Source organism: Streptomyces sp. P9(2023) (assembly GCF_032436795.1).
Lineage (GTDB): Bacteria > Actinomycetota > Actinomycetes > Streptomycetales > Streptomycetaceae > Streptomyces.
The window spans coordinates 55,653-112,328 of record NZ_JAUPWM010000010.1; the positions used below are offsets into that span (position 1 = coordinate 55,653).

Sequence of the window (56,676 nt, forward strand, 5' to 3'; positions counted from 1 at the left end):
CTCGGCTACGACAACGGCATCGACCGCGAGCCGATGGCCGACATCGAACGGGCCCCGGACCGCTGGACGACCGATCGCGTCTGGCCGCCGCGCGCCACCGAGCCCACCACCCTGCGCCCGGGCGCGGGCGGGGCGCCCCGCGCAGGCACCCTCGGCCGGACGCCCGCCGCCCCCGGCACCACGGAGACGTTCACCGACGACCCGGCCCTGGGCGAGACCGACTGGGCCGCGCGGATCGACGACCCGACCCCGGCCCAGGCCGGTTTCACCACCCGGCCACTCGCCCGTGACCTGCGGCTTGCCGGCTCCTCCACGGTGACCGTCACCGCCACCCCGACGACCGCGACCGCGCACCTGTCGGCCGTGCTCGTCGACCTCGGCCCCGACACCATCAGGGACTACGCGGCGTCCGGTGAGGGCATCACCACCCTCCCGGAGCGGTCCTGCTGGGGCGCGAGCACCGACGGCGACAGCGCCTGCTTCAAGGAGACGAAGGCACGGACGGCGGACGTCGGGTACACGGTCGTCAGCCGAGGCTGGGCGGACCTGGGTACGTGGGCGAACCCGAGGCAGGGCCGGCCGCTGACCCCGGGGAAGGCGTACACGATCACGCTGAAGCTGGCGGCCACCGACCATGTCGTCCCGGCCGGCCACCGGCTCGCCCTGATCGTCGGCGGCACGGACAAGGACCTCCTGGATCCTCCCTCGACCACCCCGACGCTCACCCTCGACCTCGCCCGGACGTCGGCGAAACTGGCCCTCGTCGGTGGCGCCGAGGCCTTCGCGCGGGCCACGGCCGGTACGGTCGACGCACGCTCGGCGCAGGCCGGGCCCCCGCTCACCGGTGTCGGGCCCGCGCGGTCGGACATCCCTGTCCCGGGTGAGGTCCGATGACCCGCAGACCGAGGCGCCGTTCCCGGCAGGCGCTCGCCCTCGTCGCGGGCGTCACCGCCCTCGGCCTTCCGCTGGTCGCCGTGGACGCCGAGGCACACGGCGGAGCGGCCCCGGCCGCACCCCCGCGGACCGGCTTCGAGACCAGCCACGGCGGCCGGTGGACCACCGAGGCGGAGGAGCGGGACTTCCTGGCAGCCGTCGACCGGGCGAGCGACCGGGTCGCGGTGCGGACCGTCGGCACGACGAAGCAGGGCCGCCCGATCCGGCTCGCCACGGTCGGCGCGGCGCCCCGTGGCGCGGACACGGCCGGCCCTGGGAAGGCCGCCCGCACCACCGTCCTCCTCGTCTGCACCCAGCACGGTGACGAGCCGTCGGGCCGGGAGGCCTGCCTGACCACCGTGCGCGACCTGGCGTACGCGCGGGACAAGGAGACCCTCCGCTTCCTCGCCCGTACGACAGTCCTCGTCGTCCCCACCGCCAACCCGGACGGGCGCGAGGCCGACACCCGGGGCAACGCCGACGGGATCGACGTCAACCGCGACCACCTCGCCCTGGCGACCGCCGAGGGCCGGGCGCTGGCCGCGCTCATCCGCGACCGGCGCCCCGAACTGGTCTACGACCTGCACGAGTACGACGGCACCTCGCCGTACTACGACAAGGACCTGCTCGCGCTCTGGCCGCGCAACCTCAACACCGACGCCCATGTGCACGACGAGGCCTACACCCTCTCGGAGTCCTACGTCCGGCCGGCCGCCAGGATCGCGGGCCTCAGCACCGGCGTGTACGGGATCTGGACCGACCCGCACACCGGGCAGCCGGTCAAACAGGTCGCGGGCGACGGCCAGGAGCGCATCCTGCGCAACACGGCCGGTGTCAAGCACTCCGTCGGCCTGCTCGTCGAGACCCGGATCGAGGCGCTCACCCAGGCCGACGCCGCCGACGACGCGGGCAACCGGCGGCGCCGGGTGACCACCCAACTCACCGCCCTGGAGGGCGCCTTCGACTATGTCGCCGAGCGGCGCGGCCTCCTCGGCGCGGCCACGGCGCAGGCCCGCCGCGCGGGCTTCGCCGATCGGGGACCGGTCCTCCTCGGCGGCGCCGACAACGATCCGGCCGAACCCGCCGAGACCGTCCAGGACCCGCCCTGCGGCTACCGCCTGGACGGCGCGCAGTACGCCGAGTTCGGCGACGAGCTGGCGCTGCACGGGGTCACGGTCCGCCGGGACGGCGACGGGGTGTTCGTCCCCCTGCGCCAGTCGCAGCGGGCGCTGGTCCCGCTGTTGCTGGACGGCCGGGCGACGTACCGGCTCACCACCGGACAGCCGGTGGAGGTGTGTTGACGGGCTGACCGGCTGCGTTGGTCCCGGACCTGGCGCGTCACCTGTGGTACCTGTGCTTGACGGGCACATTTGGTTTGTCCCGTAATGCCGTGAAAGGTGCCACCTGTGTCGCAGGAAGATCAGAGAGCGGGCGAGCCCGGGAGCGGTGGTGGCCGGCGAGGAGGCCGGGAGAGGCTGTCGGTGACGGCGGCCCTCCCGCGCCTCCCCGGACAGCACCCCAAGGCCCGGACCGACCGGATCGTGTTCGGCGTCACCGCCGTCCTCACCGTCGCCTTCGTGGTCTGGGGCGCCACGTCCACGGACAGCCTGGAGAGCGTCTCCAGCAAGCTCCTCGACGGGCTGATCCGTAACGGCGGCTGGGCGTTCATGCTCGCCGCGTCCGGCTTCGTCCTCTTCGCGCTGTGGCTCGCCATCAGCCGGTACGGCCGGATCACCCTCGGCCACGAGAGCGAGGCCCCGGAGTTCCGGACCGTGTCGTGGATCGCGATGATGTTCAGCGCGGGCATGGGGATCGGCCTGATGTTCTACGGGGTGAGCGAGCCGCTCGCCCACTACGGCACCCCGCCGCCCGGCACCAGCCCCGCCGACTCGGCCGAGAGGATGCAGGTCGCGATGGCGACCACCCTCTTCCACTGGACCCTGCACCCGTGGGCGATCTACGCCGTCGTCGGGCTCGCCATCGCGTACTCCACCTTCCGGCGGCGCAGGCGGCAGACCATCAGCGCCGTCTTCGTCCCGCTGATCGGCAAGCGGGCGGCGTACGGCGGGCCCGGCCGGGTCATCGACATCCTGGCGATCTTCGCGACCCTGTTCGGCTCGGCCGCCTCGCTGGGGCTCGGCGCGCTCCAGATCGGCAGCGGCGTCGAGGAGTTGGGGTGGATGGAGAAGACCGGCACCGGGCTGCTCGTCGGCATCATCGCCGTCCTCACCGTGGCCTTCGTCCTGTCGGCCGTCTCCGGTGTCGAGAAGGGCATCCAGTGGCTGTCCAACACGAACATGGTCCTCGCGCTGATCCTCGCCGTCTTCGTCTTCATCGCGGGCCCGACCATCATCGTGCTCGACCTGCTGCCCACCTCGATCTTCGCGTACTTCGGCGACCTGCCCCAGCTGGCCGGCCGGACCGAGGCCACCAGCGGCGAGAACATCCATGAGTGGCTGGGCAGTTGGACGGTCTTCTACTGGGCGTGGTGGATCTCCTGGACGCCCTTCGTGGGCATGTTCATCGCGCGCATCAGCCGGGGCCGGACCATCCGCCAGTTCGTCGGCGGGGTCATCCTCGTGCCGAGCGTGGTGAGTCTGGTGTGGTTCGCCGTCTTCGGCGGCACCGCGATGAAGCTGAGCGAGGAGGGCCGGCTGGCGGCGGAGACCACGCCCGAGGGGCAACTCTTCGGCGTGCTCCAGGAGTTCCCGATCACCGGGACCATGAGCCTGCTCGTGATGATCCTCGTCGGCATCTTCTTCGTGTCCGGCGCGGACGCCGCGTCGATCGTCATGGGCACGCTGTCGCAGCGCGGCACCTTCGAACCGACCCGTCCGGTGGTCATCTTCTGGGGCGTGGTGACCGGGGCCGTCGCCGCGATCATGCTGCTGATCGGCGACGGCCAGGGCGACGCGCTCGCGGGCCTGCAGAACCTCACCATCCTGGTGGCCGCGCCGTTCGCCCTCGTGATGATCGGCATGTGCGTGGCGCTGATGCGGGACCTGCGCAGAGACCCGCTCATCGTCCGGGGCGAGGTGGGCGAGGAGATCATCGAACTCGCCGTGATCGCGGGCCACGAGAAGTACGACGGCGACTTCGAGATCCGTATCGGACCCGGTACCACCACACCCGGCGACGGACAGTGACGGAGAGGACCCCCATGACCTACGGAACGCCCGGGCGCCTCACCGCGACGACGCTGCTGGCGGCGGGCCTGCTGCTCGGCCAGCAGTCGGCAGCCGCGCCGGCCTTCGGGGACGGCGGCAAGGTCGTCTGCCACGTCGCCAAGATGAGACAGGAGTCGGCCGACCTCCGCGCGAGGGCGGCCAGGCTTCGCAGCCTCGGCGCCACGGCGGAGGCGGAGCAGACCGCCGCCCGCGCGGACGCCCTCGACCGCCGCATCGGCAACTGCCTCGACGCGGAGAACTCGTCCCCGAACCCCTGGCCGTAGCCGCCGGACCGGACGGCGGGTGCTCGCACCCGGTCCGGTCCCGTCGGCCCGGACCGCCCCCTCAGCCGCAGGCCAGGTCCGCCGCCCGCCTCGCGCAGCCCCACGCGACCGTGACGCCCGCGCCGCCGTGGCCGTAGTTGTGCACCAGGCGGGCGCCGGACGGGAGCGTTTCGGCCGTGAGGCGGACGCCGCTCGTGCGGGACGGACGGAGGCCCACCCGGTGGCCGAGGACGCGGGCGTCGGCTATCTCCGGGCGGATGCGGGCACACCGTGCGACGATCGCCGCCGCCGTCGCCGGGTCGGGGGCGAGGCGCTCGTCGCCCTCCTGGGCCGTTCCGCCCAGGATCAGCCGACCAGGCTGCGGGAAGAAGTACGTCGTCTCGCTCGACGCCGCGTCCGCGGCCGTGAACCACTCCCCGATCCCCGGGTTCTCCACCAGCACCAACTGCCCCCGCACCGGCCGCAGTTCGGGGTCCGGTACGAGTTCCCTGGCACCGAGCCCCGCGCAGTCCACCACCACCCGCGCCGACCGCGCGGCCTCGCCGAAACCGGTCACCGTCCGCCGCTCCAGGACGCCGCCGGCCGCCTCCAGCCGGCCCCGCAGCCACTCCAGGTGGACCGGCATGTCGATCAGCGGCAGCCGCGCCGCGAGACCCGTGGCGTACGGCCCCGGCACCTCACGCCCCGCGAGCCGCCGCAGCCCCGAGACCTCCCGCGCCCAGTCGCCCAGGTCGGCCAGAGCCGTGTCGGCGTGGACGCCCGCCATCAGCCGGACCCCCGTCGCCACCGGATCCGCCGCGAGCTTCTCGTACACCCGCAGCGACTCAAGCGACCAGTCGCCCACCGACTCCGCCGGCTCGATCCGGTACGGCCACCACAGCGCCCCCGCCACCGCCGAGGTCGTCTCCGTCACCGGGTCCCGGGACCAGACCCGTACCCGAAGGCCGCGCTCCGCCAGTGTCAGGGCCGTCGTGAGACCTATGACCCCGCCGCCCACCACGATCACGTCGTCGCTCATGGCCGGACGGTACCGGGACCCGTTCGGGCGCACCACGGGGCGTCGAGCGGGTGGCATACGATTCATCCCCTGATGACTGCCACTCTCGTCGCCAAGGATCTCGCCGCCGGCCACGGCGAACGCTCCCTCTTCGCCGGCCTCGACCTCGTCGTCGCCCCCGGCGACGTCATCGGCCTCGTCGGCGTCAACGGCGCCGGCAAGTCGACCCTGCTGCGGCTGCTCGCCGGCCTCGACACCCCCGAGGAGGGCGAGCTGAAGCTGTCGCCGCCCACCGCGACCGTTGGCCACCTCCCGCAGGAGCCGGAGCGCCGCGAGGGCGAGACGGTCCGGGAGTTCCTGGCCCGCCGTACGGGCGTGGCGGCCGCGCAGGTCGCCATGGACGAGGCCACCCAGGGCCTGGTCGACGGGGCGCCCGGCGCCGACGACGCGTACTCCGTGAGCCTGGAGCGCTGGCTCGACCTCGGCGGCGCCGACCTCGACGAGCGGGCCGAGGAGGTCGCCGACTCCCTCGGCCTGACCGTCGGCCTCGACCAGCCGATGACCTCGCTCTCGGGCGGCCAGGCGGCCCGCGCCGGTCTCGCCTCCCTGCTCCTCTCCCGCTACGACGTCTTCCTCCTCGACGAGCCCACCAACGACCTCGACCTCGACGGTCTGGAGCGGCTCGAAGGATTCGTCCAGGGGCTGCGCGCCGGCACGGTCGTCATCAGCCACGACCGCGAGTTCCTCACCCGTACGGTCACCAAGGTCCTCGAACTCGACCTCGCCCAGCAGCAGATCACCCTCTACGGCGGCGGCTACGAGGCGTACCTGGAGGAGCGGGACACCGCACGCCGGCACGCCCGCGAGGGCTTCGAGGAGTACGCCGACAAGAAGGCCGCCCTCGAAGCACGCGGCCACATGCAGCGGTCCTGGATGGACAAGGGCGTCAAGAACGCCCGCCGCAAGGCCACCGACAGCGACAAACTCGGACGCAACGCCCGGAGCGAGGCGAGCGAGAAGCAGGCCGCGAAGGCCCGCCAGACGCAGCGGATGATCGAGCGGCTCGACGTCGTGGAGGAGCCCCGCAAGGAGTGGGAGCTGCGGATGGAGATCGCCTCCGCCCCGCGCTCCGGCTCGGTCGTGGCGACCCTGCGCGAGGCCGAGGTCCGGCGCGGCGACTTCCGCTTCGGCCCCGCCACCCTCCAGATCGACTGGGCCGACCGGGTCGCGATCACCGGCGCGAACGGGGCCGGCAAGTCCACGCTGCTCGCCGCGCTCCTCGGCCGCCTCCCGCTCGACGCGGGCGACGCGGTGCTCGGCTCGGGCGTCGTCGTCGGCGAGGTGGACCAGGCCCGCAAGCTCTTCCACGGCTCGGAGTCGCTGCTCGACGCGTTCTGCGCCGCCGTGCCCGAGACCGAGCCCGCGGAGGTACGGACCCTGCTGGCGAAGTTCGGCCTCAAGGCCGCCCACGTCCTGCGCCCCGCCACCACGCTCTCCCCGGGCGAGCGCACCCGCGCCGCGCTCGCCCTCCTCCAGGGCCGGGGCGTGAACCTCCTCGTCCTCGACGAGCCGACGAACCACCTGGACCTGCCGGCCATCGAGCAGCTGGAGGCCGCGCTCGACACGTACACCGGCACGCTCCTCCTGGTCACCCACGACCGGCGCATGCTGGACGCCGTCCGCACGACCCGGCGCGTCGAGGTCGCGGCGGGCAAGGTGACCGAACTCTGATGAGCGTCCCGTAACGCGGGCGGACGCGACGAAAGACCCGGTCGCGGAGCTGCACCGCTGCGATTTCGGGCGTGAACTGTACGAGTACGGCTATCGGCGCATTCCAGGAGACACCATGACCGACCTGTTGACCCGGCTCACCGCGATGCTGGACGACCTCGACGCCGATGTCGACGAGACGATCGACCTCGCGGACGAGATCGCCGCCTCGGGCGACGCGGCGCTCCTGCCCCGGCTCCAGGCCGAACTGGACCGCGCCCTCGTCGAGCGCAACGCCTACGCGCGCGAGCTCCTCGGCGGCGTCCTGGCCGCGATCGGCGGCCCGGACGCCCTCCCGGCGCTTCTGCGCGCCTCCTCGGTGGACCTCGGCGACGACCAGGACTCCCTGGCGGCGGAGATCGTCGACCTGGTCCAGACCGACCCGGACCGCTCCCGCGACCTCCTCCAGCCCCTGACGGAAGACGACGACCTGACGGTGGCCAACCGGGCCGAATGGGCCCTCCGCTTCCTGCCGAACACGTAACCCGCAGGCAACCCGGAGCACCTCCGCGTCGTCCTCCCGGGCGTGATCAACGACTTCGGCCCTTCCGCATACGACAACCTGGACGAATCCGAAGCAGTCAGGCCCGGGCCGCTCTGGCGCCATACCGTGTGGGTGGTGGGTTTCGCCCTGGCCGGTGTCGGACTCGGCTGGGCGACCGGCCTGTTCCGCATCACCCCGGAGCAGTACGGCCTGCCCGAAGCCGCCCCCGGCCCTCTGCTCCCCTACCTGGCCGCGTGGACCCTGATCGGTCTGGCCGCGGCCGGCGTGCTGCGGGCCGCGGCGGCCAAGGTGCCGGTCTACGCACCGGGGGTGATCTCCCTGGCGGTCACCGGGCTCGGGACCCGGCTCTCGCTCGGCTGGCGTCCCGAGTGGCCGGTGCTCGCCGGGATGGCGGCCGCCGCGCTGGCGGTCGCGGCGGGGTGGAGCCTCATGGCTCTTCGCCCTGTTCTCGGCGCCAAGAACGCCCGGCCGTAACGAGGGGACCGGCGAAAAAACGACGGGCCCGGCCTCTCGGCCGGGCCCGTCGCCACACGCGTCAGCGGCCGCGTCGCTTGCCGCCGCCGCCTTCGTTGTTCAGCAGGCCCGCCTTGCGCAGGGCATCGGCCATGGCGCTGTTCGCGGGGGCGGGCGCCGAGCGCTGGGGCTGAGCCGAGCGCTGGGGCTGCGGCGAGCGCTGGGGCTGCGCCGAGCGCTGGCCCTGGCTCTGCCCCTGGCCCTGTCCCTGGCCGCGACGCTGCTGCGGCGGACGGCCGCCGCGATCGCCGCCCCCGCCCCGCTCCCGGCGCTCCCGCTGCGGGGCCTCCGCCGTGTCCGCCGTCGCCTCGTCGTCAAGCCGCAGCGTCAGCGAGATCCGCTTGCGCGGGATGTCGACGTCCAGCACCTTCACCCGTACCACGTCACCCGGCTTCACCACGTCACGCGGGTCCTTGACGAACGTCTTCGACATCGCCGACACGTGGACGAGTCCGTCCTGGTGCACGCCGATGTCCACGAACGCCCCGAACGCCGCCACGTTCGTGACCACGCCCTCCAGGACCATCCCCGACACCAGGTCGCCGAGCTTCTCGACGCCCTCCTTGAAGGTCGCCGTCTTGAACGCCGGCCGCGGGTCCCGGCCCGGCTTCTCCAGCTCGCGCAGGATGTCCGTGACCGTCGGCAGACCGAAGGTCTCGTCGACGAAGGAGTCCGCCCGCAGCGACCGCAGCACACCCGTGTTGCCGATCAGCGACGCGACCTCGCCGCCCGTCGTCTTCACCATCGCCCGCACCACCGGGTACGCCTCCGGGTGCACCGAGGACGCGTCCAGCGGGTCGTCGCCGCCCCGGATCCGGAGGAAGCCCGCGCACTGCTCGTACGCCTTCGGGCCGAGCCGCGCCACGTCCTTCAGCGCCTTCCGCGACCGGAAGGGACCGTTCGCGTCGCGGTGCGCCACGATGTTCTCGGCGAGGCCCGCGCCGATCCCCGACACCCGCGAAAGCAGCGGCGTGGACGCCGTGTTGACGTCGACGCCGACACCGTTCACACAGTCCTCGACGACCGCGTCCAGGGACCTGGACAGCTTCACCTCGGACAGGTCGTGCTGGTACTGACCGACACCGATCGACCTCGGATCGATCTTCACCAGCTCGGCCAGCGGGTCCTGCAGCCGTCGCGCGATCGAGACCGCTCCGCGCAACGAGACGTCCATGCCCGGGAGTTCCTGCGAGGCGAACGCCGACGCCGAGTACACCGAGGCGCCCGCCTCCGACACCATCACCTTGGTGAGCGTCAACTCCGGGTGCTTGGCGATGAGTTCACCGGCGAGCTTGTCCGTCTCGCGGGACGCCGTGCCGTTGCCGATGGCGACCAGCTCGACCGCGTGCTCCTTCGCGAGCCGCGCCAGCTTCGCCAGCGACTCGTCCCACTTGTTCGCCGGGACGTGCGGGTAGATCGTGTCGGTGGCGACGACCTTGCCCGTACCGTCGACCACGGCCACCTTGACACCCGTACGGAACCCGGGGTCGAGGCCCAGCGTCGTCCGCGTCCCCGCCGGGGCGGCCAGCAGCAGGTCGCGCAGGTTCGTCGCGAAGACCCGGACCGCCTCGTCCTCGGCGGCCGTCCGCAGCCGCAGCCGCAGGTCGATCCCGAGGTGGACCAGGATCCGGGTCCGCCAGGCCCAGCGGACCGTGTCCTGCAGCCACTTGTCGCCGGGACGCCCCCGCTCGGCCACCCCGAAGCGCGAGGCGACCATCCCCTCGTACGCGGACGGGCCCGGCGTCTCCGAAGGCTCCTCCGGCTCCAGCTCCAGCGTGAGGACGTCCTCCTTCTCGCCGCGCAGCATCGCGAGGATCCGGTGCGAGGGCAGCGCGGTGAACGGCTCCGCGAAGTCGAAGTAGTCGGCGAACTTCGCGCCCGCCTCCTCCTTGCCGTCGCGGACCTTCGCCGCCAGCCGGCCCCGGCCCCACATCCGCTCCCGCAGCTCGCCGATCAGGTCGGCGTCCTCCGAGAACTTCTCCGTCAGGATCGCGCGGGCGCCCTCCAGCGCGGCGGCCGGGTCGGCGACGCCCTTGTCGGCGTCCACGAAGGCCGCGGCGGCGGCCGCCGGCTCCACCGACGGGTCGGCGAGCAGCCCCTCCGCCAGCGGCTCGAGACCTGCCTCGCGGGCGATCTGCGCCTTGGTGCGGCGCTTGGGCTTGAACGGCAGGTAGATGTCCTCCAGCCGGGCCTTCGTGTCGGCCGCCCGGAGCTGCGCCTCCACCTCGGCCGTCAGCTTCCCCTGCTCCCGTACGGAGTCGAGGATGGCGGTCCGCCGGTCCTCCAGCTCCCGCAGATAGCGCAGCCGCTCCTCCAGCGTGCGCAGCTGCGCGTCGTCGAGCATCTCCGTCGCTTCCTTGCGGTAGCGCGCGATGAACGGCACGGTCGAGCCGCCGTCGAGCAGCTCGACGGCCGCCCTCACCTGTCGCTCACGTACGCCGAGTTCCTCGGCGATCCTGCCTTCGATGGACGTCGTCACGGTGTCCCGACTCGCCTTCTCGTGCCTCAAGCTTGCGAGTGCATTCTGCCGCCTTCACCTCCGGAACCCCGCACGCGCCCCGGTCCCGCCGTGTCCGCGGCCCGGCGGGACCGGGCCCCAGGGCACGGCGGGCGGCTCCGTCAGACCTTGGCGCTGAGGTCCGCCGGGAAGGCCCCGGCCAGGAACGCCGCGTTACGGAAGGCCTTGCCCAGCTCCGAAAGGCGCTCGACGGCCGCCGCGCCCAGGTGCTCGTACGGGGCCGAGTCGAGCCGGTCCGTCCACGCCTCCAGCTCCTCGCGCAGGGCCGTGCCCTCGACCGTGAGCTCGCCCTCCGCGTCCAGCAGACCGCGCTCGCGCAGCCGGTCGGCGGCGGCGTCCCAGTCCGAGCGCCGCCAGCCCCGGGCGCCCAGGGCGAGGCGCGGGTTCATGCCCATGCCGGTCGCGGTGTGGCTGACCATCGCCTCCAGCGGGTCGAGGCCCACGGTCAGGAGCGCCGCCAGGTGGCCGTCGCCCCGGTGCTCGCGCAGCAGCGTCGCGGCGTGCCAGTAGCGCAGGTGCGGCGCCTCGGGCACCGGCAGGTCGGCGTGGGCCGAGTACAGCGGCCGGGCGTGCCGGGTGCAGGCCTCGGTGGCGCGCATCGCCAGCTCGGCGGCCTCCGCCATCTCGGCCGAGGCGATCGTCTCCTCGCCGAGCAGACGGCGCAGGGTGCTGTCCACGGCCCGCAGCCGTGCGGCCCCCACCTCCGCGGGCGAGGCGATGTCCCAGACGGCCGGCAGATGCCGGGCCAGCAGCTCCACGTTGTAGTTGTTGAAGGCCGCGGCGACCGTTCCCGCGCCCACCGCCCCCATCGCGGCCGAGCGCGAGGCGAGCCGCATCGCCGACTGGTCCTCGAAGCCGAGCGCCCGGAACTCGGTGTCCAGGTCCGGCGAGAAGTACACCGTCGAGTGCAGCGGGTTGAGCATGTGGTGGCAGCGGCGGCCCGCGCGGGGCGGCAGAGAGGTCATGGAACGAAACGTTACCGACTGGTCGGTACGACTGGAAGGCCGGGGCGGTCGCGGGCGCCCGATGGCAGGAAAGGTGGGGTCTTCGTCATTGCGGCCGTCCCGCGCCCCGCCAAGGATGGAGCACATGACGAAGCGACCCGTGCTCGTCGTCCTCTTCGACGACGTGCAGAGCCTGGATGTCACCGGACCGGTGGAGGTGTTCGCCGGCGCCGGCCATTTCGGGGGCGGCGGCTACCCGATCCAGACCGCCTCGCTCGACGGCGATCCGGTCCGCACCCAGAGCGGCCTGCGGCTGCTGCCCGACACGACGCTCGACGCCGTGAATCGCCCGCACACCCTGCTCGTCCCCGGGGGTGGGGGCACCCGGGGTCCCGACCCCCGGCTGATCGACTGGCTGCGCGAGCACGCCCCGCGCGCCGAGCGCCTGGTCTCCGTCTGCACCGGCGCCCTGCTGCTCGCCGAGGCCGGACTCCTCGACGGCCATCGGGCCACCACCCACTGGGCCGCCTGCGACCACCTCGCCCGCTGCTATCCCGAGGTCGAGGTGGAGCCTGACCCCGTCTTCGTCCGCGACGGAAGGATCTCCACCTCCGCCGGCGTGACCGCGGGCATCGACCTGGCCCTCGCCCTGGTGGAGGAGGACCTCGGCCGGGAGGCCGCGCTCACCGTCGCCCGCCACCTGGTCGTCTTCCTGCGCCGCCCGGGCAACCAGGCGCAGTTCAGCGCCCAGCTCGCCGCCCAGACCGCCCAGCGCCCGCCCCTGCGCGACCTCCAGCACTGGATCACCGAGCACCCCGACGGGGACCTCTCCGTCGACGCCCTGGCCGCCCGCGCCCGGATGTCGCCGCGCCACTTCGCCCGCACCTTCCAGGCGGAGACCGGGACGACCCCGGGCCGGTACGTCGACCGGGTCCGGCTCGAACACGCCCGCAGGCTCCTGGAGGAGACCGCCTACGGGGTCCAGGAGGTCGCGGGAGCGGCCGGCTACGGCACCCCCGAGGCCATGCGGCGGGCCTTCGGCAAAGCCATGGACACCACCCCGGCGGAGTACCGCCGCCGCTTCCACTCGCCCGTCCCACGCGCACCACAGACCACACGCTGACCCCTGAAGGGGATCCCATGCAGATCGCGGTACTGCTCTTCGACCGTTTCACCACCCTCGACGCCGTCGGCCCCTACGAGCTCCTCGCCCGCCTCCCCGGAGCCGAGACCGTCTTCGTCGCCAAGGAGTCGGGCACGGTCCGCAACGACCAGGGCAGCCTCGCCCTGGTCGCCGACCAGACCCTCGCCGACGTCCCGAACCCCGACATCGTCCTGGTCCCCGGCGGCCCCGGCACCCGGGAGGCGATGAAGGACCCGGAGATCCTCGCCTGGCTCCGTACCGCCGACGCGACCAGCACCTGGACCACCTCCGTCTGCACCGGATCCCTGATCCTGGCCGCCGTGGGCCTGCTCGCCGGCCGCCGGGCCACCACACACTGGCTCGCGTACGACGAGCTGCGGGCGCTCGGGGTCGAACCCACCGGCGAGCGGGTCGTCTTCGACGGCAAGTACGTCACCGCCGCCGGGGTCTCCTCCGGCATCGACATGGCCCTGCACCTGCTCGGCCGGATCGCGGGTGACGCGACGGCGCAGACCGTCCAGCTGCTGACCGAGTATGACCCGCAGCCGCCGTACGACGCGGGCTCCCCGGAGAAGGCCCCGGCCGAGATCGTGGCGCACTGGCGCGACATCGCCGCGAAGGACCTCGTCGAGGGCTGAACCGACGACGAGGCGTCAGATCCCGTACGTGAAGCGGGGCGTACGGCGCTCCAGGAAGGCGGCGACCCCCTCGGCGGTGTCGCCGCTGCCGCGCGCCTGCTCCGCCCAGTGCGCGTCCCGGTCGGTGCGGCCGTCCGCGAACTCCTTGGCCGCCGCCTGGGTGAGCAGCGAGCGGCCGACCAGCACACGGGTGAACTCGCCCACCCGCTTGTCCAGTTCGCCGGCCGGCAGGACCTCGTCCACAAGGCCGGTGCGCAGCGCCCGCTCGGTGTCGATCAACTCGCCCGAGAAGAGCAGGTACTTGGCGGCGGAGGGGCCCACCAGCGCGGCAAGCCGCCGGGTCGAGGAGGCGGGGTAGACGATCCCGAGCTTCGCCGGGGTGACCCCGAACCACGCGCCCTCCTCGGCGAACCTCAGGTCGCAGGCCGCGGCGAGCTGGCCGCCGCCGCCCACGCAGTAGCCGCGGACGGCGGCGAGCGTCGGCTTGGGGAAGGCGGCGAGGGCCTCCTCGGCCCGTACCGCGAGCGACTGCTGGTCGTCGCCCGGCTCGCGCAGCGTCGAGATGTCGGCGCCCGCGCAGAAGGTCCCGCCCTCACCCGTGAGCACCAGCACGCGGACCGCCGGGTCGGCGGCGAGCGGCGCGAGCGTCCCGGGCAGGGCCCGCCACATCGCGGGCGTCATCGCGTTGCGCTTGGCCGGGTTCGAGATGACGACGGTGGCGACCTCGTCGGCGACGACGACCTTCAGCTGCGGTTCGGTGGGCTCCATGCGCCGGATGCTATCCGGGCACCCCGATCGTACGATCGACAAGGGGGTCCGAGGAGGAGGCGCGCATGTCCCGGGATTCCACCGACGGCGACCACGAGCGTCCCCACGACGGCGACCGCGAGGCGTCCCGACCCGCGGACCGTGAGGGCTCCCACGACGGCGACCCCCAGAGCCCACGCGCCGAGGACCCGCAGGGTTCCTACGACGCCGTTCGCGAGGGCAGGAAGCTCAGCCGCAGCCTCGGCCGGCTCGCCTTCCTCGGTGTCCTGCTGGTCCTCGGCGGCATCGTCGGTCTCCTCTACACCGGGTTCGCCACCCTCACCTCCATGCTGCTCTTCGGCTGGCTGCTCCTCATCGGCGGCTTCGTCGGCCTGCTGCACGCCATCGAGTCGCGCGGCACCAGCTACTTCTGGCTCGCCGTGGTGGTGGCCGCGCTGAACATGGCGGCAGGCGTCGTCGTGATCCGGCACCCGGAGGGCACGGCCGAGGCGCTGACCATGTTCGCCGCGCTGCTCTTCCTCACCGGTGGGGTCTTCCGGCTGGTGGGCAGTGCGGTGGTGCGCGGACCCCAGTTCGGCTGGACCCTCGTCCAGGGCGCCTTCGGCCTGCTCCTCGGTCTGCTGGTCCTCTTCGACTGGCCGGACAGCAGCCGGTACGTCCTCGGGGTCTTCTTCTCGCTGGCCCTGCTCTTCGACGGTCTCGGCCTGATCGCCATCGGCGTCGGAGGCCGACGGATCGTCAGTATGGTCACGCCGGCGGTCACCCCGCCGGTAGCACAACAGGACAAGCCACCCGCCGACCCTCCTAAGGCGTCAACGGAGGATCAGGAGCAGTCGAACAACTGACGTTGGCATACTCACCCGATCAGAATGCGGTCGATAAGTGTCGACTTCTGGTCAGTAGCCCGGTCCGGACCTGCGGATTACCAAGACTTGACTCGTGGCGACAATCGAGCACGAGGGTGGGAGCCGGACTATGGAGAGCCGCGGGAGCGTCCCCGCACGGCCACCGTCCTACGAAGGGGTCTGGCGCTTCACCGCTCCCGCGGTCGACGTCTCCGTTCCGCAGGCCCGGCACGCCGTACGGGACCTGCTGAACCGTCAGGGTGTACCGGTCCACGACGACACGGTGCAGGGCCTGCTCCTGATCGTCTCGGAGCTGGTCACCAACTCCGTCAAGCACGCGGCGCTGCTCTCCCCGGAAGTGGCCGTGGAGGTGGCGATCGGCGCGGAGTGGATCCGGGTGTCCGTCGAAGACAACCATCCGTACCGCCCCAAGGCGCTGGAGGCGGACTGGGGACAGACGGGCGGCCGCGGGCTGCTCCTGGTCCGGGAGATCGCCCTGGAGTCCGGCGGCGCCTGCGACGTGGAGCACACCGCGAGCGGCGGGAAGATCATCTGGGCCGCGCTGCCCCTGGACGCGGGCCGCCCGGCACCGGGGGAGGCGCCGACGGCGCTCCCCCCTGCGGCGCCGGGGATCACCAGCCCCCGGCGGGACCCGTCAGCTCCTTGATCGCCGGACGCGCCGCGTCCAGGACGGTCATGAACCAGGCGGAGAACGGCGCGTTCGCGTGCCGCTCCATCAGCTCGTCGGCCGTCACGAAGTCGGTCTCCTCGACCTCCTCCGGATCCGGCCGCAGGTCGGCCTGGGCCATGCCGACGAAGAGGTGGTTGTACTCCTGCTCCACCAGGCCCGACGCCGGGTCCGGGTGGTTGTAGCGGACCGTGCCCGCCTCGGCGAGCAGCGTGGGCGAGATCCCCAGCTCCTCGTACGTGCGCCGGGCGGCGGCGGCGAACGGCGCCTCGCCCGGGTACGGGTGGCCGCAGCAGGTGTTCGACCAGACGCCGGGGGAGTGGTACTTCCCGAGCGCGCGCCGCTGCAGCAGCAGCCGGCCGGACTCGTCGAAGAGGAAGACGGAGAACGCCCGGTGCAGTTGTCCCGGGGCCTGGTGGGCGGCGAGCTTCTCCGCCGTACCGATGGTGATGCCGTTCTCGTCGACCAGTTCGAGCATGATCGACGCCTGGGCTGCGGTCGGCTGGACACCGTTCGACGAGGTGTGAGCCACGCTGGCTGATGTGGTCGGCATAACCGTCCTTCGCTTCGGTCTCGGCCCGGAGGGGCTCCCTCAGTCTGCCGCACAAAAGCCGCTTGTCCGTACTTCGGGCGGCCGGACATGGCCCGCTCCCACCGCACCGGAGTACTGCCGGCGCGACGGGAGCGGACCGGGCGTCAGACGCCGAAGGCCGCCGCATAGCGGATCGTGCCCGCCGGAACCGGCTCGGAGCCGTCCAGGACGAGCGCCCTCATGGCCTCGTCCGGCACGTCGAAGGACGGCCGAATTCCATACGCGGACGCCAGTGCGAATCCGAACTTCGGGTAGTACTCCGGGTGGCCGAGCACCAGCACCAGCCGCTCCCCGGCCAGCCGCGCCGCGTCGAGCACGGCCCGGACGACGGCCTCCCCGGCGCCCTGCCGCTGATACGCGGGTGCGACGGCGACCGGGGCGAGCGCCGCGGCGGGAACCCCGTCGACATGGCATCGGGTGATCAGCGCGTGTGCCACGACCGAGCCGTCCGGGGCCTCGGCCACGTACGACAGACCCGGGAGCCAGGCCCCGGGGTCCGCACGCAGGGCGTCGACCAGATCGGCCTCCGCGGGTGTCTCGAAGGCCGCCGCGTTGACGTCCCGTACGGCACGGATGTCGCCGGCGGTCTCCTGCCGCGTCCGCCACCGGGTGTCGGCCGGACGCAGGACGTAACCGGTGTAGCCGTACTCGCCGCCGTGGTCACGGCGCATGGCGAGTTCGGCGCGGGTCGAGGCGAGCACCTCGGCCATCCCGGGGGTGTCGGGGTCGGCCGCGTCGGCCCGTTCGGCGAGCGGGCCGTAGTACGCGTCCCAGTCGCTCTCGGGCTGCGGGACGACGCCGAGGACGTGGTAGCCGCCCTCGACCGCCGCCGCGGTGTTCGTGTGCCGGGTACGGAGTGGGTAGTGCGCGTCCCAGAAGGCGCGGGCCTCCTGGCCCGGCTCGTCCACCGTCCACTCGCACTCGGTGAGCACGAGGGTGCCGCCGGGGCCGAGAAGCCGGCGCCAGGAGCGCAGGGCGGTGTCGAAGCCGATGGCGTAGGCCGAGCTCTCGGCCCAGACGAGATCGAAGGACCCGTCGGGGAACCGCAGCTCGCCCATGTCGGCGTCGAGCGTGACGACGCGGTCGCCGAGCCCGCGGGCGTCGGCGGCCCGCCGCAGCTCGTCCAGGAACGGCTGGTGCAGGTCGACGGCCGTCACCTCCGCCCCGGCCTCGGCGGCCAGGAGGAGCGCGGAACGGCCGGGGCCGCAGCCCAGATCGAGCACCCGGGGCCGCTCGGGGAGCGGTCCCGCGAGCGCGAGCAGACTGCGGGTGGTGGCGTCGGAGCCAGGGCCCTGCCGCGGAAGACCGTGGTGCAGGGCGAAGAAGGCGTCGTACAGCGCGTTGTTGTTGTCGGACAACGTGGGAAACCCTTTGGTGGGAGGGCCCCGGCCGACAGGTGATCGGTTCGGAGGAACCGGGATCAGGTCAGCCGAAGACCCGGAAGCTGAGGTTGAAGCCGGACCGGGCGCTGCCGCACTGGGCAGCCTCCATCGCGACGGTCATCGACCTCAGCTCCTCTCGTACCTCACACACACCGTTCGAACGTCTGTCGATCAACCCTGACAGGGCCCCTGAGGGCGGTCAGAGACAGAGCTTGGTCTCGTGCGCCGCGTGACCGACGGGCTCCAGCTGGAAGGTGCAGTGCTCCACGTCGAAGTGGGAGCCGAGGCAGCCCTGCAGATCGTGCAGCATCTTCTCGTGGCCGACGGAGTCCAGCGCCGCCTGGTCCACCACCACATGGGCGGAGAGCACCGGCATCCCGGACGTGATCGTCCAGGCGTGCAGGTCGTGGACGTCCTCGACGCCCGGCAGAGCCAGTATGTGCGCCCGCACCTCCGCCATGTCGACGCCCTTGGGGGCCGACTCCAGGAGGACGTCCAGCGTCTCGCGCAGCAGCTTGAGGGTGCGCGGCACGATCATCAGGCCGATCACGATCGAGGCGATCGGGTCGGCGTACTGCCAGCCGGTGGCCAGGATGATGCCCGCCGAGACCAGGACCGTCACCGAGCCGAGTGCGTCGGCCAGCACCTCCAGATAGGCGCCGCGCACGTTCAGACTCTCCTTCTGGCCGCGTACCAGGATGGAGAGCGAGATCATGTTGGCGACCAGACCGATCAGCGCGAACATGATGGTCAGCCCGCCCCTTGTCTCGGCCGGCTCGATGAACCGCTGGATCGCCTCGTACAGCACGTAGGTGCCGACGCCGAGCAGCAGCAGACAGTTGGCGAGCGCGGCGAGGATCTCGGCCCGGGCGAAGCCGTAGGTGCGGTTCTCGGTGGGCGGGCGGTTGGCGAAGTGGATCGCGAGCAGCGCCATCGCGAGTCCGACCGCGTCGGTCGCCATGTGGGCCGCGTCGGCGATCAGGGCGAGCGAGTCGGAGACGACGCCGCCGATGATCTCGATCACCATCACGGACAGCGTGATCGCGAGCGCGATCCGCAGTCGGCCCCGGTAGGCAGCCGCCGCGGTCCCCGTGGGCGGGGGTCCTCCGTGGCTGTGCCCGTGGTCGTGTCCAGCCCCCATGAGTCGGCTCTCCCTCGTGTCGTGTCGCCGGTGTTCCAGTCGCTTCGATTCGCCAGTGAACTACGGGTGGGGGGTATATGCAACACGGTACTGAACACCGTTGTCATATCATCTGACCTGGGCTTATACGGGTTCGCCCGGAAGACGTGCGACCGTGGGTCCGTGCGGTCCCCGGGCACGGTTTGTGGGGCGGCGGGTCGATCGCCCATGATGATCTCCGCAGGGCATGGCGTACTCGGGCGGATTCGAGTGGGCCCGGGGGAGTCCGCACCGCAAAGCCTCGGTGAACTCCCGCCCTTGTTCATCCGATAGCCTCAGCCGACGTGCCGCCGCCCGATGCCGGGCCGAGCCGCCGTGCCCGGGGCTGTGCCATGGGCCCCGAGGGCCCGCCCGTCAGCTCCAAGGAGTGAGTTCGTCTGTCGACCGCCATCCTCACCGGTCCGCCGGTACCCGGATCGTCGCTCGACGGCGATCTGCGGTCGCTGGGCTTCGACGTACGGGTCGCCTCCGGCCCGCAGGACACCGGAGCGCTGCTCGCCGCCGTACCCGCGGGTGAGCGGGTCGCCGTCGTCGACCCGCGCTTCGTCGGCCACCTCCACGCGCTGCGGCTGGCCCTCACCGACCCCCGCTTTCCCGCCACCGCGGCGCCCGGCGCGCTCACCGCACAGCCCGAGGCCCGCCCGGCGCTCGCCCGCGCGCTGACCGACGCGTACGCCGCGGTGCCCGGCGCCCCCGCCGTGCCCGCGCCCGCGGCCACCGAGGAGACCCTGCCGGACGCCCTCGCCGACGCCCTCGACGCCGACGGCGTCGCCGTGCACCGGCCCCAGCTCGGCACCCTCGTCGCCGCCGTACCGACCGACGCAGAGGCCCGCCACGAGGCCCGCGCGGCCGTCGCCGCCGTCGACGACGAGGCCGTACGGCTGCGCTCCGCGGTGAAGGCCCACGACGGCTTCTTCACCACCTTCTGCGTCAGCCCGTACTCGCGCTACATCGCCCGCTGGTGCGCCCGGCGCGGCCTCACGCCCAACCAGGTCACCACCGCCTCGCTGCTCACCGCCCTGATCGCGGCCGGCTGCGCCGCAACGGGCGAGCGCGGCGGGTACGTCGCCGCCGGCCTGCTCCTCCTCGTCTCCTTCGTCCTGGACTGCACCGACGGGCAGCTCGCCCGTTACTCCCTGCAGTACTCGACGATGGGCGCCTGGCTCGACGCCACCTTCGACCGCGCGAAGGAGTACGCCTTCTACGCGGGGCTCGCTCTCGGCGCCGCGCGGAACGGCGACGACGTGTGGGCGCTCGCGCTCGGCGCGATGGTCCTCATGACCTGCCGCCACGTCGTGGACTTCTCCTTCAACGAGGCCAACCACGACGCCACGGCCAACACCAGCCCCACCGCGGCCCTCTCCAACCGGCTCGACAGCGTCGGCTGGACCGTCTGGGTCCGCCGGATGATCATCCTGCCGATCGGCGAGCGCTGGGCCATGATCGCGGTCCTCACCGCCGTCACCACGCCCCGGATCACCTTCTGGGCGCTGATCATCGGCTGCGCGTTCGGCGCCTCGTACACCACCGCCGGCCGCGTGCTCCGCTCACTGACCCGCAGGGCGCGCCGGACGGACCGGGCCGCGCAGGCGCTCGCCGACCTTGCCGACTCGGGACCGCTCGCCCAGCTGGTAGCGGCGAGCCGCCGGAACATCAGGGGCGCTTGGGCCCCGCCGGTGGTCGCCGGCGTAGGAGCCGTCTGGCTCCTCATCGCCGCCTGGCAGGCGCCCGCGGGTGCCGTCGTGCTCGCCGCCGTGTTCTACGTCCTCTGTTCCGGCCTCGCCGTCGCCCACACCCTCAAGGGGCCCCTCGACTGGCTCGTACCCCCGGTGTTCCGGGCCGCCGAGTACGGCACGATCCTGATCCTCGCCGCCCGCTCCGAGGTGAACGGTGCCTTGCCCGCGGCTTACGGGCTCGTGGCCGCCGTCGCCTACCATCACTACGACACGGTGTACCGCATCCGCGGTGGCACCGGCGCCCCGCCCGCGTGGCTGGTGCGCACCATCGGCGGTCACGAGGGCCGCGTCCTGCTGGTGACGGTCCTCGCCGTCCTGCTGGCGAGCCGTGGCAGTGACTTCACCCTGGCGCTCACCGCCCTGGCGGTCGTCGTCGCGCTCGTGGTGCTCGTGGAGTCCATCCGCTTCTGGGTGTCCTCGGGAGCACCCGCCGTACACGACGAAGGAGAAACCGCATGATCGGCCTCGTACTGGCAGCCGGTGCCGGACGGCGTCTGCGCCCCTACACGGACACGCTTCCGAAGGCGCTCGTGCCCGTCGACGGTGACACCACCGTGCTCGACCTCACGCTGAAGAACTTCGCGGAGGTCGGCCTCACCGAGGTCGCCGTCGTCGTCGGCTACCGCAAGGAGGCCGTGTACGCGCGCAAGGAGGCTCTGGAGGCCCAGTACGGCGTGTCGATCACGCTGATCGACAACGACAAGGCCGAGGAGTGGAACAACGCCTACTCCCTGTGGTGCGCGCGTGACGTCCTCAAGCAGGGCGTGATCCTCGCCAACGGCGACACCGTCCACCCGGTCTCCGTCGAGCAGACCCTGCTCGCCGCGCGCGGCGACGGCCGGCGGATCATCCTCGCCCTCGACACGGTGAAGTCCCTCGCCGACGAGGAGATGAAGGTCGTCACCGCCGACGGCAAGGGCGTCCAGAAGATCACCAAGCTGATGGACCCGGCCGCCGCCACCGGCGAGTACATCGGCGTCACCCTGATCGAGCCCGAGGCCGCCGAGGCGCTCGCCGACGCCCTGAAGGCCACCTTCGAGCGCGACCCGGACCTGTACTACGAGGACGGCTACCAGAAGCTCGCCGACGACGGCTTCACGATCGACGTGGCACCCATCGGGGACGTCAAGTGGGTCGAGATCGACAACCACGACGACCTCGCGAAGGGCCGTGAGATCGCGTGCCAGTACTGACCCGGCTCATCCCCTCGCCGGTCGTCGTCGACATCCGCCGCGGAGCGCTGGAGGGCCTCACCACCCTCCTCGCCGACCAGCGGATCTCCAGCAACGGCCGGATCGCCGTCGCCATAAGCGGCGGCTCGGGCCTGAAGCTGAAGGAGCACTTCGCCCCCGAGCTGCCCGGAGCCGACTGGTACCCGGTCGACGGCGGCACGATCGACGCGGCGGTGAAGCTCGCCGACGCCATAAGGGGCAAGCGCTACGACGCCGTGGTCGCCCTGGGCGGCGGCAAGATCATCGACGTCACGAAGTACGCGGCGGCCCGGGTCGGCCTGCCGCTGGTCGCCATCGCCACCAACCTCTCGCACGACGGCATCTGCTCGCCGGTGTCCACCCTGGACAACGACAACGGGCGCGGCTCGTACGGTGTGCCGACCCCGATCGCGCTGGTCATCGACCTCGACGTGATCCGGGACGCCCCGGTGCGCTACGTCCGCTCCGGGATCGGCGACGCGGTCTCCAACCTCTCCGCCATCGCGGACTGGGAGCTCTCCCACCGCGAGACCGGCGAGCCGGTCGACGGCCTCGCCGCGGCCATGGCCCGCAGCGCCGGCGAGGCGGTGCTCCGCCACCCCGGCGGCGTCGGCGACGACGACTTCCTGGTCACCCTCTCCGAGGGCCTGGTGATGTCCGGCATCGCCATGTCGATCAGCGGCGACACCCGGCCCTCCTCGGGCGCCTGCCACGAGATCAGCCACGCCTTCGACCTGCTCTATCCCCAGCGCGCCGCCAGCCACGGCGAGCAGTGCGGCCTCGGCGCCGCCTTCGCGATGCACCTGCGCGGTGCCGCCGAGGGCTCGCTCCAGATCGTCGAGACGCTGCGCCGGCACGGTCTGCCCGTGACGCCCGAGGAGATGGGATTCGACGTGGACGAGTTCGTCCGGGCCGTCTCCTTCGCCCCGCAGACGCGTCCCGGCCGCTTCACCATCCTCGAACACCTCGAACTCTCCGACGACCAGATCAGGGACGCGTACGCCGACTATGCCAAGACCATCCGTAGCTGAGCTCCGCCCGGTCGTGCACCCGGCGGGTGTGAAGGACCGGCGCAGCGGAGAGCACTGGGGCGGCCGCCTGTACATGCGCGAGATCTCGCTGCGCATCACCCGCCGCCTGGTCACCACGAACATCACGCCGAACCAGCTGACGTACGTGATGACGATCTGTGGCGTGCTCGCCGCCCCCGCCCTGCTCGTGCCCGGGATCTGGGGCGCGGTCCTCGGTGTCGTCGCGGTGCAGCTCTATCTGCTGCTCGACTGCGTCGACGGTGAGGTCGCCCGCTGGAAGAAGCAGTTCTCGCTCTCGGGCGTCTACCTGGACCGCGTCGGCGCGTACCTGTGCGACGCGGCCGTCCTGGTCGGCTTCGGCCTGCGCGCCGCCGACCTGTGGGGCAGCGGCCGGATCGACTGGCTGTGGGCCTTCCTCGGCACCCTCGCCGCGCTCGGCGCGATCCTGATCAAGGCGGAGACCGACCTCGTCGGCGTCGCCCGCCACCAGGGCGGGCTGCCGCCGGTCAAGGAGGCGGCGAGCGAGCCGCGCTCCTCCGGCATGGCCCTCGCCCGCCGGGCGGCCGGGGCGCTGAAGTTCCACCGCCTGGTCCTCGGGATCGAGGCGTCCCTGCTGATCCTGGTCCTGGCGATCCTCGACGCGGTCCGGGACGACCTGTTCTTCACCCGTCTCGGCGTCGCGGTCCTCGCCGGCATCGCGCTCCTCCAGACGCTGCTGCACCTGGTGTCGATCCTGGCGTCGAGCCGGTTGAAGTGAGGACCGCCTGACATGGCCACGAGCATGCCGACGACAGATGTGACGACGACAAGCAGGGGGAGGACGAGCGTGAGTACGTCGATGAAGCTGGGTGCCGTCATCATCACGATGGGCAACCGTCCGGACGACCTGCGCGCGCTGCTGGACTCGGTGGCCCGCCAGGAGGGCGACCCGGTCGAGGTCGTCGTCGTCGGCAACGGCGCCCCCGTCACGGGGGTGCCCGAGGGCGTCCACACCGTCGACCTGCCCGAGAACCTGGGCATCCCCGGTGGCCGGAACGTCGGCATCGAGGCCTTCGGCCCCGAAGGCCCCTGCGGCCCCGTCGACGCCCTGCTCTTCCTGGACGACGACGGTCTGCTGGCCCGTACGGACACCGCCGAGCTGGTCCGCCAGGCCTTCGCCGCCGACGAGAAGCTGGGCATCATCAGCTTCCGGATCGCGGACCCCGAGACCGGCCTCACCCAGCGCCGGCACGTCCCGAGGCTGCGCGCCGCCGACCCCATGCGGTCCTCGCGGGTGACCACCTTCCTCGGTGGCGCGAACGCCGTCCGCACCCAGGTCCTCGACGAAGTCGGCGGCCTGCCCGACGAGTTCTTCTACGCGCACGAGGAGACGGATCTGGCCTGGCGGGCCCTCGACGCCAACTGGATGATCGACTACCGTTCCGACATGGTGCTGCTCCACCCCACCACGCCACCGTCCCGGCACGCGACGTACCACTACAACGTGGCCCGCAACCGGGTATGGCTGGCCCGGCGCAACCTCCCCGCTCTCCTGGTCCCCGTCTACCTCGGTGTCTGGCTGCTCCTCACCCTCGCGCGGCGCCCCTCCGGCCCCGCTCTCAAGGCGTGGCTCGGCGGATTCCGGGAAGGCTGGGCCACCCCCTGCGGACCGCGCCGGCCCATGAAATGGCGTACGGTGTGGCGGCTGACCCGACTGGGACGCCCGCCCGTCGTCTGACACGTGGTGCCCGACCTGCCACGCATCTGAATACGAAAGTTCCGACCTGTGAGTGACACAACCCACGACGGCGCGGTCGCGACGAGCGCCCCGCCGTCCGCCGACGACGGCCTGACGCCGGCCGAGCTGGCAGCCAAGTACGGTCTGTCGGTCAGCGGCGCCCGGCCCGGGTTCTTCGAGTACATCCGCCAGCTGTGGGGGCGGCGCCACTTCATCGTCGCCTTCTCCTCGGCGAAGCTCACGGCGCAGTACAGCCAGGCGAAACTCGGCCAGATCTGGCAGGTGGCGACCCCCTTGCTGAACGCGCTGGTCTACTTCCTGATCTTCGGCCTGATCCTGGACGCCGGCCGGGGCATGGCGACCGAGGTCTACATCCCCTTCCTGGTCACCGGGATCTTCGTCTTCACCTTCACCCAGAGCTCGGTCATGGCAGGCGTGCGGGCGATCGCGGGCAACCTCGGGCTCGTCCGGGCGCTGCACTTCCCGCGCGCCTCGCTGCCCATCTCGTTCGCGCTCCAGCAGCTCCAGCAGCTGCTGTTCTCCATGATCGTGCTGGCCGCCGTCGCGATCGCCTTCGGCAGCTACCCCTCCATGAGCTGGCTGCTGCTGATCCCCGCGCTCTTCCTGCAGTTCGTGTTCAACATCGGACTGGCCATGATCATGGCGCGGATGGGTTCCAAGACCCCCGACCTCGCCCAGCTCATGCCGTTCGTCATGCGCACCTGGATGTACGCGTCCGGCGTCATGTTCTCCATCCCGGTGATGCTCGCGGACAAGCCGGCCTGGATCGCCGACGTCCTCATGTACAACCCCGCCGCCGTCTACATGGACCTGATCCGCTTCGCGCTGATCGACGGTTACGGCTCCGAGAACCTGCCGACGCACGTCTGGGCCACCGCGCTCGGCTGGGCCCTCGCGGCCGGCATCGGCGGCTTCGTCTACTTCTGGAAGGCCGAGGAGAGGTACGGCCGTGGCTGACATCGACCAGGGACGCGTTCCCACCGTCATCGCCGACGACGTCCACATCGTCTACCGGGTGAACACCGGAGGCGGCGGCAAGGGCAGCGCCACCGCCGCCCTCAGCCGGATCCTCGGCAAGGGCAAGGCCGAGGTCACCCGCGGCGTCCGCAAGGTGCACGCCGTACGCGGAGTCACCTTCACCGCCTACCGGGGCGAGGCCATCGGCCTCATCGGCAGCAACGGATCCGGCAAGTCGACCCTGCTGCGCGCCATCGCCGGCCTGCTCCCCACCGAGAGCGGCAAGGTCTACACGGACGGCCAGCCCTCGCTGCTCGGCGTCAACGCCGCCCTGATGAACGACCTCACCGGCGAGCGCAACGTGATCCTCGGCGGCCTCGCCATGGGCATGAGCAAGGAAGAGATCCGCGAGCGCTACCAGGGCATCGTCGACTTCTCGGGCATCAACGAGAAGGGCGACTTCATCAGCCTGCCCATGCGGACGTACTCCTCCGGCATGGGCGCCCGGCTCCGCTTCGCCATCGCGGCCGCCAAGAACCACGACGTCCTCATGATCGACGAGGCCCTGGCGACCGGTGACCGCAGGTTCCAGATCCGCTCCGAGCAGCGCATCCGGGAGCTCCGCAAGGAAGCCGGCACGGTCTTCCTGGTCAGCCACAGCAACAAGTCGATCAGGGACACCTGCGACCGCGTCCTGTGGCTGGAGAAGGGCGAGCTCCTGATGGACGGGCCCACGGAGGAAGTCCTGCGGGCGTACGAGCGCGAGACCGCGAGGTAAGCCGCGAACCGTGGACGAAGGGCCCCCGCCGAGCCGGCGGGGGCCCTTCGCGTTCCCGGCGCCGCCGTGCGCCCCCGACCTGGAATGTTCATGCGGTCAACATCGGGCAGGATGAGCCCATGGCAGCGATCTCGGGGGGAAAGACCTACCACCACGGCGATCTGCGCAACGCGCTGATCTGCGCCGCCGTCGACCTCGCCACGGACGGCGGTCCCGAACGCGTGGTGCTGCGCGAGGCGGCCCGCCGGGTCGGCGTCTCGCCCACCGCCGCCTACCGGCACTTCGACGGCCGCGGCGAGCTGCTGACAGCCGTCAAGACCCACGCCCAGCGGGCGCTCGCCGAGTCGATGGAGCGCGCCGCCGAGCGCGTCCCCGGCGCCGACGACCCCACCGTCGCCGCCGAGCTGCGCCTCACCGCCCTCGGCCGGGGCTACGTCGGCTTCGCCCTCGACAAGCCCGGCCTCTACCGGGCGGCCTTCTGCACCCCGCGCGCGGCCTGCGGCGAGCCCTGGGCGCCGCCCGGCCGCCCGGCCGAACCGGAACCCGAGATCCGGGCCTTCGCCCTGCTCACGGAGGCCCTGAACGCCCTCGCCGGGGCCGGACCCATCCCGCGCCGCGCCCGGCCCGCAGCCGAGGCCGCCACGTGGTCGGCCGTGCACGGGCTGTCGCTCCTGCTCCTCGACGGCCCGCTGGGCGGCCTCCCGGAACAGCGCCGCGCCGACGTCGTCGAGTCCACCCTCGCCCTGGTGGTCTCCGGCGCCCGCGCCGACTGAGGGCCGGTTGCCGGGCCGAACTCCCGCTCCCCGGCGGAGGGTTGGCGAATCGGGTGATGTTTTCGCAAAGCGCCCGGCACCCCGACGAGGCACTCGGCGTTGTACAACGTAAGCTGTACCGGTGCTGATTCGTGGCAAGTGGGGCGATAACCCCTAGGCCTCCCCGGGCGTCAGGCGGTGAGCCCTCCCGGGCGGACCGGTGGCGTGTCCGAAATAGGATGGATTGGATCGGCAGTGTAGAACAGGAGATGTGACGGCCATGACGCGAAATCTCCAGCTCCACGAGGGTGTCGCCGTCCCCGCGTCGGGCAGCGGCCGGTGACGGGAACCCGACAGGTGCGCCCCGACGCCTCCTCGCGCACCACGCTCGACAAGGCCGCGCACGAGAACTTCCCCGTGGCCCCCTTCTTCCTGCCCCGGGACTGGCGCGACGACCTCATGGCCGTCTACGGCTACGCCCGGCTCGTCGACGACATCGGCGACGGCGACCTCGCCCCCGGCGGAGCCGACGCCCGCCACCTCGGCGTCGCCCCCGAACGGGCCGAGGACCGGCTCGCGATGCTCGACGCCTTCGAGACCGACCTCCTGCGGGTCTTCGACGGAACCCCGCACCACCCCCTGCTCCGCGCCCTCCGGCCGACCGTGCGGCGCCGCGGGCTCACCCCCGAGCCGTTCCTCGGCCTGATCGCGGCCAACCGCCAGGACCAGCTGGTGCGCCGCTACGAGACCTACGACGACCTCGTCGCGTACTGCGAACTCTCCGCGAACCCCGTCGGCCGGCTCGTCCTCGGGATCACCGGCACCGCCACCCCCGAGCGCGTCCGCCGCTCCGACGCGGTCTGCACCGCCCTGCAGATCGTCGAGCACCTCCAGGACGTCACCGAGGATCTCGGCCGGGACCGGATCTACCTGCCCGCCGAGGACATGAAGCGGTTCCACGTCACCGAGGACGACCTCGCCCGGCCGACCGGGAACGCCTCGGTGCGCGCCCTGATCGCCTTCGAGGCCGACCGCGCCCGCGCCCTGCTGCACGACGGCATCCCGCTGGTGGCCAGCGTGCGCGGCCGGCTGCGGCTGCTGCTCACCGGCTTCACCGCCGGCGGGCTCGCCGCGCTCGACGCGATCGCCGCCGCCGGGTTCGACGTCCTGCCGGAGCCCCCCAAGCCCACCAAGCCGAGTCTGATGCGTGAAGCGGGAACGGTCCTGCTGCGAGCGCGGAGAGAGGGGTGAGCCGGACCGTGGAGGGACAGACGGAGACGTCCGCGCCGGTACAGGCCGCGTACAGCTACTGCGAGGCCGTCACCGGACAGCAGGCCCGTAACTTCGCCTACGGGATCAGGCTCCTGCCGACCGAGAAGCGGCAGGCCATGTCCGCGTTGTACGCGTTCTCGCGCCGCGTCGACGACATCGGCGACGGCACACTCGCGCCCGAGGCCAAGCGGGAGCGACTGGAGGCGACCCGCGCGCTCCTGGACCGGGTTCGGCACGACAAGGTCGAGGAGGACGACACCGACCCCGTCGCCGTGGCCCTCGCCGACGCCTCCCGGCGCTTCCCGATCCCGCTCGGCGGCCTCGACGAGCTCATCGACGGCGTCCTCATGGACGTCCGCGGCGAGACCTACGAGACCTGGGACGACCTCAAGGTCTACTGCCGGTGCGTCGCGGGCGCCATCGGCCGGCTCTCGCTCGGCGTCTTCGGCACCCAGCCCGGCGCGCACGGCGTGGAGCGCGCGTCCGAGTACGCCGACACCCTGGGCCTGGCCCTCCAGCTCACCAACATCCTCCGGGACGTACGCGAGGACGCCGGCAACGGGCGCACCTACCTGCCCGCCGACGACCTGGCCAAGTTCGGCTGCGGCGACGGCTTCGCGAGCGAGACCCCGCCCCCCGGGGCCGACTTCGCCGGTCTCGTCCACTTCGAAGTCCGCCGCGCCCGCGCCCTGTTCGCCGAGGGCTACCGGCTGCTGCCCATGCTCGACCGGCGCAGCGGCGCCTGCGTCGCCGCCATGGCCGGCATCTACCGCAGGCTCCTCGACCGGATCGAGCGCGACCCGGAGGCGGTGCTGCGCGGCCGCGTCTCGCTGCCCGGCCGGGAGAAGGCGTACGTCGCCGTGCGCGGCCTCTCCGGTATCGACACCCGCCACATCTCCCGACGGACCGTCAGGAGGCGTACCTGATGGGGCGGTACGTGACCCGGCACCGGGCAACCTCGCGCCGCACGGCGGCGTCCCTGCCTGCGACGACCCGAGGGGAGGCGGCATGACCGAGCGTGGGACGGACCGGGACGGCGCCGCTTCGCACGCCGTCGTGATCGGCGGCGGTCTCGCCGGCGTCACCGCCGCGCTCCAACTCGCCGACGCCGGGGTGCGCGTGACGCTCCTCGAAGGACGGCCGAGGCTCGGCGGACTCGCGTTCTCCTTCCGGCGCGGCGACCTCACCGTCGACAACGGGCAGCACGTCTACCTGCGCTGCTGCACCGCCTACCGGTGGTTCCTCGACCGGGTCGAGGGCGCCCACCTCGCGCCGCTCCAGGACCGGCTCGACGTGCCGGTCCTCGACGTCGCGCACCCCCGCGGCCCCCGCCTGGGACGGCTGCGCCGCACCAACCTGCCCGTACCGCTGCACCTCGCGGCGAGCCTGGCGACCTATCCGCACCTCTCCCTCGCCGAGCGGGCGAGCGTCGGCCGCGCCGCGCTCGCGCTCAAGGGCCTCGACCCCGCCGACCCGGCCCTCGACGGCATCGACTTCGCCACCTGGCTGGGCCGCCACGGCCAGTCCCCGCGCGCCATCGAGGCGCTCTGGGACCTGGTCGGCGTCGCCACCCTCAACGCCACCGCGCCGGACGCCTCCATGGGCCTGGCCGCCATGGTCTTCAAGACCGGTCTGCTCTCCGAGCCCGGCGCCGCCGACATCGGCTGGGCGCACGTGCCGCTCGGCGATCTCCACGACACCCTCGCCCGCAAGGCCCTCGACTCCCTCGGCGTCCGTACCGAACTGCGGACCAAGGCCGAGCGGATCACCCGTACCGAGGACGGCCGCTGGACCGTCGACGTACCGGGGGAGACGATCGAGGCGGACGCCGTCGTCCTCGCCGTACCGCAGCGCGAGACCCGCGAACTCCTGCCCGACGGCGCCCTCGACGACCCCGACCGGCTGCTCGACATCGGCACCGCGCCCATCCTCAACGTGCACGTCGTCTACGACCGCAAGGTGCTGAGGCAGCCGTTCTTCACCGCGCTCGGTTCCCCGGTGCAGTGGGTCTTCGACCGCACCGACTCTTCTGGCCTGCTGAGGGGCGGGCCCGAAGGGCCCTCGAGCAAGGGCGGTGGTGGGCGACGGGTGGGCGGACAGTACCTGGCCGTCTCCCAGTCCGCCGCCCAGGACGAGATCGACGCCCCCGTCGCCGCCCTGCGCGAGCGCTACCTGCCGGAGCTGGAGCGCCTGCTGCCCGCCGCCCGCGGCGCCGGCGTCCGCGACTTCTTCGTCACCCGGGAGCGGACAGCGACGTTCGCCCCCACTCCGGGCGTCGGCCGGCTCCGCCCCGCCGCCCGCACCCACGCACCGGGCCTGTACCTGGCCGGCGCGTGGACCGCCACCGGCTGGCCCGCGACCATGGAGGGCGCCGTCCGCAGCGGTTTCAGCGCCGCGGGCGCCGCGCTCTCCGCCCTCGGCCGCCGTCATGAACATCCGCTGCAGGAGGCGGTATGAGTGTGAGTTCTGGAACAAGAGGAGAGACCGTGCCGACTGTGCCCCCGGCGAATCCGGCCGTCGACACCGCGGACGTCACCGCTCTGCTGGAGCGCGGGCGGACCCTGTCCACCCCCGTCCTGCGGGCGGCCGTCGACCGGCTCGCCCCGCCCATGGACACCGTCGCCGCCTACCACTTCGGCTGGATCGACGCCCAGGGCAACCCGGCCGAGGGCGACAGCGGCAAGGCCGTACGGCCGGCCCTCGCGCTGCTCTCCGCCGAGGCCGCGGGCGTCGCGCCCGAGGTCGGCATCCCCGGCGCCGTCGCCGTGGAGCTGGTGCACAACTTCTCGCTGCTGCACGACGACCTGATGGACGGCGACGAGCAGCGGCGCCACCGCGACACCGTCTGGAAGGTGCACGGACCCGCGCAGGCGATCCTCGTCGGCGACGCGCTCTTCGCGCTCGCCAACGAGCTGCTGCTCGAGATCGGCACCGTCGAGGCCGGCCGCGCCACCCGCCGACTGACCACCGCCACGCGGAAGCTGATCGACGGTCAGGCCCAGGACATCTCCTACGAGCACCGCGAGCGGGTCACCGTCGAGGAGTGCCTGGAGATGGAGGGCAACAAGACCGGTGCCCTGCTCGCCTGCGCCGTCTCCATCGGCGCCGTCCTCGGCGGCGCCGACGACCGTACGGCGGACAAGCTGGAGGAGTACGGCTACCACCTCGGCCTCGCCTTCCAGGCCGTCGACGATCTGCTCGGCATCTGGGGCGACCCGGAGTCGACCGGCAAGCAGACCTGGAGCGACCTCCGCCAGCGCAAGAAGTCCCTGCCCGTCGTCGCCGCCCTCGCGGCCGGCGGACCGGCCTCCGAGCGGCTCGGCGAACTGCTCGCCGCCGACGCCAAGAGCAGCGACTTCGAGACCTTCTCCGAGGAGGAGTTCGCCACCCGCGCCGCTCTCATCGAGGAGGCCGGCGGCCGCGAGTGGACCTCCGAGGAGGCCCGCCGCCAGCACACCATCGCCGTCCGTGCGCTGCACGAGGTGGACATGCCCGAGAGGATCAGGGCGCAGCTCACCGCGCTCGCCGACTTCGTCGTCGTACGGAAGAGATGATCACCATCACCCTGATATGAGCGCGCGGTCGCCGGCCGGTGCCACCCGGCACCGGCCGACGGCAGACCCGAAGAAGCAGAAGTATTCGACTGCACGAAGGGGAAGCCATGACAGCGACGACCGACGGAAGCGCCGGGGCCGTGGGCCCCCGGGCAGCCGCGGCCAGCGACACCACCGCCACCGCGCCCGCCGGGAGCGGCCTCGACGAGGCCGTCGAACGGGCGACGGAACGCTCCATCGCACATCTGCTCGGCCGCCAGGACGCCGAAGGCTGGTGGAAGGGCGACCTGGAGACCAACGTCACCATGGACGCCGAGGACCTCCTGCTGCGCCAGTTCCTCGGCATCCGGGACGAGGAGACCACCCGCGCCGCCGCCCTGTTCATCCGCGGCGAGCAGCGCGAGGACGGCACCTGGGCCACGTTCTACGGCGGCCCGGGCGAGCTCTCCACCACCATCGAGGCGTACGTCGCGCTGCGCCTGGCCGGGGACCTCCCCGAGGACCCGCACATGGCCCCGGCCGCCGCCTGGATCCGCGAGCGGGGCGGGATCGCCGCCTCCCGGGTCTTCACCCGGATCTGGCTCGCCCTCTTCGGCTGGTGGAAGTGGGACGACCTGCCCGAGCTGCCGCCCGAGCTGATCTTCCTGCCGAAGTGGTTCCCGCTCAACGTCTACGACTTCGGCTGCTGGGCGCGGCAGACGATCGTGCCGCTCACCGTGGTCTCCGCCAAGCGGCCGGTGCGGCCCGCGCCCTTCCCGCTGGACGAGCTGCACACCGATCCGGCCCGGCCGAACCCGGTGAAACCCTCTGCTTCGGTGGCGAGTTGGGACGGCTTCTTCCAGCGGCTCGACAAGGCGCTGCACGTCTACGGCAAGGTAGCCCCGCGCCGGCTGCGTACGGCGGCCATGAACGTCGCGGCCCGCTGGATCGTCGAGCGCCAGGAGAACGACGGCTGCTGGGGCGGCATCCAGCCCCCCGCCGTCTACTCGGTGATCGCCCTGCATCTCCTCGGCTACGACCTGGAACACCCGGTCATGCGGGCGGGGTTGGAGTCCCTCGACCGGTTCGCCGTGTGGCGCGAGGACGGTTCGCGCATGATCGAGGCCTGTCAGTCGCCCGTCTGGGACACCTGCCTGGCCACCATCGCCCTCGCCGACGCGGGCCTCCCGGCCGACCACCCGGCCCTTGTCCGGGCCGCTGACTGGATGCTCGGCGAGGAGATCGTCCGGCCCGGCGACTGGACCGTCCGCAGGCCCGGACTGCCCCCGGGCGGCTGGGCGTTCGAGTTCCACAACGACAACTACCCGGACATCGACGACACCGCCGAGGTCATCCTCGCGCTGCGCCGCGTCAAGCACCCCGACCCCTCCCGGGTCGAGTCGGCCATCGCACGCGGCGGCCGCTGGACCCTCGGGATGCAGTCGAAGAACGGGGCCTGGGCCGCGTTCGACGCCGACAACACCAGCCCCTTCCCCAACCGGCTGCCGTTCTGCGACTTCGGCGAGGTCATCGACCCGCCCTCGGCCGACGTCACCGCCCATGTGGTGGAGATGCTCGCCTACGAGGGCAGGGCCCACCACCCCCGTACCCGCAGGGGAATCGAGTGGCTGCTCGCCGAACAGGAGCCGAACGGCGCCTGGTTCGGACGCTGGGGCGTCAACTACGTGTACGGGACCGGCTCGGTGGTCCCCGCACTCACCGCCGCCGGGATGCCCCGCTCCCACCCCGCGATCCGCCGGGCCGTCGGCTGGCTGGAGTCCGTGCAGAACGAGGACGGCGGCTGGGGCGAGGACCTGCGCACGTACAAGGAGCAGCCCTGGGTCGGGCCCGGCGTCTCGACCGCCTCGCAGACCGCCTGGGCGCTGCTCGCCCTGCTCGCGGCCGGCGGACGCGAGACCAAGGCGGTCGAACGGGGCATCGCCTGGCTCGCCGCGACGCAGCGGCCGGACGGCTCGTGGGACGAGCCGTACTTCACCGGCACGGGCTTCCCCTGGGACTTCTCCATCAACTACCACCTCTACCGGCAGGTGTTCCCGCTCACGGCCCTCGGCCGCTATCTGAACGGCGAACCGGCCGTCTCCAGGGAGGGCTGATGGGCCAAGAGCCGGGGCCGCCGCCGGCCGGCTCCGCGCAGCCGCCGCCGTTGCTGATCGCCTGCGCGCTCGGCATCGAGCAGCTCGCCCTGCGCAGCGGCGAGCGGTCCGGCGCGCCCGGCCCGTTCACGGTCGTGCGCACGGGCATGGGGCCCGCCCACGCCCGGCGTGGCGTCGCCCGGGCCCTCGACCGGGACCCCTGGCGGGACGCCGCCGTCATCGCCTCGGGCTTCTGCGCCGGGCTCGCCCCCGGGATGCACCCCGGGGACCTGATCGTCGCCGACGAGACCCGGGGCGCGCCCGGCGGGCCCGACGCCGTCACGGCCTGTACCGGGACAGAGCTCCTGGTGAAGGCCCTGACCCGGGCGCTGCCCGGGCGGACCGTCCACACCGGCCCGCTGACCTGCTCCGACCATGTCGTCCGGGGCCACGAGCGGGCCGAGCTGCGCGCCACCGGGGCCATCGCCGTCGACATGGAGTCCGCCGCCACGCTCCGTACCGCGCTGGCGGCCGGACCGCGTCCGGTTGCGGCCGTACGGGTGGTCGTGGACGCTCCAGAACATGAACTGGTCCGGATCGGCACGGTACGCGGTGGAATATCGGCTTTCCGTGTTCTTCGTGCCGTCCTTCCCGCATTCTTCGAATGGCACCGTTCTTTGCTGCTCCCCAGGAGGTGAGCGAGTTATGGCCATGCCGCTCCGTCAGTCCGTCCGGGTCGGGACCTATCTCATCGAACAGAAGCTCCGCAAGCGCGAGAAGTTCCCGCTGATCGTGGAATTGGAGCCGCTGTACGCCTGCAACCTGGCATGTGAGGGCTGCGGCAAGATCCAGCACCCGGCCGGGGTGCTGAAGCAGCGCATGCCGGTCGCCCAGGCGGTCGGCGCGGTCCTGGAGTCCGGTGCGCCGATGGTCTCCATCGCCGGCGGCGAGCCGCTGATGCACCCTCAGATCGACGAGATCGTGCGCCAGTTGGTCGCCAAGCGCAAGTACGTCTTCCTCTGCACCAACGCGATGCTGATGCGCAAGAAGCTGGAGAAGTTCACCCCCTCCCCGTACTTCGCCTTCGCGGTGCACATCGACGGGCTGCGCGAGCGGCACGACGAATCCGTCGCCAAGGAAGGCGTGTTCGACGAGGCGGTGGCGGCGATCAAGGAGGCCAAGCGGCTCGGTTTCCGGGTCACCACCAACTCGACCTTCTTCAACACCGACACCCCGCAGACCATCATCGAGGTGCTCAACTACCTCAACGACGACCTCCAGGTCGACGAGATGATGATCTCGCCGGCGTACGCCTACGAGAAGGCGCCGGACCAGGAGCACTTCCTCGGTGTCGAGCAGACCCGCGAGCTCTTCAAGAAGGCCTTCGCGGGCGGCAACCGGAGCCGGTGGCGGCTCAACCACTCGCCGCTCTTCCTGGACTTCCTGGAGGGCAAGGCCGACTTCCCGTGCACCGCGTGGGCGATCCCGAACTACTCGCTCTTCGGCTGGCAGCGGCCCTGCTACCTGATGAGCGACGGCTACGTCCCCACCTACCGGGAGCTGATCGAGGAGACCGACTGGGACAAGTACGGCCGGGGCAAGGACCCGCGCTGCGCCAACTGCATGGCGCACTGCGGCTACGAACCGACCGCCGTCCTCGCCACCATGGGCTCGCTGAAGGAGTCCCTGAGGGCGGCCCGCGAGACCGTCTCCGGCAACCGCGGATGACGTGACGCGTACGGGAGGCCCGCGAGCCCACCGGGCGCGGGCTTCCCGCACGGCCGAGCACCGTACGACGAGAGGGGGCCGAGCATGACGATTCTGGAGAACATCCGGGGGCCGCGCGACCTCCGGCCGCTGGGCGGCGCGGAGCTCGACGAACTGGCCGAGGAGATCCGGCAGTTCCTGATCCACGCGGTCGCCAGGACGGGCGGCCATCTGGGACCCAATCTCGGCGTGGTGGAGCTGACCATCGCGCTGCACCGGGTCTTCGACTCGCCCGACGACCGCATCCTGTGGGACACCGGGCACCAGAGCTACGTCCACAAACTCCTCACCGGACGCCAGGACTTCTCCAAGCTGCGCAGCAAGGGCGGACTGTCCGGCTACCCCTCCCGCGAGGAGTCGGAGCACGACGTCATCGAGAACTCGCACGCCTCGACCGTCCTCGGCTGGGCCGACGGCCTGGCCAAGGCCAACGAGGTGCTGGAGAAGGACGACCACGTGGTCGCCGTCATCGGCGACGGCGCCCTCACCGGCGGGATGGCCTGGGAGGCGCTCAACACCATCGCCGCCGCGCCCGACCGGCCGCTGATCGTCGTCGTCAACGACAACGAGCGCTCCTACGCCCCGACGATCGGCGGACTCGCCGACCACCTGGCCGCCCTGCGGACCAGCGAGGGCTACGAGCGGGTCCTCGCCTGGGGCAAGGACGTCCTCCAGCACACGCCCGTGATCGGACAGCCGCTCTACGGCTCGCTGCACGGCGCCAAGAAGGGGTTCAAGGACGCGTTCGCCCCCCAGGGGCTCTTCGAGGACCTGGGGCTGAAGTACCTCGGTCCCGTCGACGGCCATGACATCGCGGCCGTCGAGTCGGCCCTGCGCCGCGCCCGGCGCTTCCACGGGCCCGTGCTCGTGCACTGCCTCACCGAGAAGGGCCGCGGCTACCGCCCCGCCCTGGAGGACGAGGCGGACCGCTTCCACGCCGTCGGCGCGATGGACCCGGTCACCTGCGAACCGCTCGCCCCGTCGGCCGGCCCCTCCTGGACCTCCGTCTTCGGGGACGCGATCGCCGAGATCGGGGCCGAGCGGCCGGACGTCGTCGCGATCACCGCGGCCATGCTCCACCCCGTCGGCCTGACGAAGTTCGCGGAGCGCTTCCCCGACCGGGTCTGGGACGTCGGCATCGCCGAGCAGCACGCCGTCGTCTCGGCCGCCGGCCTCGCGACCGGCGGACTCCATCCGGTCGTCGCCGTCTACGCGACCTTCCTGAACCGCGCCTTCGACCAGCTGCTCATGGACGTGGCCCTGCACAGGTGCGGCGTGACGTTCGTCCTCGACCGGGCCGGGGTCACCGGCACCGACGGCCCCTCCCACAACGGCATGTGGGACCTCTCCGTCCTCCAGGTCGTGCCGGGGCTGCGGATCGCCGCCCCGCGCGACGCCGCCCAGCTGCGCGCCCAGCTGCGCGAGGCCGTCGCCGTGGACGACGCCCCGACCGTGCTGCGGTTCCCCAAGGAGACCGTGGGGCCGCCGGTCCCGGCCGTCGGCCGGATCGGCTCCATGGACATCCTGCTCGGGGGCGGGCTCGACGCGGACGTGCTCCTCGTCGCCGTCGGGGTCATGGCCGAGGTCTGTCTCCAGGCCGCCGACCTGCTCGCCGGGCGGGGCGTCCGCTGCACCGTCGTCGACCCGCGCTGGGTCAAACCCGTCGACGAGGCCCTCGCCCCGCTCGCCGAGCGGCACCGCCTGGTCGCCGTCGTCGAGGACGGCATCCGTACCGGAGGCGTCGGCGCGGCCGTCGGCCAGGCCCTGCGCGACGCGGGCGTCGACGTCCCCCTGCGGACCTTCGGGATCCCCGAACAGTTCCTCGCCCACGCCAAGCGCGGCGAGGTGCTCGCCGACCTCGGCCTCACCCCGGTGGAGATCGCCGGGAACATCAGCGCCGCACTGACCCGGAAGAAGGGGCGATGAGCAAGGAGTTCGACCTCTCGGCACTGCTCGCCGAACGCGGCGCGGAGCGCTACGAGCTGCACGGCCGGTACCTCAACCACCAGCTCCCGCGCATGCTGCACACGATCGGCTTCGACAAGGTCTACGAACGGGCCGAGGGTGCCCACTTCTGGGACGCCGACGGCCAGGACCACCTCGACATGCTGGCCGGCTTCGGCGTCATGGGCCTCGGCCGGCACCACCCCGTGGTCCGCAAGGCCCTCCACGACGTCCTCGACGCCCAGCTCGCCGACCTCACCCGCTTCGACTGCCAGCCGCTGCCCGGCCTGCTCGCCGAGAAGCTGCTCGCCCACAGCCCGCACCTCGACCGCGTCTTCTTCGGGAACAGCGGTACGGAAGCGGTGGAGACCGCCCTGAAGTTCGCCCGGTACGCCACCGGGAAGCCCAGGATCCTCTACTGCTCCCACGCCTTCCACGGCCTGACCACGGGCTCCCTCTCGGTCAACGGGGAGAAGGGCTTCCGGGACGGCTTCGCCCCGCTGCTGCCCGACACCGCGATCGCGCTCGGCGATCTCGACGCGCTGGAGCGCGAGCTGCGCAAGGGTGATGTGGCCGGCTTCGTGGTCGAGCCCATCCAGGGCAAGGGGGTGCACGAGGCCCCGCCCGGCTTCCTGCGCGCCGCGCAGGAGCTGCTGCACCGGCACGGCGCCGTGCTGATCGCCGACGAGGTGCAGACCGGGCTCGGCAGGACCGGTGACTTCTACGCGTACCAGCACGAGGAAGGCGTCGAGCCGGACCTGCTCTGTGTCGCCAAGGCGCTCTCCGGCGGGTACGTTCCCGTCGGCGCGACGCTCGGCAAGGACTGGATCTTCAAGAAGGTCTACTCGTCCATGGACCGCGTCCTCGTCCACTCCGCCAGCTTCGGCTCGAACGCGCAGGCCATGGCCGCCGGGCTGGCCGTGCTCTCGGTCATGGAGAACGAGGGGACGGTGGCGCACGCGCGCCGGACGGGCGAGCTGCTCTCCTCGCGCCTGAGGGAGCTCGTGCCGCGCTACGAGCTGCTGCACGAGATCCGCGGGCGCGGGCTGATGATCGGGATCGAGTTCGGCCGGCCCTCGTCGCTCGGTCTGCGCAGCCGCTGGACGATGCTGCAGGCGGCCCGGAAGGGTCTCTTCGCGCAGATGGTCGTCGTCCCGCTGCTCCAGCGCCACCGGATCCTGACGCAGGTGTCGGGGGACCATCTGGAGGTGATCAAGCTGATTCCGCCGCTGGTCATCGACGAGGCGGACGTGGACCGCTTCGTCACCGCGTTCACGGCGGTGATGGACGACGCCCACGGTGGTGGCGGGCTGATGTGGGACTTCGGGAAGACGCTGGTCAAGCAGGCGGTCGCGCAGCGCTGAGGCGGGTCTTTCGGGCTTTTGCCTCTGGGGCAAGAAATTTGCCTCGGAGGAAAGTTCCTGGCGGAATGGAGGCATGGAGCACCTCCCCGGGGAGCCGTCCCCGGACCCTGCCGCATCCTCCGACGCTGCCACTGCTGCCACTGCTGCCACTGCTGCCACTGCTGTCACCGCTGACGCCCTGCCGGACGTCGCGCCGCAGCTGCGCGGCCTTCGCCGGCGGCGCGGACTGACCCTGGAGGCCGCCGCGCAGCGGGCCGGGCTCTCCGCGGCACACCTCTCCCGGCTCGAGACGGGCCACCGCCAGCCCTCGCTCCCGACGCTGCTGGCCCTGGCCCGTATCTACGGTACGACGGTCTCCGCACTCCTCGGCGAGATCCCGCCCGAGCGTGATCCGATCGTCCGGGCCGGCCGGTCCGAACCCGTCGAGGCGGACGGCTGGACCTACCGCCAGGCCGGGGGAGCAGGCCGCGCCCTGCAGGCGCTCCGCGTCCACGTGCCGTACGCCACCCGGGCCGACATCGTGCGCGTCCATCCCGGGGAGGAGTGGCTGCACGTCCTCGAAGGGCAGGTGCGGCTCGCGCTCGGCGACGCCGTACATGTCCTCGACCCCGGGGACAGCGCGCACTTCGACTCGCTCACCCCGCACCGTATCGGCGCCGCCGGGCGCGGTGGGGCCGAGCTGCTCTTCGTCCACACGCTGATGCAGAGCCCCGCCGCCGAGCTGTGCCTCGGCGACGGAGTCCCGCATCTGCGCTGAGCCCTCCGAGAGAGGTCGTTATGTCCGAGAAGTCCGCGAAGCGCGCACCGGTCACCGGCGAGGAGCGCGAGGCCGGCAAGTTCCCCAAGGGGCTGGTGCTCCGGCTCTTCGCCTACCTGGTGGCCGGGCATCTCTTCGCCGGCTTCCTCTATCTGCTGTTCATGCTCGGCGGGCAGAACCAGTAGGGGACGGGCCGCGGCTCAGGCCTGCTCGACGAAGCGCTCGCGCAGCCGCGCCCGGGTCTCGGGGGAGAGCTTCAGGCCGTCGGTGAGGTAGCTCTCGACCGTTCCCCAGGCCTGCTCCATCGTCTCGAACGCGGCCCGCAGATACTCCACCCGCGCGTCGAAGAGCGGGCTGATCAGCTCCATCACCTCGGGTGACATCCCGTCCGCGGCGGTGGAGCTGCGGCGTACCTTGTAGCGGCGGTGCGGGTCGTTCGACTTCACGTAGTCGGCCTCGATCGCGCCGCGCTCGACGCCCACCGCGAGCAGCGAGATGGCGATCGCCAGGCCCGCCCGGTCCTTGCCGGCCGCGCAGTGCATGAGCGCGGGGACGCTGTCCTCGGCCAGCGCGTGCAGGATGCGGCTGTGCTCCGCCGTCCGATCGACGATCATCTGCCGGTACGAATCGGACATTCGGGTTGCTGCCTTGCCGTCGCCGAGGATGGCGCGGAGCTGCTCCAGCTCCCCGGACGAGACCAGCTTCCAGAACTCCTTGCCGTCGGCCGGGTCGTTGAGCGGTATGTTCACATTCCGTACACCGGGCAGCTCGACGTCCGGTCCCTCGACCTTCACGTCCGCCTGATTGCGGAAATCGAAGATCGTGTGGAGTCCGAGGGTGGCGAGGAACGTCGCGTCCTCCTCGGTGGCGTGGGCGAGGTGGCCGCTGCGGAAGAGGCGTCCGAACCGCACCGACCCGCCGTCCATGGTCGGCAGTCCGCCCACGTCCCGGAAGTTGCGTACCCCGGTGAGCTCGGGTTCGGTCGACGGGACCTGCGGCAGCTGCTGCGTCACGAGTGCTCCTGAAGGTTGACGGATCGCGATCGGTCGCTGACCGATTCCTGGGGCAATCATCCCGGGTGGCACCGTCCGTGCGCACCCCTGGGTAGGGGAATGGGTGTTCTGTCCGAATTGAGCCCTTCGGTATAACGCGCCCTGATTACAGGGGAGATGGAAATCGGGGCGTGAGCAGCGTCATAAAGGTGACGGACCGTGCCTGATCATCCCGGCCAATCCCCGTACCGGAAAAGGAAATCGATCCTCCGTCATCCACGGAGGGTGACCGGAATTCGATGCGGATATCACGCCGTGGAATGCGATCGGAAACCGGCGGCTTGTTCGCCTCGACCTCGCTCGTCTAGCGTCACCGTCAATCCGGTCGGACCGCCTAATCCTGCCACCGCCCGGAATCCGCACCCATCCACGTAAGGCAGGAGCGGGGGACCCAGGTAAGTACGCCGCACCGGTCGATCCGGACGGCTCGGGGTGAAGTCGCGTGAGAGCGCGACCGGACATCTCCAGTCCGAACCCGACAGCTCACCTCGTAGGCGACGGAGAGGAATTCGCCATGCCCGCGAAGGGTAAGCATCGCCGTCCCAAGGTCAACCCGATCACGCGCGGAATCGTCGCCGCCGGCACCGGCGGCGCCGTCGTCGCCCTGCCGCTGTTCGGTGCGACCGGCGCCCACGCCGCCGAGAACGCCGCGCCGGCCGTGACGTCCGAGAAGGTCGCCGCCGTCGCCGCCACTCCCGCGAAGGTCGCGGCTCCCGCCGCTCCCGCCGCGAAGCCGAAGACGTACTCCGTCGTCCCCGGCGACTACCTGTCGAAGATCGCCGCCGAGCACGACCTCAAGGGTGGCTGGCAGAAGCTCTACGCGGACAACCGTCAGGTCGTCGGCGAGGACCCGTCGCTGATCCTGCCCGGCATGAAGCTCACCCTCGGCGCCAAGTCGACGGCGAAGGCCGCCCCGAAGGCCGCGGCCCCCAAGGCGGCTCCCAAGGCCGCCCCGAAGGCAGCGCCCAAGGCGGAGAAGTCCTCCTCCGGCTCCGGCGAGACCCGCAGCTCGCGCGGCACCGAGCGCGACACGGTGGAGTCCACCCGGGCCTCCCGGTCCACGCAGTCGCAGTCCGCTCCGGCGCAGTCCTCGGCCACCGGCTGGGGCGCCCCGGTCGACGGCATGAGCGTGACGACCTCCTACCGCACCCCCGGCTCGATGTGGTCCTCCGGCTACCACACCGGTATCGACATCACGGCGTCCACGGGCACGACCCTCAAGGCGGTCGGGGCCGGAACGGTGGTTTCGGCGGGGTGGGCTGGCGCCTACGGCAATGAGGTCATCATTCAGCAGGCCGACGGTAAGTACGCGCAGTACGCCCATCTCTCGTCCCTCTCCGTCTCTGCCGGTCAGACCGTGAGCGCTGGGCAGCAGATCGGTCTGTCGGGTTCCACGGGCAACGTCACCGGTCCCCACCTGCACTTCGAGATCCGGACCACTCCCAGCTACGGCTCGGACGTCGACCCGCTGGCGTACCTGCGCCAGCACGGCGTCGGCGTCTGACGCCTTCGCGCCACCCGCAGCACCCCGCAGGGGCCCGGCACTTCGGTGTGCCGGGCCCCTGCGGCGTATTCCGGCTTGGCGGAATCTTGACCGGTGGCGTATCTCACCCGGCGTCAACCCCTCCTTACGGTCGCGTAGGTCACATCCATAAGGGAAAGATGTGCTCCCGTGGCAGACGATTCGAGATCAAGAGACGTGAACCTATTCGGGTCGTACGCGGCGATCGGTGACAGCTTCACCGAGGGCGTGGGAGATCCCGGGCCCGACGGGAAGTACGTCGGCTGGGCGGACCGTTTCGCGGTCCTGCTCGCCGACCAATTGCCGGAGCACGACGCATTCCGTTACGCCAACCTGGCCGTACGCGGCCGACTCCTCGACCAGATCGTGGCGGAGCAGGTTCCGAGGGCCAGGGAACTCGCCCCCGACCTGGTGAGTTTCTGCGCCGGCGGCAACGACATCATCCGTCCCGGCACCGACCCGGACGACGTCGCCGAGCGCTTCGAGCGCGCGGTGGCCGACCTCACGTCGGCCGTCGGTACGGTGATGGTGACGACCGGCTTCGACACCCGTGACGTCCCCGTCCTCAGGCATCTGCGCGGCAAGATCGCCACGTACACCGCCCATGTCCGGGCCATCGCCGACCGCTACGACTGCCCGGTCCTGGACCTGTGGTCGCTCAAGTCCGTGCAGGACAGGCGGGCCTGGGACGACGACCGGCTGCACCTCTCGCCCGAGGGGCACACCCGGGTCGCGCTGCGCGCCGCCCAGGTCCTCGGCATGGAGGTGCCGGCCGACCCGGACCAGGCCTGGCCGCCGCTGCCGCCGAGGGGGACCCTGGAGGTCCGCCGCGACGACATCCACTGGGCCAGGGAGTACCTCGTCCCGTGGATCGGACGGCGGCTGCGGGGCGAGAGCTCGGGCGACGACGTGGCGGCCAAGCGGCCCGACCTCATGCCGCTCGGCGACCTCATGCCCCTCTGACCGCCGCGCCGTTCGCGGCCGGGATCCGTTCCAGGACCCCGCCCGCGAACACGTCGTACAGCGGCAGCGTCTCCAGGTGGACGTAGCCGATGTGGCAGTCGCAGCGCGCGAGCGGGCAGGCCCGGGGACGGAGGGCGGCGCGGTACGAACCGTCGTACAGGTTGCCCAGCTCGGCCTTGACGAAGTGGCAGCGGCGCACCGTCCCGTCCCCGTCCACCGAGATCACCGATTCGCCGGTCCGGCAGGGCAGGCCGGCCGAGCGGTGCGGATGGCGGCTGTACGGGAAGAGGGGGTCGAGGGCCGTCCAGCCTTCGGCCTCCTCGTCGGTGTACGTGTGCCCCTCGGCCGCGTTCACCCAGAGGTAGACCTCGGGCGGGAGGTCGTTCCGCAGCCGCACGGCGTGCTCCCGGTGGTCGGGGAGGCCGACGATCCCGACGCTGAAACGGGTGCCCCGGGTGGCCAGTTCGCGGCACTTGCCGAGGAAGCGGTCGTACGGCGTCTGACCGGGGTGGTACGTGCACCAGAGCGCGAGCGACGCGGGGTCGGCCTCGGCCAGCCAGTCCGTACGGCAGCTCAGATTGGTCTGGATCGCCACCCGCTCGATGTGCGGCAGGCGCGACAGCTCGGCGAGGGTGCGCCGGTACCAGGAGCGGACCAGGCCCTCGCCCCACGGGGTGAAGAGGATCCGCAGCCGGTCGTCCGTCTGCGCCTCGGCCCAGGCGGAGAACCGCTCCAGCGCGGCGCGGTCGGCACGCAGCTGCTCGCGGCTGTCCCGGCGCTTGGCGAACGGGCAGTAGGGACAGTCGTAGTCGCAGGAGGCGAGCGGCCCCCGGTACAGGATCGTCAGGTCCATGACCGCGGCCCTACTTCGGTTCGTAGGCGGCCATCGCCGCCCGGACGGCCGGGGAGAACAGGGCCGGGCCGAGCGCGTCCGAGTGCGCCAGACCCTCGGGGGAGAGCCGCAGCAGACCGGCGGGCGCCGCCGGATCCAGCCAGCCCAGCGCCTCGAACCGGCCCAGCTCGGCCGCGAAGTCCGCGAACACCGACGCGCCGAACCGCGCCGCGTACGCGTCCGTCTCCATGCCCCGGGCCTGGAGGAGGGACTGGAGCAGATGGCGGCGGCGCGCCTCGTCCGCGTCGACCCACCGGCCGACCCGCGCCCGGGTGAAGTCCTCCGTCGCGGTGTAGTCGTCGATGATCGCGCGGATCTCCCGCATCTCGACGGCGTAGTCGAAGGAGTAGTGCAGCGCCGATGTGTACGAGCGGGCCCCGCAGCCCAGGCCGATCATGCCGTCGGTCTGGCAGGCGTGGTCGTCGGCGCCCTGCGGCGGGGCGTCGGTTCGCCGGAACATCCGCATCGACACCTGCTCGTAGCCGCGCGCGAGCAGATGGTCCCGGCCGTGGCGGTAGAGCCGCAGCCGCTGCTCGTCCCATTCACGGTCGGCGGCCGGGGAGAGCCGGCCGAGGCCGGTGAGGGGGCGGACGTAGAGGGGGTAGAGATAGAGCTCCTCCGGCCGCCAGGCGAGGGCCGCGTCGAGGGAGTGGGTCCAGGTCCGCTCGGTCTGGCCGTCGATGCCGTAGATCAGGTCGATGTTGAGGACGGGGACGCCGGTGGCCCGGATGCGGGCGAGCGCGTCCTCGACGTCGGCGGGGCGCTGGGGACGTACGGCGGCGCGCGCCTCGCCCTCCACGAAGCTCTGCACGCCGATGCTCAGGCGGGTGGCGCCGCGCTCGGCGAGGACCGCGAGCCGGTCGGCGGTCGCGGTCGACGGCGAGGTCTCGACGGACAGCGGGATCGCGCGCAGGTCGGCGCCCATCCGCTTCTCGGCGATGTCGCAGAGCCGGTCCAGCTCGTCGGCGGTGAGGAAGGTGGGGGTGCCGCCGCCGAAGGCCGCCGTGGCGAACCGGACCGGCCCGCTGTCGCCGAGCGCCTCGCGGACGGCGGCGGCCTGCCGGTCGAGGGCGTCGAGGTAGCGGGTCGTCAGCTCGTCCGGGGCGCCGATCCGGGTGAAGAGGTTGCAGAAGCCGCAGCGGACCTCGCAGAACGGTATGTGGGCGTAGAGGGAGAGCGCGCCATTCGGCTCGTCCCGCCAGAGCGCGGCGAGGTCGGGCGCCGGGTCGGGCAGTGGGCGGTACGCCGTCTTGTGCGGGTAGGCGTAGACGTAGCTGTCGTACGGGCGCGGGGCGTCGGTCATGCGGCCGCCTCCGTCCCGGGCGGGCCGTCCAGGAAGAACTGGGCGTAGGGGACGGTCCAGACGGCCTCGTGGCCGAGCCGGTGACCGGTGAAGCCGTCCTCGCCGTAGGCGGTGCCGTGGTCCGAGCAGACGATGGCGAAGCACGGCCGACGGCTGCTCATGGCGGCGAAGAGGCGGCCGATGTGCCGGTCGACGTATTCGAGGGCCGCCGCGTGCGAGGCGCGGGTGTCGCCGGACTCCCGGGTCGCGCCGGGGAGATGGAACCAGTTGGGCTGATGCAGCGCGGAGACGTTGACGAAGAGGAGGACCCGCTGCTCGGGCGGGAGGGCGGCGACGATCTCCTCGGCCCTCGTCACCTGGGACTCGAAGGAGGTCGGGGAGGCGACGCCGAAGGCGGGCTCCCAGTGGCTCTCCTCGAAGAGCCCCGGCAGCACCGAGCCGAGGGGGCCCTGCCCGTTGAAGAAGCCCACGCCGCCGACGCACGCGGTGCGGTAGCCCTCCTTCGCGAGGCCCGAGACGAGGTCGGGAGTGTCGTAGACGAAGGTGCCGTCGGCGGTGGTCTCGCTGCCCGCGAACCGTGCCGCGAAGAGGCGCGGGTGCGGGCCTGGGGCGGCAGGCGTCGGCAGGAACCCGGCGAAGATCGCCTGGTGGGAGGCGTAGGTGAAGCTGCCGGGGGCGTGCCGGCGCTCCCACCGGCCGCCGGGGAGGTGCCGGGCCAGGTTCGGGATGCGGCCGGCGGCGGCGAGCTCGGCGGCCACGTCGTACCGGAGCGTGTCGAGCGTGACCAGGAGGAGATCGTGGCTGCCCACGATCTCGTTCATGTCGGGTGCGTGCTGCCGCTTCACGTGGTGCTCGTTCCTGTGGTGCGGGTGGTGCGGGTGGTGCTGGTCGTGATGTTGGTACGGGTGGTGCCTTTGTTGTTGCCGTTGAGCAGGGCGGCGACCTGGGCGGCGTAGGTGTCCAGGCCCTCGGCGCCGCTGCCCGGCAGACCCGTGAGTCCGGGGAGGAGATCGCCGAAGGCGTTGACCTCGCCGACGGCGAAGCGCCGCCAGCCGACGGCCGGCAGCAGATCGACTCCGACGCACCGCGTGCCGGGGAAGGCGTCGGCGGCCCGCTCGCACACCTCCAGCGCGTCCGTCCACCGGCCGCCCGCGGCGGAGATCGCCGCGCGCACGGCGCCCAGGTCGCCCCGGGCGCCGCCGAGATGGAGGTTGGTCATCGGGGAGCGACTGGTCCGTACGACGGCGTGGGTGGCGCGCCCGTCGATCACGACCACGCGCAGATCCGCCGCACGGCCGTTCTGCACGGCCTTCGGCAGCCAGCGCTCGATGTGCAGCCCGTCGGGGGCGAGCGCGTCCACGATGGCGGCGACCTCCTGCTCGGTCGGGTAGCGGCGTACCCGGAGGGAGTTGAAGAGGCGGCCGTCCGGGGCCCGTTCCACGGAGGTGGTGGCCTGCACGCGGCCGGTGCCGTTCGTCTCCACGGCCAGGACCCCCGAGGCGGACGAGCCGTGCGCGAGCTTCACGAAGACCCGGGGCATCCCCGAGGCCGCCATGAGGGAACGGACGTCCGCCCAGCCGCGTACGGGCGCGCCGTCCGCGCCGGACGTCGGCGAGTCCGGCACGGGAACCCCGGCCTCGCGCAGCCGGGCGTGCGCGAGCCGCTTGTCGAACAGCACCGCCGTCTCGGCGGGGTCGTCGACCAGGACGGCCCCGGCCCCGGCGACGGTCCGGGTGAGTCGGCCCGTGGCGGCCGTGAACGCCTCGTACCAGCGGGCCGTGCCCTCGACCCGGGTCGGGTCGTCCGTGCCGCGCAGCAGCCGCTCGACGTCGTCGTCCTCACCGGGCGATTCGAGTCGCACCGTCTCGCCCGGGTGGAACCGGCCCCCGTCCCGCAGCACGTCGAGCCAGGGCTCGACCCGCGCCTCGGGCAGCCCGGCCGCCCGCACCGCGTCGCGGAAGTACGCGACCCGGCGATTGGCCGGGTTGCCGACCACGACGAGGCGCGGGAGAGGGGTCATTCGGCGACCGCGACGTACCGGAAGGCCTCGCCGTCGCCGTCGTCCTCCGGCTCCTGGGCGTCGTCCACGACGACCGTCACCCCGTACGGCGTGAGGGCGTCGACGATCCGCTCGCTCATCTTCTCCGAGAGGTAGTGGTGGGAGAGGTCGAGGTGCGTGAGGTGGGTGAGCGGCTGTCCCACGAGCAGCGCCTCGGCGCCCTCGTCGGTGAGCGTGCCCATCGACAGGTCGAGCCGGTCGAGCCGGGCGACGACGGGGGCGCTCGCCACGGCGACGGCGATCTGGTCCTGGATGACGCTGTTGCGCAGGGCGAGATCGCGGAGGGCGGGGAAGCCGGTGCCGGCGAGCACCGGCGCCAGGTCGTCGACCGAGGAGTCGCCGCCGTACTCGTCGGTGCCGAGCCACAGGTCCAGCTTCTCCAGCGCGGGCAGGTCGCTGCCCGCGATGCCGCGTACGACCTCGGCACCGAGACCGCCCGTCTCCACGACGAGCGTGCGCAGCGCGGTGTGCCGGACGACCGGGAACTCGAGCCCCGTGCCGCCGCGCACACCGAACTCCCGCAGATTGGGGTAGGCGGCGAGGAGCAGCGTCACGTCAGACTGCTGGATCCAGGATATCTCGCAGTCCTCGAAGGTCATGTCCCCAAGGAACACCGCTTCCAGGGAGGCGAGCCGGTCGCCGGCGGCCTCGACGAGCGCGGTGACGATCGCCGCGGACGAGCTGTCGTACGCCTCGTCCCAGCCGCCCACCACCAGCGCGCGGACCTGGTTCGTGTCGACCGCGGCGAGGAAGCGGGCGAAGACCTGCTCCCACTGCTCGTCCTCCGGGTCGCAGTACGTCGCTCCGGAGATCCGCCAGGCCACGGAAGCGGGGTCCGGCAGGTCGTCGACGTCGTCGTCACGTTCCGGGAACTCGAACACGGGCAGGCCGTGGAACTCCTGCATATCTGCCGAAATGGTCATGAGTGCTCCAGAAACCGGACGGCGCTGATCAGTTGACGCGAGCAGTTGTACCAAGCCCCACCGACAACGCCGCGCGCCGGGGCGGTCGGAGGCCCGTTGTCAGTGGCTGCCCGTAGCGTCGAATGCGTGGTCGACACAGACCGTGCCACCACGGAGGGGAGAGCCATGTACCGGCAGGGAGACGTGCTGATCGTGCCCGTCGCGGAGTCGGCGGTGCCCGCACACGCCAAGGACGCGGCGGGGGAGCCGAGAGACGGCCGGGGCCGGCTCGTCCTCGCGCTCGGTGAGGTCACCGGCCACGCCCACGCGATCCCGGGCCCGGGCCGACTCGTGCGCGAGCCCGGCCCGTTCGGGCCCTTCCTGCTCGAACTGCCCACGGGCGGCCGGGTGGTGCACGAGGAGCACGCCCCGATCCCGCTGCCGAAGGGCTGGTACCGGGTGGTGCGGCAGCGGGAGTACACACCGGGCGCGTACCGGATCGTCGCGGACTGACAGGGGGAGAGATGAACGGGACACCGATGACGATGGACAGGTGGCGGGCCGTGGCGGCCGCCACGGGGGCGGCCGACCGGGAGGCGGCGGAGGACGGGGTACGACGCGCCTACCGCACGGCCGGGCTCGCGGCGCCGGAGCGGATCGTCTGGGCGGACTCGCCCCGGGCGGCCGTCACGCTGGTGCGGGAACTGACCGACGCGGTACTGGGACGGTCGGTACGGGACGAGATCCGCACCCGACCCTGGGCGGAGGAGCGCCGCCGGGTCCACGACGAGCTGGGCCCGCGGGGCTGGACGGCGCTGTGGTCGAGCACCGGGGCCCCGCTCTGGGACACGACGCGGGCGCTCGCGGACCGGATACGGGCCGCGGTGGTGGAGGACCTCGCGGGGGGCGGGGCGTCCGGAGGGGCGACGGGGGAGGCCGGCGCCGTGCGCCACGTGCTGCTCGACGCGGTGCTCGGTCAGCACGACGCGGCCTGGCTCGCCGCCTTCGACGGCCGCGGTGAACGTCTCGCCGGGCTCGCCGCAGTCGCCGAGCACGCCGGCTGGTGGTGGCCGTACGAGAAGGTCGCCGTGGTCTGCGAGCGGCCCGTCGAGCTGCACCGGGACGAGGCCGGCCGGCTGGACCGGGGTGACGGTCCGGCGCTGGCCTACCCCGACGGTTTCGCGCTGTACGCCTGGCGGGGCATGGCGGTGCCGGCGGAGTTCCTCGCCGAACTGGGCGGACTCACCCCGGAGCGCATACGTGCCGAGGAGAACGCCGAACTGCGGCGCGTGATGCTGGAGTTCTACGGCTACGAGCGCTATCTCGCCGAGTCCGGCGCTCAGCCGGTGCACCGGGACGAGACGGGTGTGCTCTGGCGGATCGAGCTGGTGGACGACGAGGACGTGGCCATGGTCGAGGTGGTCAACGCGACCCCGGAGCCGGACGGCACGTTCCGTACGTACTGGCTGCGGGTGCCGCCCCGGACCAGGACCGCGCGCGAGGGGGTCGCGTGGACCTTCGGGCTCGCGGAGGAGGCCTACGAACCGCTCGTGCAGACCTGAGCGGGTGACCGACATCGACCGGGGCGGGCGAGGTCGTCCGGGCCGTCACCGACGCGACCGGGGACGCGGGCCGGGTCGACGGTGTCTCCTTCGACGTGGCGGACCGGGGCCCGCTGCGGGCCAAGGCTCGCGCGATCGCCCACCAGGACGCGTACGACAAGGCTTCGCAGCACGCCCGGCTGAGCGGGACCGGCTCGGCCGCCTCGTGTCACTGACCGAGAGCGACAGCGGTCACCCGGGTGCGGGAGCCGTGCAGGACCTGCCCGCCGAGGGCCGGGCGTCCCGCTGGCCCCCGGTGAGGTCGAGGAGCAGGCGACGGTCACGGCCGTGTACGAGCTGGTCTGAGCCGCTTCGGCTCCTCGCGGGAGCTCGGGGCCGCCCCGTCACGCCTTCGGCGACGGTTCCGGCGCGTCCAGCGATGGCAGGCCGAGTTCCCGCGCCAGTGCCGCGTCGGCCCACTCCAGCATGGCGGCGCGGGAGAGTGACCCGGCGTACGAGGTCATCTGTACGGCCAGCCCGTCGAGGAAGGCGGTCAGCCGCCAGGCCGCGCCCCCCGGGTCCGGGCACGGGAACTCGCCCGCCGCCGCGCCCTCGGCGATCACCCGGGTGAGAGCCGCCTTCCACTGCTGGTCGAGCGCCGCAGCGACCTCCCGCAGCGCCGGTTCCCGCAGGCAGGCCGCCCAGCCCTCGATCCAGAGCCGCCACCCCTTGGCCTGCCCGGTCGGCGCGTACCAACGGACGGCGGCGCGCAGTCGGCGCAGGGCGGTGGTACGTCGCCCCAGGAGGCGGCGCAGATGGGCGAGGTCGGACTCGGCGGCGTACGCGAAGGCCTCCGCGACGAGCTTCTCCTTGGTGCTGAAGTGGTAGAGCACGAGCGCGTTGCTGACCCCGAGGGCCGAGGCGATGTCGGCGATCCGGACGGCCGCCACACCGCGTGCCTCGATCTGCTCGACGGCGACGCGGAGCAGCTCTTCCCGCCGTTCCGCCACGCTCAACCGCACTCTCGCCACGCGGGCCACCCTACACAGACCTTGCCAGGGGCATGATCATATTTTTGACGGGTGCAGGTCAGTACCAGCCATACCGTTCCGCGATCTCCGGCAGCCGCTCCTCGACCAGCGCGTGGGCGGCGGCGCGCGGGCCGGAGCCGTCCGCCTCCGCCCGGTCGAGGACGCGGCCGACCAGGGCGCGCATGGCCGTACGGATGTGGGCGAAGGCCTCGTCCGGGTCGGCGCCGATGTCGCCGAAGAGGGTCCACCACCACCAGGCGTTGGTGGCGGAGTTGACGACGACGTCGGGCAGGACGGTGACCCCCCGCGCGGCGAGGAGTTCTTCGGCGTCGGGCAGGACGGGCATGTTCGCCGCCTCGACGATCCAGCGGGCCGTGATCCCCGCCTGGTTACCGGCGTCGATCGCGTACGAGACGGCGGCCGGGACCAGGACCTCCGCGTCGGCCGCGAGCCAGGCGTCGCCCGGCTCCTCCCGGTCCCCGGGCCGCAGCGCGGCGCGGTCGACGGTCCCGTGGCCGTCGCGCGCCGCCAGCAGGGCCTCGACGTCCAGCCCGTCCGGGTTGGTGATCGTGCCCCGCACATCGGCGACCGCCACCACGGTGAGCCCGGCCCGTGCGAGGAAGCGTGCGGTGGCCCCGCCCATGGTCCCGAAGCCCTGCACCGAGACCCGGGTTCCGGGGTACGGCCGCCCGGCCCGCTCCAGCGCCACGAGCACGGACTCGGCGACCCCGCAGCCTCCTGCCAGCTCGTCGAGACCGATCCCGTCGACCTCGACAGCGAACGCGTCCCCGAGCCTGCGCCGGGCCTGCTCCTCGTCGTCCAGGAGCGGATAGACGGCCTGGATCGAGGAGACGAGACCGGCCTCCGCCGCCGCCCGGTCGACCAGGTCCTGGGTCAGCCCGAGGTCCTCGCCCGTGGTCCAGAAACGTTCGACGTAGGGGCGCATCGCCCGCAGGAAGCGGACCAGGACGCCGTACGCCTCGGGCGCGCGCGGATCGCAGTCGATACCGCCCTTGGCGCCGCCCAGCGGGACGTACCGGCTGTTCGGGTCGTAGTGCAGGGCTTCCTTCATGGTCATCCCGCGGGCGAGCCCGGCCACCTCCGCCGACGTGCAGCCCTCGCGCATCCGCAGCCCGCCGCTGCACACGCCGCGCACCAGCCGGTCGATCACCAGGTGACCCTGTCGGCCGGTGACGGGATCCGACCAGGTCAGAGCGATCAGCGGGGCGGTGCTCATAGGTGTGCTCCGGGGCGGTGCGGGCGCGGGGCGCCGGCTGGCATTACTGAATAGCTGTTCAGTATCACGCATGGTCCGGGCCGTGTTCCGCGCGGGCCGACCATAATGGAACGACCCCGACCATCTGGAGGTCCCGTGACCGGCACCGGCTCCGACCATTCGCTGCGGGCCAGGCTGCGCGCCCTGCGGCCCGAGGCCTTCGGCGCCGATCCCGCCGGGGAGCGCCTCGCGCGCATCCGCCGTTCGCCGAACTTCGCGGACGGTGTCTTCCAGAACCCCGTGGCCGCGCGGACGAGGCCCTCCGGGTCCGGCGTCGACTTCGCGAAGGTCTACTTCCAGAAGGAGGCCCGGGAGCGCCGTGCCCCCGCCGGCCCGATCCCGGTCCACCCCACCACCCTGGCCGACCTGGCCAAGCCCCCTGTCTCGGGCCTCCGGCTCACCTGGATGGGGCACTCCAGCGTCCTCACCGAGATCGACGGTCACCGCGTCCTCTTCGACCCCGTCTGGGGCGACCGCTGCTCTCCCTTCGCCTTCGCCGGGCCCAAGCGCCTGCATCCCGTGCCACTGCCGCTCGCCGCGCTCGGCCCGGTCGACGTCGTCGTGATCTCCCACGACCACTACGACCACCTCGACCTGCCCACGATCAAGGCGCTGGCGACCACGGACACCCTCTTCGCCGTACCGCTGGGCGTCGGCGCCCACCTGGAGCGCTGGGGGGTGCCGGCCTCGCGCCTGCGCGAGCTGGACTGGAACGAGTCCACCGAGGTCGGTGACCTGCGGCTGACCGCGACCCCCGCCCGCCACTTCTGCGGCCGGGGCCTGCGCAACACCCAGCACACCCTCTGGGCGTCCTGGGTCGTCGAGGGCCCCGCGCACCGGATCTACCACAGCGGCGACACCGGGTACTTCCCCGGCTTCGCGGAGATCGGCGCCGCGCACGGCCCCTTCGACGCGACCATGATCCAGATCGGCGCGTACAGCGAGTACTGGCCCGACATCCACATGACCCCCGCCGAGGGCGTCCAGGCCCACCTCGACCTCCAGGGCGGCCGCCCGCACGGCGTCCTTCTGCCGATCCACTGGGGCACCTTCAACCTGGCCCCGCACGCGTGGGCGGAGCCGGGGGAGTGGACGAGCGACGCCGGGGAGGAGCTCGGTCAACCGGTCGCCTCCCCTCGTCCGGGCGAACCCTTCGAGCCCACCGGCATCGTCCCCGTCGACCCCTGGTGGCGGCCGGTCTCGCAGCCGATCACACCCTCCTGGCAGCCCACACCCCCGCCGGTCGAGGCCACCCCCGCCGAACCCCGCGGCAGCGACCTCGACCTCGCCGGCGACCGCTGAAGCCGATCGGGGACGACGTACGTGGCCGGAAGTGACCGGCGGATTCTCACAACTCCCGTCCGCGGCCGAGTCACATGCCATGATGCCGCCCGTGACCAGAACGTCGTCCTCGCCCGTTGCCGAGAGCACTCCTCGCACCTACGGCCTGGGTCCCCGTACGGCTGCCGTGCTCGTGTTCGGATCCTCGTTCGCAGTCCTGGTGGTCGAGATCGTCGCCCTGCGGCTGCTGGCTCCCTACCTCGGCCTCACCCTTGAGACCAGCACCATGGTGATCGGCATCGCCCTCACCGCGATCGCCCTCGGCTCCTGGCTGGGCGGGCGCATCGCCGACCAGGTCGATCCCCGCCGGCTCATAGGGCCCGCGCTCGGGGTGTCGGGAGCGGTCGTCGCTCTCACCCCCGCCGCGCTGCGCACCACCGCGGAGTGGGCCCCGTCGATGCTCCTGCTGATCGCGGCGCTGACCATCCTCCTGCCGGGCGCGCTGCTCTCGGCGGTGTCGCCGATCGTGACCAAGCTGCGTCTCACCAGCCTCGCCGAGACCGGAACGGTCGTCGGCCGGCTGTCCGGCGTCGGCACCTTCGGCGCCATCGTCGGCACCGTCCTCACCGGCTTCGTCCTCGTGGCGCGGTTGCCGGTCAGCGGAATCCTGATCGGCCTCGGGTCACTGCTGGTGGTCGGCTCGGCGCTGGTCGAGTGGCGAACGCGCGGGTGGAGCAGCACCCCCGCGCTGGCACTCGTGGTCGTCGCCGGCGGCCTCGCCATGACGGTCGCTCCCGGTGGCTGCGACAAGGAGACCAGGTACCACTGCGCACGGGTCGTCGCGGACCCCGACCGGGGCAGCGGCCGCACACTCGTCCTGGACGGCCTGCGGCACTCCTACGTCGACATCGACGACCCGACGCTCCTGGAGTTCGAGTACGTGCGCGCCATCGCGTCGGTGGTCGATGTCGCCTTTCCCGAAGGCGCGCCACTCGCCGCCCACCACCTGGGCGGCGGCGGGTTCACCATTCCCCGATACCTCGCGGCCACCCGGCCCGGCACGCGCAGCCTCGTATCCGAGATCGACAGCGGGGTCGTGAGCATCAACCGGGACCGGCTCGGTCTCGGCTCGGCAGCCGGTGTCGACGTGCGCGCCGAGGACGGCAGGCTCGGCCTGCGGCGACTGGACGCCGGGAGTCGTGACCTCGTCGTCGGCGACGCCTTCGGGGGCGTCAGCGTGCCGTGGCACCTCACCACGGTGGAGGCGATGGCCGACGTGCGGCGGGTGCTCGACGAGGACGGCCTGTACGTCGCCAATCTCATCGATCACGGTGAACTGGCCTTCGCCCGTGCCGAAGTGGCCACCCTCAGCGAGGTGTTCGAGTACGTCGCCCTCGTCGGCGCCCCCGCCGACATCGGCCTCGACCGGACCGCCACCTCCGAGGGCGGCAATCTGGTCGTCCTCGCCTCCAACCGGGCAACGGACCTACGCGCGAGCCAGGCATCGCTGGACGCCCGGCGAACCGGCTGGAAGATCGCCACCGGCGACGACCTCACCTCCTGGATCGGCGACGCCCAACCGCTCACCGACGACTACGCACCCGTCGACCAGCTCCTCCAGCCCTACAGCTCACCGAGCGGCCACTGACTGCCGCAACGCGCGCAAACCCACGGCACCGACGTTGTGCACACGACCGCGCCCGTGCCGATGCGAACGCGAAGGTGAATGCGAACGGCGCCGAGGTGTTCCCGGGTGGTGTGCAGGGCTCCAGGGGCGCGTGAACGGTCCTGCTCGCACCCCAGTGCGAGACCGCGCGGTTCGATTCCGGTCAGGGCCGAACTCCACCGAGGGCGGAGGCGTACAGACGCCTCCGCCCTCCTCCGTTCCCCGACCCGCCACCCCTCGGCGAGTTCCGGCCACGCCTTCTCGGCCTGTCGTGCGAAGGCTGATACCAGAGTGGGTCGCCTCTACGGGTAAGTTTGCCAACTGCGCACCGCACATGAACGGTTGACGTCTACAGTGGGTGGTTGGTGATCATCAGTAGTCTCGACGGACCCACGTAAGACACCCCGTAGCACGCCGCATCCTGGGCACGTACCAAGGACACTCATGTCTCAACTTCGCGCACCCGCCGCGCGGTCCGAACGCCGTGAGGGCGGGCGGCACGGCCGGTCAGGCGCCCGTTCCGCTTCCGGTGCGGGGGCTCCCAACCCCGCGCGGCAGACCGCGCCGCTCCCGACGGAAGCCCGCATACGCCCCCAACTCCTGCGCACCTCCGTGCTTCCCGCCGTCGCGGTCGCACTCGGTGGCGCCGCCGCCGTGATATTCACGATCCGCTCCACCGGAGCGAGCCCCACCCCCGGCCTCTGGGCCGTGCTCACGGGAGCGGCGGCCCTCACGGTCGCCTCCGTGACCGCGGCCGCGCTCGGCGCCGACCGGGCCGCCAAGTCCGTCCTCGACCGCTGCAACGCCCTGCGCCGCTCCAGCGCGCGCGGCCAGAGCGAACTGCGTACGGTCGTCGAACAGTTGCGCAGTGGTGAGGGTGTGCCGAATCGCTCCGTCACACCGCCGACGGCCGTGTCCGGAGACGAGTTCGACCTGCTCGCACAGGAGCTGAACCGCTCGCACGAGGCCGCCGTGGCCGCCGTCGTGCAGGCCTCCCGGCTCTCCAGCAGCGTTGGCAACGAGCAGAAGGTCGAGGTCTTCGTCAACCTCGCCCGTCGTCTCCAGTCGCTCGTGCACCGCGAGATCCAGCTCCTCGACGAGCTGGAGAACGAGGTCGAGGACCCCGAGCTGCTCAAGGGCCTCTTCCACGTCGACCACCTGGCCACCCGCATCCGCCGCCACGCGGAGAACCTCGCGGTGCTCGGTGGCGCCATCTCCCGTCGCCAGTGGTCGAATCCGGTCACCATGACCGAGGTGCTGCGGTCCTCCATCGCCGAGGTCGAGCAGTACCCGCGCGTGAAGCTGGTACCGCCCATCGACGGTACGCTCCGGGGCCATGCCGTGGCCGACGTCATCCACCTTCTCGCCGAACTGGTCGAGAACGCGA

Annotated in this window: 53 protein-coding genes, 1 pseudogene and 1 riboswitch (2 of these 55 running past the window's edge); of the genes and pseudogenes, 38 read left to right on the top strand and 16 right to left on the bottom strand. The window is 72.3% G+C overall.

Annotated elements, in window-relative coordinates:
• From Q5762_RS16645 to Q5762_RS16660, 4 genes are all read left to right on the top strand, one after another.
• Window positions 1-894, top strand: the final stretch of a protein-coding gene (locus Q5762_RS16645) for a Xaa-Pro dipeptidyl-peptidase (RefSeq protein WP_315892893.1). 1,107 nt of this gene lie to the left of the window's left edge; the window shows 894 of its 2,001 coding nt (coding positions 1,108-2,001); its start codon lies off the left edge, out of view; it ends in the stop codon at window positions 892-894.
• Window positions 891-2,234 (top strand): M14 family metallopeptidase, encoded by a 1,344-nt coding sequence (locus Q5762_RS16650; protein ID WP_315892894.1) that lies wholly within the window; start codon window positions 891-893, stop codon window positions 2,232-2,234. The genes Q5762_RS16645 and Q5762_RS16650 overlap by 4 nt, the downstream gene beginning before the upstream one ends.
• A gap of 180 nt (window positions 2,235-2,414) precedes the next feature.
• Window positions 2,415-4,079 (top strand): BCCT family transporter, encoded by a 1,665-nt coding sequence (locus tag Q5762_RS16655; RefSeq protein ID WP_315892895.1) that lies wholly within the window; start codon window positions 2,415-2,417, stop codon window positions 4,077-4,079.
• Between the two features lie 14 nt (window positions 4,080-4,093).
• Window positions 4,094-4,384, top strand: a complete 291-nt coding sequence (locus tag Q5762_RS16660) for a hypothetical protein (RefSeq protein WP_315892896.1) — start codon at window positions 4,094-4,096, stop codon at window positions 4,382-4,384.
• A gap of 61 nt (window positions 4,385-4,445) precedes the next feature.
• Here the strand turns inward: Q5762_RS16660 and Q5762_RS16665 are convergent, their stop codons facing one another.
• The gene (locus Q5762_RS16665) at window positions 4,446-5,402 is read right to left on the bottom strand and encodes an FAD-dependent oxidoreductase (RefSeq protein WP_315892897.1); all 957 of its coding nucleotides are present in this window, start codon (window positions 5,400-5,402) and stop codon (window positions 4,446-4,448) included.
• Window positions 5,403-5,474: 72 nt separating this feature from the next.
• Here Q5762_RS16665 and Q5762_RS16670 point away from each other — a divergent pair, with 72 nt between their 5' ends.
• From Q5762_RS16670 to Q5762_RS16680, 3 genes are all read left to right on the top strand, one after another.
• Window positions 5,475-7,112, top strand: a complete 1,638-nt coding sequence (locus Q5762_RS16670; protein WP_315892898.1) for an ABC-F family ATP-binding cassette domain-containing protein — start codon at window positions 5,475-5,477, stop codon at window positions 7,110-7,112.
• 115 nt (window positions 7,113-7,227) lie between these two features.
• Complete coding sequence (locus Q5762_RS16675; RefSeq protein WP_315892899.1) at window positions 7,228-7,635, top strand: hypothetical protein; 408 nt, start codon at window positions 7,228-7,230, stop codon at window positions 7,633-7,635.
• Between the two features lie 135 nt (window positions 7,636-7,770).
• Window positions 7,771-8,130 (top strand): hypothetical protein, encoded by a 360-nt coding sequence (locus tag Q5762_RS16680; RefSeq protein WP_315892900.1) that lies wholly within the window; start codon window positions 7,771-7,773, stop codon window positions 8,128-8,130.
• Between the two features lie 61 nt (window positions 8,131-8,191).
• Here Q5762_RS16680 and Q5762_RS16685 read toward each other — a convergent pair whose 3' ends face one another.
• Both Q5762_RS16685 and Q5762_RS16690 read right to left on the bottom strand, forming a co-directional pair.
• Entirely contained in the window at window positions 8,192-10,648 is a 2,457-nt protein-coding gene (locus Q5762_RS16685; protein ID WP_315892901.1) for a Tex family protein, read from the bottom strand.
• Window positions 10,649-10,788: 140 nt separating this feature from the next.
• The gene (locus Q5762_RS16690; RefSeq protein ID WP_315892902.1) at window positions 10,789-11,652 is read right to left on the bottom strand and encodes an SCO6745 family protein; all 864 of its coding nucleotides are present in this window, start codon (window positions 11,650-11,652) and stop codon (window positions 10,789-10,791) included.
• A 124-nt stretch (window positions 11,653-11,776) separates the two neighbouring features.
• On the opposite strand from Q5762_RS16690, the gene Q5762_RS16695 reads away from it, so the two are divergent.
• Window positions 11,777-12,754: a GlxA family transcriptional regulator gene (locus Q5762_RS16695; RefSeq protein ID WP_315892903.1), complete on the top strand. Its 978-nt coding sequence runs from the start codon at window positions 11,777-11,779 to the stop codon at window positions 12,752-12,754.
• Between the two features lie 17 nt (window positions 12,755-12,771).
• Window positions 12,772-13,413, top strand: coding sequence for a DJ-1/PfpI family protein (locus tag Q5762_RS16700; protein ID WP_315892904.1), 642 nt, complete (start codon window positions 12,772-12,774; stop codon window positions 13,411-13,413).
• 15 nt (window positions 13,414-13,428) lie between these two features.
• Here the strand turns inward: Q5762_RS16700 and Q5762_RS16705 are convergent, their stop codons facing one another.
• Window positions 13,429-14,181, bottom strand: coding sequence for an enoyl-CoA hydratase/isomerase family protein (locus Q5762_RS16705; RefSeq protein WP_315892905.1), 753 nt, complete (start codon window positions 14,179-14,181; stop codon window positions 13,429-13,431).
• A gap of 65 nt (window positions 14,182-14,246) precedes the next feature.
• Here Q5762_RS16705 and Q5762_RS16710 point away from each other — a divergent pair, with 65 nt between their 5' ends.
• A complete protein-coding gene (locus tag Q5762_RS16710; protein ID WP_315892906.1) occupies window positions 14,247-15,026 on the top strand; it encodes an HdeD family acid-resistance protein in 780 nt (259 codons plus the stop codon).
• 130 nt (window positions 15,027-15,156) lie between these two features.
• Window positions 15,157-15,693, top strand: coding sequence for an ATP-binding protein (locus tag Q5762_RS16715; protein WP_315892907.1), 537 nt, complete (start codon window positions 15,157-15,159; stop codon window positions 15,691-15,693).
• Here Q5762_RS16715 and idi read toward each other — a convergent pair.
• From idi to Q5762_RS16735, 4 genes are all read right to left on the bottom strand, one after another.
• A complete protein-coding gene (gene idi, locus Q5762_RS16720; protein WP_315892908.1) occupies window positions 15,659-16,267 on the bottom strand; it encodes an isopentenyl-diphosphate Delta-isomerase in 609 nt (202 codons plus the stop codon). The genes Q5762_RS16715 and idi overlap by 35 nt on opposite strands.
• Before the next feature lie 143 nt (window positions 16,268-16,410).
• Complete coding sequence (locus Q5762_RS16725; RefSeq protein ID WP_315892909.1) at window positions 16,411-17,664, bottom strand: bifunctional class I SAM-dependent methyltransferase/N-acetyltransferase; 1,254 nt, start codon at window positions 17,662-17,664, stop codon at window positions 16,411-16,413.
• Between the two features lie 223 nt (window positions 17,665-17,887).
• Window positions 17,888-18,829: a cation diffusion facilitator family transporter gene (locus Q5762_RS16730; RefSeq protein ID WP_315892910.1), complete on the bottom strand. Its 942-nt coding sequence runs from the start codon at window positions 18,827-18,829 to the stop codon at window positions 17,888-17,890.
• Between the two features lie 314 nt (window positions 18,830-19,143).
• Window positions 19,144-19,422: a hypothetical protein gene (locus Q5762_RS16735; protein ID WP_315892911.1), complete on the bottom strand. Its 279-nt coding sequence runs from the start codon at window positions 19,420-19,422 to the stop codon at window positions 19,144-19,146.
• Here Q5762_RS16735 and Q5762_RS16740 point away from each other — a divergent pair.
• The 19 genes from Q5762_RS16740 (at window position 19,303) to Q5762_RS16830 (ending at window position 39,986) form a co-directional block, all read left to right on the top strand.
• On the top strand, window positions 19,303-21,063 hold the full coding sequence (locus Q5762_RS16740) for a DUF5941 domain-containing protein (RefSeq protein WP_315893029.1): 1,761 nt from the start codon (window positions 19,303-19,305) through the stop codon (window positions 21,061-21,063). The two genes, Q5762_RS16735 and Q5762_RS16740, sit on opposite strands and share 120 nt — an antisense overlap.
• The gene (locus tag Q5762_RS16745; RefSeq protein WP_315892912.1) at window positions 21,060-21,797 is read left to right on the top strand and encodes a phosphocholine cytidylyltransferase family protein; all 738 of its coding nucleotides are present in this window, start codon (window positions 21,060-21,062) and stop codon (window positions 21,795-21,797) included. The genes Q5762_RS16740 and Q5762_RS16745 overlap by 4 nt, the downstream gene beginning before the upstream one ends.
• Entirely contained in the window at window positions 21,785-22,846 is a 1,062-nt protein-coding gene (locus Q5762_RS16750) for an iron-containing alcohol dehydrogenase family protein (RefSeq protein ID WP_315892913.1), read from the top strand. The genes Q5762_RS16745 and Q5762_RS16750 overlap by 13 nt, the downstream gene beginning before the upstream one ends.
• A complete protein-coding gene (locus tag Q5762_RS16755; protein ID WP_315892914.1) occupies window positions 22,824-23,603 on the top strand; it encodes a CDP-alcohol phosphatidyltransferase family protein in 780 nt (259 codons plus the stop codon). Before Q5762_RS16750 ends, Q5762_RS16755 begins: the two co-directional genes overlap by 23 nt.
• Before the next feature lie 81 nt (window positions 23,604-23,684).
• A complete protein-coding gene (locus Q5762_RS16760; RefSeq protein ID WP_315893030.1) occupies window positions 23,685-24,563 on the top strand; it encodes a glycosyltransferase in 879 nt (292 codons plus the stop codon).
• Window positions 24,564-24,611: 48 nt separating this feature from the next.
• Window positions 24,612-25,541, top strand: a complete 930-nt coding sequence (locus Q5762_RS16765; protein ID WP_315892915.1) for an ABC transporter permease — start codon at window positions 24,612-24,614, stop codon at window positions 25,539-25,541.
• Window positions 25,534-26,319 carry an ABC transporter ATP-binding protein gene (locus Q5762_RS16770; RefSeq protein WP_315892916.1) on the top strand — a complete coding sequence of 262 codons (786 nt, stop codon included), beginning with the start codon at window positions 25,534-25,536 and terminating at the stop codon, window positions 26,317-26,319. Before Q5762_RS16765 ends, Q5762_RS16770 begins: the two co-directional genes overlap by 8 nt.
• 119 nt (window positions 26,320-26,438) lie before the next feature.
• Entirely contained in the window at window positions 26,439-27,092 is a 654-nt protein-coding gene (locus tag Q5762_RS16775; protein WP_315892917.1) for a TetR/AcrR family transcriptional regulator, read from the top strand.
• Window positions 27,093-27,410: 318 nt separating this feature from the next.
• A complete protein-coding gene (hpnC, locus tag Q5762_RS16780; protein WP_315892918.1) occupies window positions 27,411-28,322 on the top strand; it encodes a squalene synthase HpnC in 912 nt (303 codons plus the stop codon).
• The gene (hpnD, locus tag Q5762_RS16785) at window positions 28,319-29,269 is read left to right on the top strand and encodes a presqualene diphosphate synthase HpnD (RefSeq protein WP_315892919.1); all 951 of its coding nucleotides are present in this window, start codon (window positions 28,319-28,321) and stop codon (window positions 29,267-29,269) included. Before hpnC ends, hpnD begins: the two co-directional genes overlap by 4 nt.
• Window positions 29,270-29,351: 82 nt before the next feature.
• On the top strand, window positions 29,352-30,800 hold the full coding sequence (gene hpnE / locus Q5762_RS16790) for a hydroxysqualene dehydroxylase HpnE (protein WP_315892920.1): 1,449 nt from the start codon (window positions 29,352-29,354) through the stop codon (window positions 30,798-30,800).
• A complete protein-coding gene (locus Q5762_RS16795) occupies window positions 30,797-31,897 on the top strand; it encodes a polyprenyl synthetase family protein (protein WP_315892921.1) in 1,101 nt (366 codons plus the stop codon). Before hpnE ends, Q5762_RS16795 begins: the two co-directional genes overlap by 4 nt.
• Before the next feature lie 107 nt (window positions 31,898-32,004).
• Entirely contained in the window at window positions 32,005-33,990 is a 1,986-nt protein-coding gene (shc, locus tag Q5762_RS16800) for a squalene--hopene cyclase (protein ID WP_315892922.1), read from the top strand.
• Window positions 33,990-34,667: a 1-hydroxy-2-methyl-2-butenyl 4-diphosphate reductase gene (locus tag Q5762_RS16805; protein WP_315892923.1), complete on the top strand. Its 678-nt coding sequence runs from the start codon at window positions 33,990-33,992 to the stop codon at window positions 34,665-34,667. Before shc ends, Q5762_RS16805 begins: the two co-directional genes overlap by 1 nt.
• A gap of 7 nt (window positions 34,668-34,674) precedes the next feature.
• Window positions 34,675-35,697 (top strand): adenosyl-hopene transferase HpnH, encoded by a 1,023-nt coding sequence (hpnH, locus tag Q5762_RS16810; RefSeq protein WP_315892924.1) that lies wholly within the window; start codon window positions 34,675-34,677, stop codon window positions 35,695-35,697.
• Between the two features lie 84 nt (window positions 35,698-35,781).
• A complete protein-coding gene (gene dxs / locus Q5762_RS16815) occupies window positions 35,782-37,662 on the top strand; it encodes a 1-deoxy-D-xylulose-5-phosphate synthase (RefSeq protein WP_315892925.1) in 1,881 nt (626 codons plus the stop codon).
• Window positions 37,659-39,044 carry an aspartate aminotransferase family protein gene (locus Q5762_RS16820; protein ID WP_315892926.1) on the top strand — a complete coding sequence of 462 codons (1,386 nt, stop codon included), beginning with the start codon at window positions 37,659-37,661 and terminating at the stop codon, window positions 39,042-39,044. The genes dxs and Q5762_RS16820 overlap by 4 nt, the downstream gene beginning before the upstream one ends.
• A 73-nt stretch (window positions 39,045-39,117) precedes the next feature.
• Window positions 39,118-39,801, top strand: a complete 684-nt coding sequence (locus Q5762_RS16825) for an XRE family transcriptional regulator (protein WP_315892927.1) — start codon at window positions 39,118-39,120, stop codon at window positions 39,799-39,801.
• Window positions 39,802-39,821: 20 nt separating this feature from the next.
• A complete protein-coding gene (locus Q5762_RS16830; RefSeq protein WP_315892928.1) occupies window positions 39,822-39,986 on the top strand; it encodes a DUF6126 family protein in 165 nt (54 codons plus the stop codon).
• 15 nt (window positions 39,987-40,001) lie between these two features.
• Here Q5762_RS16830 and Q5762_RS16835 read toward each other — a convergent pair whose 3' ends face one another.
• Entirely contained in the window at window positions 40,002-40,814 is an 813-nt protein-coding gene (locus Q5762_RS16835; RefSeq protein ID WP_315892929.1) for a tyrosine-protein phosphatase, read from the bottom strand.
• Window positions 40,815-41,190: 376 nt separating this feature from the next.
• Window positions 41,191-41,363, top strand: a riboswitch (cyclic di-AMP (ydaO/yuaA leader).
• A gap of 4 nt (window positions 41,364-41,367) precedes the next feature.
• Between Q5762_RS16835 and Q5762_RS16840 the strand changes: the two genes are divergently transcribed.
• Together Q5762_RS16840 and Q5762_RS16845 are read left to right on the top strand one after the other, a co-directional pair.
• Window positions 41,368-42,357, top strand: coding sequence for a LysM peptidoglycan-binding domain-containing M23 family metallopeptidase (locus Q5762_RS16840; protein WP_315892930.1), 990 nt, complete (start codon window positions 41,368-41,370; stop codon window positions 42,355-42,357).
• A 168-nt stretch (window positions 42,358-42,525) separates the two neighbouring features.
• Entirely contained in the window at window positions 42,526-43,338 is an 813-nt protein-coding gene (locus Q5762_RS16845; RefSeq protein WP_315892931.1) for an SGNH/GDSL hydrolase family protein, read from the top strand.
• Here the strand turns inward: Q5762_RS16845 and Q5762_RS16850 are convergent.
• Genes Q5762_RS16850 through Q5762_RS16870 form a run of 5 tightly spaced genes read right to left on the bottom strand, consistent with a single transcriptional unit; the run spans window position 43,325 to window position 48,515 of the window.
• Window positions 43,325-44,191, bottom strand: coding sequence for an STM4011 family radical SAM protein (locus tag Q5762_RS16850; protein ID WP_315892932.1), 867 nt, complete (start codon window positions 44,189-44,191; stop codon window positions 43,325-43,327). The two genes, Q5762_RS16845 and Q5762_RS16850, sit on opposite strands and share 14 nt — an antisense overlap.
• A gap of 10 nt (window positions 44,192-44,201) precedes the next feature.
• A complete protein-coding gene (locus Q5762_RS16855) occupies window positions 44,202-45,533 on the bottom strand; it encodes an STM4012 family radical SAM protein (protein WP_315892933.1) in 1,332 nt (443 codons plus the stop codon).
• The gene (locus Q5762_RS16860) at window positions 45,530-46,354 is read right to left on the bottom strand and encodes an STM4013/SEN3800 family hydrolase (RefSeq protein ID WP_315892934.1); all 825 of its coding nucleotides are present in this window, start codon (window positions 46,352-46,354) and stop codon (window positions 45,530-45,532) included. Before Q5762_RS16860 ends, Q5762_RS16855 begins: the two co-directional genes overlap by 4 nt.
• Before the next feature lie 20 nt (window positions 46,355-46,374).
• Window positions 46,375-47,553, bottom strand: coding sequence for an STM4014 family protein (locus Q5762_RS16865; RefSeq protein ID WP_315892935.1), 1,179 nt, complete (start codon window positions 47,551-47,553; stop codon window positions 46,375-46,377).
• Window positions 47,550-48,515 carry an STM4015 family protein gene (locus Q5762_RS16870; protein ID WP_315892936.1) on the bottom strand — a complete coding sequence of 322 codons (966 nt, stop codon included), beginning with the start codon at window positions 48,513-48,515 and terminating at the stop codon, window positions 47,550-47,552. The genes Q5762_RS16865 and Q5762_RS16870 overlap by 4 nt, the downstream gene beginning before the upstream one ends.
• A 165-nt stretch (window positions 48,516-48,680) precedes the next feature.
• On the opposite strand from Q5762_RS16870, the gene Q5762_RS16875 reads away from it, so the two are divergent.
• The 3 genes and pseudogenes from Q5762_RS16875 to Q5762_RS16885 form a co-directional block, all read left to right on the top strand.
• Window positions 48,681-49,007 (top strand): hypothetical protein, encoded by a 327-nt coding sequence (locus Q5762_RS16875; protein WP_315893031.1) that lies wholly within the window; start codon window positions 48,681-48,683, stop codon window positions 49,005-49,007.
• Window positions 49,008-49,018: 11 nt separating this feature from the next.
• The gene (locus Q5762_RS16880) at window positions 49,019-50,056 is read left to right on the top strand and encodes a DUF6745 domain-containing protein (protein ID WP_315892937.1); all 1,038 of its coding nucleotides are present in this window, start codon (window positions 49,019-49,021) and stop codon (window positions 50,054-50,056) included.
• Window positions 50,057-50,139: 83 nt separating this feature from the next.
• Window positions 50,140-50,271: pseudogene (locus tag Q5762_RS16885) on the top strand (hypothetical protein); the annotation flags it as partial.
• A 168-nt stretch (window positions 50,272-50,439) separates the two neighbouring features.
• Here Q5762_RS16885 and Q5762_RS16890 read toward each other — a convergent pair.
• Together Q5762_RS16890 and Q5762_RS16895 are read right to left on the bottom strand one after the other, a co-directional pair.
• Window positions 50,440-51,066 (bottom strand): TetR family transcriptional regulator C-terminal domain-containing protein, encoded by a 627-nt coding sequence (locus Q5762_RS16890; protein ID WP_315892938.1) that lies wholly within the window; start codon window positions 51,064-51,066, stop codon window positions 50,440-50,442.
• 58 nt (window positions 51,067-51,124) lie between these two features.
• Window positions 51,125-52,303: a Glu/Leu/Phe/Val dehydrogenase dimerization domain-containing protein gene (locus tag Q5762_RS16895; RefSeq protein WP_315892939.1), complete on the bottom strand. Its 1,179-nt coding sequence runs from the start codon at window positions 52,301-52,303 to the stop codon at window positions 51,125-51,127.
• A gap of 105 nt (window positions 52,304-52,408) precedes the next feature.
• Between Q5762_RS16895 and Q5762_RS16900 the strand changes: the two genes are divergently transcribed.
• The 3 genes from Q5762_RS16900 to Q5762_RS16910 all read left to right on the top strand — a co-directional run.
• Complete coding sequence (locus Q5762_RS16900; RefSeq protein WP_315892940.1) at window positions 52,409-53,644, top strand: MBL fold metallo-hydrolase; 1,236 nt, start codon at window positions 52,409-52,411, stop codon at window positions 53,642-53,644.
• A gap of 82 nt (window positions 53,645-53,726) precedes the next feature.
• On the top strand, window positions 53,727-55,271 hold the full coding sequence (locus tag Q5762_RS16905; protein WP_399495185.1) for a fused MFS/spermidine synthase: 1,545 nt from the start codon (window positions 53,727-53,729) through the stop codon (window positions 55,269-55,271).
• Between the two features lie 462 nt (window positions 55,272-55,733).
• On the top strand, window positions 55,734-56,676 hold the 5' end (the start) of the coding sequence (locus Q5762_RS16910; RefSeq protein ID WP_315892942.1) for an ATP-binding protein. It continues 992 nt past the right edge of the window; 943 of the gene's 1,935 nt are visible here — the first part of the coding sequence; the start codon lies at window positions 55,734-55,736; the stop codon falls past the right edge of the window.

Bases quoted from the DNA above. Each gene is read 5' to 3' on its own strand.
- Q5762_RS16650 (WP_315892894.1), top strand. From the start codon at position 891: ATGACCCGCAGACCGAGGCGCCGTTCCCGGCAGGCGCTCGCCCTCGTC.
- Q5762_RS16660 (WP_315892896.1), top strand. From the start codon at position 4,094: ATGACCTACGGAACGCCCGGGCGCCTCACCGCGACGACGCTGCTGGCG.
- Q5762_RS16665 (WP_315892897.1), bottom strand. From the start codon at position 5,402: ATGAGCGACGACGTGATCGTGGTGGGCGGCGGGGTCATAGGTCTCACG.
- Q5762_RS16670 (WP_315892898.1), top strand. From the start codon at position 5,475: ATGACTGCCACTCTCGTCGCCAAGGATCTCGCCGCCGGCCACGGCGAA.
- Q5762_RS16675 (WP_315892899.1), top strand. From the start codon at position 7,228: ATGACCGACCTGTTGACCCGGCTCACCGCGATGCTGGACGACCTCGAC.
- Q5762_RS16690 (WP_315892902.1), bottom strand. From the start codon at position 11,652: ATGACCTCTCTGCCGCCCCGCGCGGGCCGCCGCTGCCACCACATGCTC.
- Q5762_RS16695 (WP_315892903.1), top strand. From the start codon at position 11,777: ATGACGAAGCGACCCGTGCTCGTCGTCCTCTTCGACGACGTGCAGAGC.
- Q5762_RS16700 (WP_315892904.1), top strand. From the start codon at position 12,772: ATGCAGATCGCGGTACTGCTCTTCGACCGTTTCACCACCCTCGACGCC.
- Q5762_RS16705 (WP_315892905.1), bottom strand. From the start codon at position 14,181: ATGGAGCCCACCGAACCGCAGCTGAAGGTCGTCGTCGCCGACGAGGTC.
- Q5762_RS16710 (WP_315892906.1), top strand. From the start codon at position 14,247: ATGTCCCGGGATTCCACCGACGGCGACCACGAGCGTCCCCACGACGGC.
- Q5762_RS16715 (WP_315892907.1), top strand. From the start codon at position 15,157: ATGGAGAGCCGCGGGAGCGTCCCCGCACGGCCACCGTCCTACGAAGGG.
- idi (WP_315892908.1), bottom strand. From the start codon at position 16,267: ATGCCGACCACATCAGCCAGCGTGGCTCACACCTCGTCGAACGGTGTC.
- Q5762_RS16730 (WP_315892910.1), bottom strand. From the start codon at position 18,829: ATGGGGGCTGGACACGACCACGGGCACAGCCACGGAGGACCCCCGCCC.
- Q5762_RS16745 (WP_315892912.1), top strand. From the start codon at position 21,060: ATGATCGGCCTCGTACTGGCAGCCGGTGCCGGACGGCGTCTGCGCCCC.
- Q5762_RS16755 (WP_315892914.1), top strand. From the start codon at position 22,824: ATGCCAAGACCATCCGTAGCTGAGCTCCGCCCGGTCGTGCACCCGGCG.
- Q5762_RS16760 (WP_315893030.1), top strand. From the start codon at position 23,685: ATGAAGCTGGGTGCCGTCATCATCACGATGGGCAACCGTCCGGACGAC.
- Q5762_RS16775 (WP_315892917.1), top strand. From the start codon at position 26,439: ATGGCAGCGATCTCGGGGGGAAAGACCTACCACCACGGCGATCTGCGC.
- hpnE (WP_315892920.1), top strand. From the start codon at position 29,352: ATGACCGAGCGTGGGACGGACCGGGACGGCGCCGCTTCGCACGCCGTC.
- Q5762_RS16795 (WP_315892921.1), top strand. From the start codon at position 30,797: ATGAGTGTGAGTTCTGGAACAAGAGGAGAGACCGTGCCGACTGTGCCC.
- shc (WP_315892922.1), top strand. From the start codon at position 32,005: ATGACAGCGACGACCGACGGAAGCGCCGGGGCCGTGGGCCCCCGGGCA.
- Q5762_RS16805 (WP_315892923.1), top strand. From the start codon at position 33,990: ATGGGCCAAGAGCCGGGGCCGCCGCCGGCCGGCTCCGCGCAGCCGCCG.
- hpnH (WP_315892924.1), top strand. From the start codon at position 34,675: ATGGCCATGCCGCTCCGTCAGTCCGTCCGGGTCGGGACCTATCTCATC.
- dxs (WP_315892925.1), top strand. From the start codon at position 35,782: ATGACGATTCTGGAGAACATCCGGGGGCCGCGCGACCTCCGGCCGCTG.
- Q5762_RS16820 (WP_315892926.1), top strand. From the start codon at position 37,659: ATGAGCAAGGAGTTCGACCTCTCGGCACTGCTCGCCGAACGCGGCGCG.
- Q5762_RS16825 (WP_315892927.1), top strand. From the start codon at position 39,118: ATGGAGCACCTCCCCGGGGAGCCGTCCCCGGACCCTGCCGCATCCTCC.
- Q5762_RS16830 (WP_315892928.1), top strand. From the start codon at position 39,822: ATGTCCGAGAAGTCCGCGAAGCGCGCACCGGTCACCGGCGAGGAGCGC.
- Q5762_RS16840 (WP_315892930.1), top strand. From the start codon at position 41,368: ATGCCCGCGAAGGGTAAGCATCGCCGTCCCAAGGTCAACCCGATCACG.
- Q5762_RS16850 (WP_315892932.1), bottom strand. From the start codon at position 44,191: ATGGACCTGACGATCCTGTACCGGGGGCCGCTCGCCTCCTGCGACTAC.
- Q5762_RS16855 (WP_315892933.1), bottom strand. From the start codon at position 45,533: ATGACCGACGCCCCGCGCCCGTACGACAGCTACGTCTACGCCTACCCG.
- Q5762_RS16860 (WP_315892934.1), bottom strand. From the start codon at position 46,354: ATGAACGAGATCGTGGGCAGCCACGATCTCCTCCTGGTCACGCTCGAC.
- Q5762_RS16865 (WP_315892935.1), bottom strand. From the start codon at position 47,553: ATGACCCCTCTCCCGCGCCTCGTCGTGGTCGGCAACCCGGCCAATCGC.
- Q5762_RS16870 (WP_315892936.1), bottom strand. From the start codon at position 48,515: ATGACCATTTCGGCAGATATGCAGGAGTTCCACGGCCTGCCCGTGTTC.
- Q5762_RS16875 (WP_315893031.1), top strand. From the start codon at position 48,681: ATGTACCGGCAGGGAGACGTGCTGATCGTGCCCGTCGCGGAGTCGGCG.
- Q5762_RS16880 (WP_315892937.1), top strand. From the start codon at position 49,019: ATGAACGGGACACCGATGACGATGGACAGGTGGCGGGCCGTGGCGGCC.
- Q5762_RS16895 (WP_315892939.1), bottom strand. From the start codon at position 52,303: ATGAGCACCGCCCCGCTGATCGCTCTGACCTGGTCGGATCCCGTCACC.
- Q5762_RS16900 (WP_315892940.1), top strand. From the start codon at position 52,409: ATGGAACGACCCCGACCATCTGGAGGTCCCGTGACCGGCACCGGCTCC.
- Q5762_RS16905 (WP_399495185.1), top strand. From the start codon at position 53,727: ATGCCGCCCGTGACCAGAACGTCGTCCTCGCCCGTTGCCGAGAGCACT.